The organism is Pseudomonas sp. Q11 (assembly GCF_024494355.1).
Classification (GTDB): domain Bacteria; phylum Pseudomonadota; class Gammaproteobacteria; order Pseudomonadales; family Pseudomonadaceae; genus Aquipseudomonas; species Aquipseudomonas hefeiensis.
In genome coordinates this window covers 57,672-98,169 of record NZ_JAKNQY010000025.1, presented here as the reverse complement: position 1 = coordinate 98,169, position 40,498 = coordinate 57,672, and the positions used below count along the sequence as shown (strand labels likewise).

35 protein-coding genes, 1 tRNA gene and 1 pseudogene (1 of these 37 running past the window's edge) are annotated in these 40,498 nt (G+C 61.9%); 15 read left to right on the top strand and 22 right to left on the bottom strand.

Going from position 1 to position 40,498, the window contains the following annotated elements; genetic code table 11:
* Nucleotides 1-119: 119 nt before the first annotated feature.
* Nucleotides 120-347 carry a hypothetical protein gene (locus MA884_RS22375; protein WP_256232555.1) on the bottom strand — a complete coding sequence of 76 codons (228 nt, stop codon included), beginning with the start codon at nt 345-347 and terminating at the stop codon, nt 120-122.
* A 234-nt stretch (nt 348-581) separates the two neighbouring features.
* On the opposite strand from MA884_RS22375, the gene MA884_RS22370 reads away from it, so the two are divergent.
* From MA884_RS22370 to MA884_RS22360, 3 genes are all read left to right on the top strand, one after another.
* Nucleotides 582-657, top strand: a tRNA-Asn gene (locus tag MA884_RS22370).
* 242 nt (nt 658-899) lie between these two features.
* Nucleotides 900-1,094, top strand: a complete 195-nt coding sequence (locus MA884_RS22365) for a hypothetical protein (protein ID WP_256232554.1) — start codon at nt 900-902, stop codon at nt 1,092-1,094.
* 89 nt (nt 1,095-1,183) lie between these two features.
* Nucleotides 1,184-1,366, top strand: a complete 183-nt coding sequence (locus tag MA884_RS22360) for a hypothetical protein (RefSeq protein WP_042728350.1) — start codon at nt 1,184-1,186, stop codon at nt 1,364-1,366.
* Here the strand turns inward: MA884_RS22360 and MA884_RS22355 are convergent.
* A complete protein-coding gene (locus tag MA884_RS22355) occupies nt 1,363-2,424 on the bottom strand; it encodes an AI-2E family transporter (RefSeq protein ID WP_256232553.1) in 1,062 nt (353 codons plus the stop codon). The genes MA884_RS22360 and MA884_RS22355 overlap by 4 nt on opposite strands.
* A 146-nt stretch (nt 2,425-2,570) precedes the next feature.
* Between MA884_RS22355 and yegQ the strand changes: the two genes are divergently transcribed.
* Complete coding sequence (yegQ, locus tag MA884_RS22350; RefSeq protein WP_256232552.1) at nt 2,571-3,896, top strand: tRNA 5-hydroxyuridine modification protein YegQ; 1,326 nt, start codon at nt 2,571-2,573, stop codon at nt 3,894-3,896.
* Nucleotides 3,897-4,176: 280 nt separating this feature from the next.
* On the opposite strand, the gene MA884_RS28100 is transcribed toward yegQ, so the two are convergent.
* From MA884_RS28100 to MA884_RS22320, 7 genes and pseudogenes are all read right to left on the bottom strand, one after another.
* Nucleotides 4,177-4,932: a methyl-accepting chemotaxis protein gene (locus MA884_RS28100; RefSeq protein ID WP_371134800.1), complete on the bottom strand. Its 756-nt coding sequence runs from the start codon at nt 4,930-4,932 to the stop codon at nt 4,177-4,179.
* Nucleotides 4,933-5,034: 102 nt separating this feature from the next.
* Nucleotides 5,035-5,856: pseudogene (locus MA884_RS28095) on the bottom strand (cache domain-containing protein); the annotation flags it as partial.
* Nucleotides 5,857-6,095: 239 nt separating this feature from the next.
* Nucleotides 6,096-7,412, bottom strand: a complete 1,317-nt coding sequence (locus MA884_RS22340) for a Na+/H+ antiporter NhaC family protein (RefSeq protein WP_256232558.1) — start codon at nt 7,410-7,412, stop codon at nt 6,096-6,098.
* Between the two features lie 278 nt (nt 7,413-7,690).
* Complete coding sequence (locus tag MA884_RS22335; protein ID WP_256232550.1) at nt 7,691-9,004, bottom strand: ATP-binding protein; 1,314 nt, start codon at nt 9,002-9,004, stop codon at nt 7,691-7,693.
* Nucleotides 9,001-9,669 carry a response regulator transcription factor gene (locus MA884_RS22330; RefSeq protein WP_047229265.1) on the bottom strand — a complete coding sequence of 223 codons (669 nt, stop codon included), beginning with the start codon at nt 9,667-9,669 and terminating at the stop codon, nt 9,001-9,003. Before MA884_RS22330 ends, MA884_RS22335 begins: the two co-directional genes overlap by 4 nt.
* Nucleotides 9,669-9,980, bottom strand: a complete 312-nt coding sequence (locus MA884_RS22325; RefSeq protein ID WP_256232549.1) for a PepSY domain-containing protein — start codon at nt 9,978-9,980, stop codon at nt 9,669-9,671. The genes MA884_RS22330 and MA884_RS22325 overlap by 1 nt, the downstream gene beginning before the upstream one ends.
* A complete protein-coding gene (locus MA884_RS22320; protein ID WP_256232548.1) occupies nt 9,980-10,285 on the bottom strand; it encodes a PepSY domain-containing protein in 306 nt (101 codons plus the stop codon). The genes MA884_RS22325 and MA884_RS22320 overlap by 1 nt, the downstream gene beginning before the upstream one ends.
* 154 nt (nt 10,286-10,439) lie before the next feature.
* On the opposite strand from MA884_RS22320, the gene MA884_RS22315 reads away from it, so the two are divergent.
* The 5 genes from MA884_RS22315 (at nt 10,440) to codA (ending at nt 15,619) form a co-directional block, all read left to right on the top strand.
* Entirely contained in the window at nt 10,440-11,519 is a 1,080-nt protein-coding gene (locus MA884_RS22315; RefSeq protein WP_256232547.1) for a patatin-like phospholipase family protein, read from the top strand.
* A gap of 83 nt (nt 11,520-11,602) precedes the next feature.
* Entirely contained in the window at nt 11,603-11,959 is a 357-nt protein-coding gene (queD, locus tag MA884_RS22310; protein WP_256232546.1) for a 6-carboxytetrahydropterin synthase QueD, read from the top strand.
* Between the two features lie 78 nt (nt 11,960-12,037).
* Complete coding sequence (locus MA884_RS22305; RefSeq protein WP_256232545.1) at nt 12,038-12,868, top strand: alpha/beta fold hydrolase; 831 nt, start codon at nt 12,038-12,040, stop codon at nt 12,866-12,868.
* A 217-nt stretch (nt 12,869-13,085) separates the two neighbouring features.
* Entirely contained in the window at nt 13,086-14,357 is a 1,272-nt protein-coding gene (gene codB, locus MA884_RS22300) for a cytosine permease (protein ID WP_256232544.1), read from the top strand.
* Nucleotides 14,358-14,371: 14 nt separating this feature from the next.
* The gene (codA, locus tag MA884_RS22295; protein ID WP_256232543.1) at nt 14,372-15,619 is read left to right on the top strand and encodes a cytosine deaminase; all 1,248 of its coding nucleotides are present in this window, start codon (nt 14,372-14,374) and stop codon (nt 15,617-15,619) included.
* Nucleotides 15,620-15,793: 174 nt separating this feature from the next.
* Here the strand turns inward: codA and MA884_RS22290 are convergent, their stop codons facing one another.
* Entirely contained in the window at nt 15,794-16,786 is a 993-nt protein-coding gene (locus MA884_RS22290) for a diaminopimelate epimerase (protein WP_256232542.1), read from the bottom strand.
* Nucleotides 16,787-16,962: 176 nt separating this feature from the next.
* Here MA884_RS22290 and MA884_RS22285 point away from each other — a divergent pair, with 176 nt between their 5' ends.
* Nucleotides 16,963-18,114 carry an MFS transporter gene (locus MA884_RS22285; protein WP_256232541.1) on the top strand — a complete coding sequence of 384 codons (1,152 nt, stop codon included), beginning with the start codon at nt 16,963-16,965 and terminating at the stop codon, nt 18,112-18,114.
* Between the two features lie 194 nt (nt 18,115-18,308).
* On the opposite strand, the gene MA884_RS22280 is transcribed toward MA884_RS22285, so the two are convergent.
* The 4 genes from MA884_RS22280 to MA884_RS22265 all read right to left on the bottom strand — a co-directional run bounded on the left by MA884_RS22280 (nt 18,309) and on the right by MA884_RS22265 (nt 23,717).
* Nucleotides 18,309-20,747 (bottom strand): TonB-dependent receptor, encoded by a 2,439-nt coding sequence (locus MA884_RS22280; RefSeq protein WP_256232540.1) that lies wholly within the window; start codon nt 20,745-20,747, stop codon nt 18,309-18,311.
* Nucleotides 20,748-20,845: 98 nt separating this feature from the next.
* Nucleotides 20,846-21,829: a FecR family protein gene (locus MA884_RS22275; protein ID WP_256232539.1), complete on the bottom strand. Its 984-nt coding sequence runs from the start codon at nt 21,827-21,829 to the stop codon at nt 20,846-20,848.
* A 37-nt stretch (nt 21,830-21,866) separates the two neighbouring features.
* The gene (locus tag MA884_RS22270) at nt 21,867-22,367 is read right to left on the bottom strand and encodes a sigma-70 family RNA polymerase sigma factor (RefSeq protein WP_256232538.1); all 501 of its coding nucleotides are present in this window, start codon (nt 22,365-22,367) and stop codon (nt 21,867-21,869) included.
* A 204-nt stretch (nt 22,368-22,571) separates the two neighbouring features.
* Nucleotides 22,572-23,717, bottom strand: a complete 1,146-nt coding sequence (locus MA884_RS22265) for an MFS transporter (RefSeq protein WP_256232537.1) — start codon at nt 23,715-23,717, stop codon at nt 22,572-22,574.
* A 95-nt stretch (nt 23,718-23,812) separates the two neighbouring features.
* Between MA884_RS22265 and MA884_RS22260 the strand changes: the two genes are divergently transcribed.
* Nucleotides 23,813-24,577 (top strand): helix-turn-helix transcriptional regulator, encoded by a 765-nt coding sequence (locus MA884_RS22260; RefSeq protein WP_256232536.1) that lies wholly within the window; start codon nt 23,813-23,815, stop codon nt 24,575-24,577.
* A 12-nt stretch (nt 24,578-24,589) separates the two neighbouring features.
* Here MA884_RS22260 and MA884_RS22255 read toward each other — a convergent pair whose 3' ends face one another.
* From MA884_RS22255 to MA884_RS22220, 8 genes are all read right to left on the bottom strand, one after another.
* A complete protein-coding gene (locus MA884_RS22255; protein ID WP_256232535.1) occupies nt 24,590-25,030 on the bottom strand; it encodes a carboxymuconolactone decarboxylase family protein in 441 nt (146 codons plus the stop codon).
* A 301-nt stretch (nt 25,031-25,331) separates the two neighbouring features.
* On the bottom strand, nt 25,332-26,774 hold the full coding sequence (locus tag MA884_RS22250; protein WP_256232534.1) for a mechanosensitive ion channel family protein: 1,443 nt from the start codon (nt 26,772-26,774) through the stop codon (nt 25,332-25,334).
* A gap of 192 nt (nt 26,775-26,966) precedes the next feature.
* Nucleotides 26,967-27,833, bottom strand: coding sequence for a pirin family protein (locus MA884_RS22245; protein ID WP_256232533.1), 867 nt, complete (start codon nt 27,831-27,833; stop codon nt 26,967-26,969).
* A gap of 165 nt (nt 27,834-27,998) precedes the next feature.
* The gene (locus MA884_RS22240; RefSeq protein ID WP_256232532.1) at nt 27,999-28,613 is read right to left on the bottom strand and encodes a response regulator transcription factor; all 615 of its coding nucleotides are present in this window, start codon (nt 28,611-28,613) and stop codon (nt 27,999-28,001) included.
* 115 nt (nt 28,614-28,728) lie between these two features.
* Nucleotides 28,729-29,163, bottom strand: coding sequence for a response regulator (locus MA884_RS22235; protein WP_256232531.1), 435 nt, complete (start codon nt 29,161-29,163; stop codon nt 28,729-28,731).
* A 128-nt stretch (nt 29,164-29,291) separates the two neighbouring features.
* Entirely contained in the window at nt 29,292-32,576 is a 3,285-nt protein-coding gene (locus MA884_RS22230) for a transporter substrate-binding domain-containing protein (protein WP_256232557.1), read from the bottom strand.
* Nucleotides 32,577-32,865: 289 nt separating this feature from the next.
* Nucleotides 32,866-34,200 carry a lysine N(6)-hydroxylase/L-ornithine N(5)-oxygenase family protein gene (locus MA884_RS22225; protein WP_256232530.1) on the bottom strand — a complete coding sequence of 445 codons (1,335 nt, stop codon included), beginning with the start codon at nt 34,198-34,200 and terminating at the stop codon, nt 32,866-32,868.
* A gap of 144 nt (nt 34,201-34,344) precedes the next feature.
* Nucleotides 34,345-34,827, bottom strand: coding sequence for a sigma-70 family RNA polymerase sigma factor (locus MA884_RS22220; protein ID WP_305519384.1), 483 nt, complete (start codon nt 34,825-34,827; stop codon nt 34,345-34,347).
* A gap of 423 nt (nt 34,828-35,250) precedes the next feature.
* Here MA884_RS22220 and MA884_RS22215 point away from each other — a divergent pair, with 423 nt between their 5' ends.
* The 4 genes from MA884_RS22215 to MA884_RS22200 all read left to right on the top strand — a co-directional run.
* Complete coding sequence (locus MA884_RS22215) at nt 35,251-36,402, top strand: efflux RND transporter periplasmic adaptor subunit (RefSeq protein WP_256232529.1); 1,152 nt, start codon at nt 35,251-35,253, stop codon at nt 36,400-36,402.
* Nucleotides 36,403-38,373 carry a MacB family efflux pump subunit gene (locus MA884_RS22210; RefSeq protein ID WP_256232528.1) on the top strand — a complete coding sequence of 657 codons (1,971 nt, stop codon included), beginning with the start codon at nt 36,403-36,405 and terminating at the stop codon, nt 38,371-38,373.
* A 10-nt stretch (nt 38,374-38,383) separates the two neighbouring features.
* Nucleotides 38,384-39,778, top strand: coding sequence for an efflux transporter outer membrane subunit (locus MA884_RS22205; protein ID WP_256232527.1), 1,395 nt, complete (start codon nt 38,384-38,386; stop codon nt 39,776-39,778).
* Between the two features lie 520 nt (nt 39,779-40,298).
* Nucleotides 40,299-40,498, top strand: partial view of a DUF6124 family protein gene (locus MA884_RS22200; protein WP_256232526.1) — the 5' portion only. 154 nt of this gene lie beyond the right edge of the window; the window shows 200 of its 354 coding nt (coding positions 1-200); it begins with the start codon at nt 40,299-40,301; its stop codon lies off the right edge, out of view.

Sequence of the window (40,498 nt, the reverse complement as noted above, 5' to 3'; positions counted from 1 at the left end):
CTTTTGATCTTTCGCTTGAGATTCAAGTGTCAGGGGAAAGATCGCAGCCTCGTTGCACTCGACAGCTCCTACGCCCCAGCGGGAGCAAGCTCCCTCGCCACAAAAGCAACTCGTCGAAGTTACAACTCCGTCGCCCGCTGGCTCGCGGCATCGTCGTAGATCACATACAACGACTCGGCAATCTGGCTCTTGATGGCCTTGACGCTCTCCAGCCCCAGGACAAAACCCTCGGCCTTGCCGCCAGCACGGTTCAGTTCATCGGCCGTACTGGCCTGGGTGATGGCGTCGTAGAGTTTCTCGGCGTGCGGCCCCACGCCCTTGGGCAAGCTGATCTGGGCGGTGCTCATAGGCGCACCTCGGTGTGGCTGCCTGTGTGAAGCGGTAACAGATGATTCATGGCGCAAACCTTTGTTTGGCGAATGGCCGGCAGCGCGTCCAGCCACTTCCGGGGGCCCATGGTAGCCCTCTCCCGCCTTTGCGGTAACCGCTAATCACCGATTAATCGCCAACGGACCCGAGGAACGCGCCGGCCGGCAAGAGAAGCTTGACTTCTCTTTTCCAATCAGTAACATACGCGTCATTCCGCGATAGCTCAGTTGGTAGAGCAAGTGACTGTTAATCACTGGGTCCCTGGTTCGAGTCCAGGTCGTGGAGCCAGACAGCAGCAAATCAAGCCCCTGAATTGAAAGATTCAGGGGCTTTTTTGTGGGCAAAAAAAGTGTTGATGATTGAAAAAGCCTGCCGATGTCGTTGCCGGAACAATCAGTCCGGCCCGAACAGGCATCATGGTCTGAATCCTGCTTGAATTTGTCAGGCCCGACTGTCACGCATGTGTCATGGCAACGCCGCAAACTAGCGTTGTCCGCCTACAACATCTCCATAACAACAAGGACGAAGGTATGCCCACGCAGAATCCCCATCGCAACATCGATCTGTGTACCTCCAGCAAGGTGTACAACGCGCTGACTGAACTCAAGCACCTGGAAGGCCACCGCAGCGCCAAGTTCCTTTCGCTGCTGGCGGAAAATCTGGTGCGCAAGGGCGTACTCAACGAGCAGGAAGTGGTGCACATGCTCGATCTGGTCGTCGATTGAGCGGCATCGATTCCTACTATTGAAGCAGTTGATTTTTCCTCATCCCCACTGAGTCGTAAGGTAACCCCATCGATTGATGGAGGTTTCCCATGCCCAAGGTTCAAATCATGTCTGTCATTGGCAGCGCCGTACCCGCCCCGCTCAGAGAGCGGGGTCTGTTGGCCTGCTGGTATCTGGTGCAGGACGGCGTCACCATCAGCGGTCCGCTGACTTCACTGCCCGCCGCCCAGGCCATGTCACAGCGCATCGGCCCTTATCTGCTGACGGCCTAAGGCAGTCGCACCCGCGGCTTGCTTTCGACGAACAGCGCCCAACACGACATGAACAGCGCGGCGATCAGCGGGCCGATCACAAATCCGTTCAGCCCGAATACCGCCAGCCCGCCCAAAGTCGAGACCAGCACCATGTAGTCAGGCATCTTCGTATCCTTGCCCACCAGGATCGGACGCAGGAAATTGTCCACCAGACCAATGACGAATATCCCGAACAGGGTCAATACCACGCCCTGCCAAACGGCCCCCGAGAGCAGGAAATACAAGGCCACCGGCGCCCAGACAAGGCCCGCGCCCACGGCCGGCAACAGCGATAGAAAGGCCATCAGCACCGCCCAGAGCAATACCGTCGGAATTCCCAGGATCCAGAAAATCAGCCCACCCAGCGCCCCTTGGGTGATGGCCACCAGCAGATTACCCTTTACGGTGGCCCGCACAACCCGGTTGAATTTCAACTGCAAGCGACGCTTCTGGTACTCAGCCAGTGGAACGGCGGTGCGCACCTTGCGCACCAACTCAGGGCCGTCACGCAGGAAAAAGAACAGCAGATAAATCATGACAAAGAAGCTCACCAAGAATTGAAACGTGCCTTGGCCGAAGCTGAACGCCTGGGTGGCGAAGAATTCGCTGCCTTGCATCGCGCCTTTGACGATCCGCTCTCGCAGCCCGTTCAGGTTACCCAGGCCGAAACGGTCGAGCAGGCTCTGGAAGTAAGGCGGCAAGGCGTCCCGGAAACGGGCCAGGTAATCGGCAATGTCCAACTCTCCGCTTTCCAGGCTCTTGTATAACGCCGCCCCTTCCTGGACCAGCAACGTACTGATGACGATCACCGGCAAGATCGCGATCACCACGCAAATACTCAATGTCAGCAGCGACGTGAGGTTGCGCTGCCAGCCGAGTTTCAATTGCAGGCGGCGCTGCATCGGCGCAAAGACGATCCCCAGGATCACTGCCCAGAACACGGCGCCATAAAACGGCAGGAGAATCCAGATGAAAGCGATGGTGACCAGAATCAACAGCAGCATCTGGGACTTGTCTTGCAGGCTCTTTCGGTTCATTTCCTTTCCATATCCTTGGCGCGATAAACGTTAGTCAGCCAGGATTCGCCGGAGTGCCTTCGCCTTCGCTCCCTGTGTTGATCCAGATCAATTGCGCCTGGAGCGTCGTGACGTACGCTCGGCGCTTTTTGCGATCCGACGCCACCATGCCCTTCGTTGCCCCCGAACTGCTCGCCCCCGCCGGCACCCTGAAAAACATGCGCTATGCCTTCGCCTACGGTGCCGACGCGGTGTACGCCGGCCAACCGCGCTACAGCCTGCGCGTGCGCAACAACGAATTCGACCACGCCAACCTGGCCTTGGGCATAGGCGAGGCCCAGGCCCTGGGGAAGCGTTTCTATGTGGTGGTGAACATTGCCCCCCACAACGCCAAGCTGCGCACCTTCCTCAAGGACCTGGAACCTGTGATCGCCATGGCGCCGGATGCGCTGATCATGTCCGACCCCGGCTTGATCATGCTGGTACGCCGACATTTCCCGCAGATGCCGATTCATCTGTCGGTGCAGGCCAACACGGTGAACTGGGCAAGCGTCGAGTTCTGGCAACAGCAGGGCTTGAGCCGCATCATCCTGTCCCGGGAGCTGTCCCTGGAGGAAATCGCCGAAATCCGTGAGCAGGTGCCGGCCATGGAACTGGAGGTGTTCGTCCATGGGGCGCTGTGCATGGCTTATTCGGGACGCTGCCTGCTGTCGGGCTACCTGAACCGGCGCGACGCCAACCAGGGCAGTTGCACCAACGCCTGTCGCTGGAAATATTCGGCGCAACCGGCGCAGGAAAACGCGGCGGGCGATATCGTGCAAACCTGGCCAGCCGAACCGACCCTGGGCCTCGGCGCGCCCACCGACCAGGTATTCCTGCTCCAGGAAGCGAACCGTCCGGAGGAGTTGATGCCGGCCTTCGAGGACGAGCACGGCACCTACATCATGAACGCCAAGGATCTGCGGGCCGTGCAACACGTGGAACGGCTTGCCCGCATGGGCGTGCATTCCTTGAAGATCGAAGGCCGGACCAAGTCGCACTTTTATTGCGCACGCACCACCCAGGTGTATCGCCGGGCCATCGACGACGCCGTGGCCGGCCGGGAGTTCGATCGCAGTCTGATGGCCGATCTCGAATCCCTGGCCCAGCGCGGATACACCGAGGGCTTTCTACGGCGGCATGTTCATGATGAGTACCAGAACTATCAGAACGGCAGTTCGGTGTCGGAGCGCCAGCAGTTCGTCGGCGAACTGACCGGCCAGCGGCGCGAGCGTCTGGCCGAAGTCCGGGTCAAGAACCGCTTTGGCCTGGGCGATCACATGGAATTGATGACCCCCAAGGGCAACTTTCACTTCGACCTGCATCAGTTGCAGAACGCCAACGGCCAGGGCATCGACGTGGCACCGGGAGACGGGCATGTGGTGTACGTGCCGATTCCCGATGCGGTGGATCTGCGGTTCGGGTTGTTGATGCGCGATGTTCGAGAGGCATAGCGCCTGCACGGGCCCGAAAGACGTTCCCGATTAATGCAGACACCGCCAAACAACTGTGGGAGCGAGCCTGCTCGCGATAGCGCCTTCACAGTCAACATCGTCATTGACTGATCTACCGCCATCGCGAGCAGGCTCGCTCCCACAAGGTGGTGTTTGCCTGCGTCCGGCAGGAACTGCCGAAGGCTGCGATCCTCTTTTCCCGATAGGGCCCGGTTGCCCAGGCGAAATATCCGGATCGAGAGCGAAAGATCGCAGCCTTCGGCAGCTCCTGCTGCACAGGTCAGATGCGGAACTGCCCCACCAGTTTGCCCAGGCGCTGGCCCAGGTCGGCGAGGCTGCGGGAGGTCTGGGCACCGAGTTGGGTTTCGTCGGCGACACTGTCCACCGCCACGGCGATCTGGTGCACGCTGCGGTTGATTTCTTCGGCCACGGCGGTCTGTTCTTCAGCAGCGCTGGCGATCTGGGCGTTCATCGAGTTGATGGTGCCGATCAACTGCGCCATGGTGTCCAGGGACGCCCCCGCCTCGTTGGCCTGCACTGACGTGCCATCGCCCGCTTCGCTGGAACGGCGCATCGCTTCCACCGCCGCGTGGGTGCCCGATTGCAGGCGATCAATCATGCCCTGGATTTCCTGGGTACTTTGCTGAGTCCGGCTGGCCAAGGCCCGCACTTCATCAGCCACCACGGCAAAACCGCGTCCCGCTTCCCCGGCACGAGCGGCCTCGATGGCGGCGTTCAGCGCCAACAGGTTGGTCTGCTCGGCGATCGAGCGAATCACTCCCAGTACGCTGACAATCGAAGCCACGTCCTGTTGCAAGCTGTCTAGGGACACGCCGCTGCTGCGAATATCGTTCACCAAGGCATGAATCTGCTGGATGCTGCCGGCCACCACACGCTTGGCGGACTGGCCTTCCTCGTCGGTCTGCTGGGCCGCGACGGCGGCGCCTTGGGCACTGCGAGCCACTTCCTGGGCCGCCGAAGACATTTCGTTGATCGCCGTGGCGACCTGGTCGGTTTCGTGACGCTGACGCTCCATGGCCTGCTCGGAGCGCTGCGCCTGCTCGGAAACCTGCGCCACCAGCCCAGTCAGTTGCGAAGTCATTTCAGTGATCTGCCGGACCAGACCGTGAATCTTGTCGACAAATCGGTTGAACGAGCCGGCCAGTTGGCCGAGTTCGTCCTGGCTGGTGATCGCCAGGCGTCGGGTCAGGTCGCCCTCGCCCGCCGCGATGTCATCGAGGTTGTCTTTCATCAGGTGCAGCGGCCGCAGGATGGCATTGGCCAGCAACATGCCCACCACCGCAATCACCAGCAATACCACGACAGCGATACCCACAATGCTCAGCAGAACGCCTTGCAGACGTTCTTGAACCTTGCCCTCAACCAGTGCTACCTGAGCTTCAATGCCGTCCAGGTTGACCGAGCTGCCGACCGCCATGTCCCACTTGGGCAGGTAGTCGGTGTAGCCGAGCTTTGGCACCAGTTCTTTACTGTTTGGCAGTGGAGAGCTGTATTCCAGATAGTGGGTCCCGTCCTTGGCGACTTTCACCAGGTCACGGTTGACATAGACACCGTTGGGATCACGGTTGTCCTTGAAGTTTTTGCCCACGCCGTCGGGGCTGTCGGCCTTGAACAGACGAACAGTCTCCGAATCGTAACCGAAGAAGTAGCCGTCCTTGCCGTAGGTGACGTTCGACAGCAGCTTGATCGCCTCGGCCCGCGCGGCGTTATCCCCGGGTGCCGACGCATCGTACAACGGCTTGATGGCGGTAAGCCCCACCGCTACGTAGTTCTGCAGCGTAGCCTTGGCATCGCGGAGCAGGCGTTCGCGGGTTTGCTGGACCTCTTTGCCGGCCTGTTCCTTCAGAATGAAGGCCGTGGTCAGGCTGATGATAACGGCGGACAGCAATACAGGCAGTATTGCCAGGGACAGAACTTTAGCCTTCAGGCTCAGGCGCATACTGTTCACTCTTGTCGGTTTTATGGCGTGGTTAACTGTGTTAACGGCACGGCGCGGGAAAACTGTAGGACAAGGTGAGGGGGCTTTCGCGAGTGGTCAGCTAAAGAGGTGCTGAATTGAGGGCCCTATCGCGAGCAGGCTCGCTTCCACAGGGATCAGAAGAGTTCACGGGTTTCGTGTTCACAGAAGATCCAATGTGGGAGCGAGCCTGCTCGCGATGAAGGTGACTCGGTCCCGGGTTACAACACCATCGCCGCGACCCAGCCAAACACCAGCAGCGGCAGGTTGTAATGGATGAAGGTCGGAACCACGGTGTCCCAGATGTGATGGTGCTGGCCATCGATGTTCAGGCCGGAGGTCGGGCCCAGGGTCGAGTCCGAAGCGGGCGAGCCGGCATCGCCCAGAGCGCCGGCGGTGCCGACAATGCAAACGATCGCCAGCGGGCTGAAGCCCAGTTGCAGGCACAACGGCACGAAAATCGTCGCCAGGATCGGCACCGTGGAGAACGATGAACCGATGCCCATGGTCACCAGCAAGCCCACCAACAACATCAGCAGTGCGCCGATGCCCTTGTTATGGCCGATCCAGGTCGCCGAGGTTTCCACCAGGCTCTGGACTTCACCTGTAGCCTTCATCACTTCGGCAAAGCCTGAGGCGGCGATCATGATGAAACCGATCATCGCCATCATCTTCATGCCTTCGGTGAACAGGTCGTCGGTTTCGCGCCAGCGCACCACCCCCGATACCGAAAAAATCAGGAACCCGACCAGGGCACCGATGATCATCGAATCCAGCAGGAGTTGAATGGCAAACGCCGCCGCGATCGCCAGCCCCGCCACCAACAGGCTCAACGGGTTATAGCGCACGGTTACCTGTTCGGCCCTGGCGATTGTTTTCAGGTCGTAGACGCGTTTTTTGCGGTACGTGAAAAACGCCATGACCAAGCCAAACACCATGCCCAGCGCCGGAATGCCCATGGCGTGGGTGATGTTGATGCCACTGACGTCCACGCCGCTGCGGGCGACGTTGGCCAGCAGGATCTCGTTGAGAAAGATATTGCCAAAGCCCACAGGCAGGAACATGTAGGGCGTGATCAAGCCAAAAGTCATGACGCAGGCGATCAACCGACGGTCCAGCTGCAGCTTGGTCAGCACATAAAGAAGCGGCGGTACCAACAGCGGGATGAAGGCGATATGGATCGGCAGAATATTCTGGGAGGCGACCGCTACCGTTCCCAGCAAGCCGATCAGGACCCATTTGACCGCCGAGCCACCGGCGACGTCCTGGCGATCCACCATGGCCAAGGCTTTGTCGGCCAGGGCGTGAGCCATGCCGGACTTGGCAATCGCGACGGCGAAAGCGCCAAGCAAGGCGTAGGACAAGGCCACCGTTGCCCCGCCCCCGAGGCCCGCATTGAACGCCTTGAGCGTGGCGTCGATGCCCAGTCCGCCAGTCAGGCCGCCCACCAGAGCACCGATAATCAGCGCTATCACCACATGCACGCGGGACAGACTAAGCACCAGCATCACGCCAACCGCGGCAATTACTGCATTTATCATCATTACCTCAAAGCACAGCGATGGAGAGCCACCGGACAAAAAGGTCGCGACTTTGCAGGAAGCGGCGAGAAGCTGCAAGGGTCATGCGGCGGGTTTTATATCCGCAGCCGATCCACCTGTGGGAGCGGGGTCCACCGATATCTTGAGTCCAGCCCCAAAACCAATGTGGGAGCGAGCCTGCTCGCGATGGCGATCTGTCAGCCGGTATTGATGTGACTGAACCGGCGCTATCGCGAGCAGGCTCGCTCCCACAGGGGCTACGAGCGAATGAGAGATCAGCGTTTGGGCAATCCGATCGTGACCTTCAGCCCGCCCCATTCGCTATCGCCCAGCGCCAGCGTCCCGCCCCAGGTGTCGACGATGTCCCGCACGATGCCCAGCCCCAGGCCGTGGCCGTCGGTCTGCTCATCGAGCCGCGTGCCCCGGCTGAAGACCTGATCGCGGCGGTCTGCGGGAATGCCTGGCCCATCATCCTCCACCGCCAGGCTGAACTCCTCGGCCGTCTCGGTCACGGTCAGGCGCACTTGCGCGTCGGCCCATTTACAGGCGTTGTCCAGCAGGTTGCCCAGCAGCTCCAGCAGGTCTTCACGATCCCAGGGCAGGTGCAGGCCGGGCGGTGCGACATAAGCCAAGTGCAAGTGCTCACCATGGATCATGTTCAGCGTGGCCAGCAGCGCCGGCAGTTCCGCGTCGCAGTCAAGATGGGCGCCGGGCAAGGCATCGCCGGACAGTCGGGCGCGGTTGAGTTCGCGGTTCAGGCGCTGACGGACCTGCTCCAGCTGTTCGAGCAACAGCTTGCGCAGCTCGGGGTAAGGATCGAGTTTTTCATTCGAGGCCAGGCTTTGCAGCACCGCCAGCGGAGTTTTCAGGGCGTGCCCCAGGTTGCCCAGGGCGTTGCGCGAACGTTTGAGGCTGTCTTCGGTATGGGCCAGCAAATGGTTGATCTGCGCCACCAGCGGTTCCAGTTCCCGGGGCACCTGTTCATCGAGTTGCGAACGTTGCCCGCGCTGCAATTGGGCGATCTGCTCCCGGGCTTTGTCCAGCGGGCGCAACGCGCGGTGCACCGTAATGCGTTGCAACAACAGAATCAGCAGCAGCCCCGCCACCCCGAGACCGAGACCGATCTGCTGCATGCGCAGGAAACTGTCCCGCACGGGTGTGTAATCCTGGGCCACGCTGATGGAAATCGCCTGGCCCAGACGCCGATAGTCGGTGCGCAGTACCAGCAGTTTCTGACCGTCAGGCCCCAATTGCAGGTTGCTGTGCAGCCCCGGATGGTCGAGACGGGGCAACTCCTGGTCCCACAGGGAGCGAGAGCGCCAATGCGTATCGGCAAAATCAATGCGGAAATAATGCCCGGAAAACGGTCGCAGATAGGCCGGCGACAAGCGTCGTTCATCCAGTTGCAGGCCTTGCGGACCACGCACCAGGGCGACCAGCAGGTTCTCGCTGTCGTTGCGCAGCCCCGCCTCCAGATACCGCTGCAAACCCAGCTCGAACAGCCACAGACTGGTCTGCGCCAGGACCAGGCCGACCACCACCATTACACCAATCAGGCCAAGGCTCAGGCGCCGCTGGATCGATCTCACTGCGCCTGCCCGCCGAACAGGTAACCCTGGCCGCGACGGGTTTCGATCACGCTGCGGCCCAGCTTGCGCCGCAAGTGATTGACATGGACTTCCAGCACATTGGAATCGCGCTCGGTTTCACCGTCATACAGGTGTTCGGCAAGATGACTTTTGGAAAGAATCTGCTCGGGATGAAGCATGAAGTAGCGCAGCAGGCGAAACTCGGCCGCGGTCAGTTGGATTTCGGTGCCGTCGCGGCTCACACACTGGCGACCTTCATCCAGATGCAGCCCGGCCGCCTGGAGCGTCGGCTGGTTGGCCTGGCCATGGGAGCGGCGCAGCAGCGCCTGGATCCGCAGGTGCAGCTCTTCGGGGTGAAAGGGTTTGGTCAGGTAATCGTCGGCCCCGGCCTTGAGGCCCTCGATGCGTTCGGCCCAGGAACCGCGGGCGGTCAGGATCAGCACAGGCGTGCTCAGCCCGCCGGCGCGCCATTGGGCCAACACTTCCAGCCCCGGCACACCCGGCAAACCGAGATCGAGGATGATCAGGTCATAAGGCTCGCTGCTGCCCTGATAAACCGCGTCGCGACCATCGGCGAGCCAGTCGACGGCGTAACCCTGCCGCGTCAGCCCGGCCATCACTTCGTCGGCCAGGGGAACATGATCTTCCACCAGAAGCAGGCGCATCAGTCTTCCTTATCTTTGAGTAAACGGCCGGTCGCGGCCTCCAGGTCCAGTTCGCGCACGACGCCGTCGGTAGCCAGCAACTCGACTTCATAAATATAGACGCCGTGTTTTTCTTCCAGCTCAGCCTCCAGCAGTTTGGCGCCGGGGTGGCGATCCAGCGCCTGTTGCAGCAAGTGCTCCAGAGGCAGGATCACGCCCTGCTGCCGCAATTGCAGGGCCTCATCCTGATCCAGGTCGCGGGCAACGGCCAGCGAACAGAACACCAGCAGCGCCAGCGCCCAACGGCTGCGGGGGCATAAATTAAGCGTCATTACAGATCCTGATGATTCTTGAGCACCTTGCCGTCAACCGCGTCCAATTCAAGTTCCCACTCAACGCCCTGGGCATCGCGCAGCTCCACTTGATAGATGTACTTGCCGTACTCTTGTTCCATCTCGGTATCGGTCAAGGTAGCGCCAGGGTGTTTGGACAAGACGGTGGCATTGAGTTTTTCGACGGACAGGATGGTACCAGCGTCCTGCAGTTTTTTGGCTTCGTCGGTCGTAAGGTCTCGTGCGCTGGCCAGGCCACTGATGGCCATCAGGGTCGCGATGAAAAAGGCAGTCAGGCGGTTCATGGATTGTCTCCTTTTTTGTAATCTTCACCGGGGAACTGTATCGGGGCGAACTTAACTGAAACTGAATTGCCATCATTGAACCACAACCCCTTGCAGGCTCGCTCCCACAGGGGTTGATGTCGTTAAATTATTCGTTGCACCATTCGAGACCGGTATGACCGCCATCCACATCAAGTTCCCCGCCCTGACCCTCAAAGCCGGCCCTCATGCTCTGGCACGCATTCGCCAGGCTGGCCTGAACGCAGCCGATGTCGGCATTCTGCCGGGCGCCGCCGGTGGCCCCAAGGCCTTGGGCATTCAGGGGCTGGACCTGGCGCTGTTCGGCGAGTGGCTGCCCGCCGCGCCCCGGGAGCGCTCGCTGATCGGTGCTTCGGTCGGCTCCTGGCGCTTCGCCAGCGCCTGCCTGCCGGATGCCGCCGAGGGGATCCGGCGCCTGGGCACGCTGTACAACGAGCAAAGCTTTGCCAAAGGCGTGACGATGGCCGGGGTCAGCCAGAGTTCGCAGCGCATGCTCGATGATCTGCTCCAGGGCCGGGACATGTCGATCCTCGACAACCCGCATTACCGGCTCAACATCATGGTGGTCAAAAGTCACGGCTTGCTGGCCCAGGATCATCGCGGGCGCCTCGGCCTGGGATTGTCGTCGGTGATCGCTGACAACCTGCGAGGCCGAGCGCGCCTGTCGCGGCATTTCGAGCGGCTGATCGTCCACGACCCACGCCGGGCGCCGCCGTTGCACCCGTTGAACGACTTTCCGTCACGCTTCGTCCCGCTGGAGGCCGGCAATCTGCGCCAGGCGCTGCTGGCATCGGGCTCGATCCCGATGGTGATGGAGGGCGTGCGTGACCTGCCCGGGGCGGGTGCCGGCACCTACCGCGACGGCGGCCTGTTGGACTACCACCTGGACCTGCCCTACAGCGGCGAGGACATCGTGTTGTATCCACACTTTACCGACCGGGTCATTCCTGGCTGGTTCGACAAGGGCCTGCCATGGCGCCGGGGAAATACCGAGCGTCTGCAGAACGTGCTGTTGCTGGCGCCGTCCCGTGAATACCTGGCGCGCCTGCCCTTCGGCAAACTGCCGGACCGTAACGACTTCAAGCGTTTCATGGGCGATGACACGAGCCGCCGCAAATACTGGCGCACAGCGATGGACGAAAGCCGCCGGCTCGGTGACGAGTTCCTTGAGCTGGCAGCCAACGGTGGGCTGGGCGGGCGTTTGCTGACCCTTTAGTCAGCACGGTCGCGCAACGCCGGAACCAAACTGATAAACTCCGCCGCCTGCCTCGCGACCGCTACCTTAAAGAGCCTGAACCTGTGGAAATTTTCAAAGAATTCACCTTCGAATCCGCCCACCGCCTGCCCCACGTGCCGGACGGTCACAAGTGCGGCCGCCTGCACGGCCACTCATTCAAGGTGGCGATTCACCTGAGCGGCGATATCGACCCGCACACCGGCTGGATTCGGGACTTCTCGGAGATCAAGGCGATCTTCAAGCCGCTCTACGAGCGCCTGGACCACAACTACCTCAACGACATCCCCGGCCTGGAAAACCCCACCAGCGAAGTCCTGGCCAAGTGGATCTGGAATCAGTTGAAGCCATTGTTGCCGGAACTCAGTGCCATTCGCATCCATGAGACCTGCACCAGCGGTTGCATCTACCGCGGCGAGTAACCGGGCCACAGGGACCTGTGGCATTGGCTTTTTTTGTGTCTATGCTTTTTGGCTCGAACATGCCAAGAGGACGCGACCATGAGCCACTGGCCCCTGGATCACGAATACAACTTCAACGGACACCGCATCCGCTACGCCGTCCACGGTGACGGCCCGCCGCTGGTGTTTGTCCACGGCACGCCCTTCTCTTCCTACGTGTGGCACCGTATCGCCCCGCTGTTCTTCGCCACTCACAAAGTGCATTACTTTGACCTGCTGGGTTACGGCCAATCGGCACAACCGGACGCAGATGTTTCCCTTGGCGTGCAAAACCAGTTGCTCGCGCAGTTGCTGGAGCACTGGGGCCTGGATTGCCCGGACGTGGTGGCCCACGATTTTGGCGGCGCAACCGCCTTGCGCACGCACCTGCTCAACGGCAGGCACTACCGCAGCCTGACCCTGATCGATCCGGTGGCGCTGTCGCCCTGGGGTTCACCCTTTGTCCAGCATGTGCGCCAGTATGAAGCGGCGTTCAGCGGCCTGCCCGATTACATTCAGCGGGCCATCGTGCCGACCTATATCCGAGGGGCGATCAACAGGCAGATCCCGGATGAAGAACTGGCGCCGTACGTGCAGCCCTGGCTGGGCGAGACCGGCCAGGCCGCGCTCTATCGGCAGATCGCGCAGATGGACGAACGCTATACCCGCGAGGTCGAGCCACTGTATTCAACCGTGCGCTGCCCGACGCAGATCCTGTGGGGGGAGGACGACCAGTGGATCCCCATCGAACGCGGTCGTGCGCTGCAACGGATGATACCGGGCGCACAGTTTCATCCCGTTCCCAATGCCGGGCATTTGGTCCAGGAAGACGCGCCGGAGGCCATCGTCGCAGCGGTGTTGCGGTATCTAGCGTTGCACTCCCCGACCTGAAGAACGCTGCATTACCCTGTGGGAGCGGGCTTGCTCGCTCCCACAGGGAAACCGCATAGGCAGCGGAACCTGTGTTCCAACTTGAACCACCACCGCACCGCTTTCGTTCTCTTCACTCACCAAATCCCACGGATTGGCTATAAATAACCTCGCGATCACTCGCTTGGCACGGGCGCTGCACGCTTGCGACATCTCCCTCCTGCGCAAGGACCTCCACATGACTCAAAACGATCCGGGCAACGACTATCCCTTGAGCGAAGTCCCGATGCATGCCCGCAAGGGCCTGGCCTCCACGGCCATGGTGCTGCTGGGCTTCACCTTTTTCACCGCCACGATGTTTGCCGGTGGCAAGCTGGGGGTGGCGTTCGGTTTTGCCGAAATGCTCACGGTCATCGTGATTGGCAATCTGCTACTGGGCCTGTACGCCGCCGGCCTGGGTTATATCGCCTTCAAGAGCGGGCTCAATTCGGTGCTGATGGGTCGCTTCTGTTTCGGTGAGGTGGGCAGCAAGCTCAGCGACTTGATCCTGGGCTTCACCCAGATCGGCTGGTACGCCTGGGGCACGGCGACGGCGGCAGTGGTACTGGGCAAGTATTTTGATTTGAACGAAGGCACCGTGCTGGGGCTGATGGTGCTGTTCGGCCTGGGGTTCTGCGTTACCGCCTACATTGGTTATCGCGGACTGGAGATCCTGTCGTACATCGCCGTACCGGCCATGATGTTGCTGCTGATGTTGTCGATGTGGGTCGCGACAGTAAAGGTCGGCGGCCTCGATGGCTTGCTGGCAATAGTGCCAACGGGCAGTCTCGATTGGTCCACCGCCATCACGCTGGTGTTCGGCACGTTCGTCAGCGGCGCCACCCAAGCGACCAACTGGACGCGGTTTTCCCGCTCGGCGAAGATCGCGGTGCTTGCAAGCCTGATCGGCTTCTTCATCGGCAACGGCTTGATGGTATTGATCGGCGCCTACGGAGCCATCGTCTATCAGCAGCCGGACGTGGTGGAAGTGCTGCTGTTGCAAGGCTTCGCCATGGCGGCGATAGCGATGCTGCTGCTCAACATCTGGAGCACCCAGGACAACACCATCTACAACTTCGCCGTGGCCGGCTGCAACCTGCTGCGCACCCGTCGGCGCAAAACCGTGACCCTGGGCGGCGCGGCGATCGGCACGCTGCTGGCCCTGCTGGGCATGTACGATCTGCTGGTGCCTTACCTGATTTTGCTGGGCACGGTGATCCCGCCCATTGGCGGAGTGATCATGGCCGATTTCTTCTTCCGCTGGCGCGGCCGCTATCCGCGTCTGGCCGAAGCGCAGCTACCAGCCTTCAACTGGCCGGGGCTGGTTGCGTATGGCGCAGGCACCCTCGCTGCTTTCAATTCACCTTGGGTTGCGCCACTGGTAGGAATCGCCACCGGCGCGCTAACGTATGTGATATTGATCGGCCTATTGGGAACTCGCGCCGCCGATACCCCCCTACAGGATCTTTGAGAAGGACTCGCTTGATGCACATCATCAACGCCCGCCTGCGCAACCGCGAAGGCTTGCATGAATTGCACCTGGAAAACGGCCTGATCGCCAGCATCGCTCGCCAGACCGAAGCCCCGAGCCTCGGTGCGCAAGACCTCGACGCCGGCGGTAATCTGGTAGTGCCGCCCTTCGTCGAACCGCACATTCATCTGGATGCGACCCTCACCGCCGGCGAACCACGCTGGAACATGAGCGGGACGCTGTTCGAGGGCATCGAGTGCTGGGGCGAACGCAAGGCCACCATCACCCAGGAAGACACCAAGGCCCGCGCCAAAAAAACCATCCAGGCGTTGGCCGCCCACGGCATCCAGCATGTGCGCACCCATGTCGACGTCACCGATCCTGATCTCACCGCCCTCAAAGCGATGCTTGAAGTGCGCGAGGAAAGTCGTCACCTGATCGACCTGCAGATCGTCGCGTTTCCCCAGGAAGGCATCGAGTCCTACCGCAACGGCCGCGAGCTGATGGAAGAAGCGATCCGCATGGGCGCCGATGTGGTGGGCGGCATTCCGCATTTCGAGTACACCCGGGATCAAGGCGTAAGCTCGGTGAAATTCCTGATGGACCTGGCCGAACGCACCGGCTGCCTGGTGGACGTGCATTGCGACGAAACCGACGACCCGCACTCGCGCTTTCTCGAAGTGCTGGCCGAAGAAGCCCGCAGCCGCGACATGGGCGCCCGCGTCACCGCCAGCCACACCACCGCCATGGGTTCCTACGACAACGCCTACTGTGCCAAGCTGTTTCGCCTGCTCGGGCACTCGGGCATCAGCTTTGTTTCCTGTCCCACCGAAAGCATCCACCTGCAAGGGCGTTTCGATAACTTCCCTAAACGCCGCGGCGTCACCCGGGTCAATGAACTGCTCGAAGCAGGGATGAACGTGTGCTTCGGCCAGGACTCCATCGTCGACCCGTGGTACCCCCTGGGCAACGGCAATATCTTGCGGGTGCTGGAAGCCGGCCTGCACATCTGCCACATGCTGGGTTATCGCAACCTGCAAAGCGCCCTGGACCTGGTCACCGACAACAGCGCCAAGGCCATGGCCCTGGGCGAGCGCTACGGCCTGGAACCCGGGCGCCCGGCGAACCTGCTGATCCTCTCGGCCGACAGTGACTACGAAGTGATCCGCAGCCAGGGCCTACCGCTTTACTCCATTCGCCATGGCGAAGTGCTGATGAAGCGGCAGATGCCGGTGGTGGAGTTTGGCGTTCAGCCAGGCTGAGGTCATCGCGATAGCGGTGGTTCAGTTGCATTGATGCTGGATGTGCCTGCGTCATCGCGAGCAGGCTCGCTCCCACAGTGGAGCGGGGCCGTACGCGCATTTTTGTGCCCGCTGAAGATCGAATGTGGGAGCGAGCCTGCTCGCGATGGCGTCATTGACTGCGGCGCAGATCGTCTATGACACAGCCCGTGCTACACCAAACAACCTGACCCTCACCAGCTCACCCGCCTGTTCTTCCAGCAAAATCGGTGCAGTGCCGCCAGGCATCACCACACTCACCGCCCCCGCCGTCACCCAACCCACTTGCCACGCAGCGCAAGCCACCGCACTGGCACTGGTGCCCGAAGAAGCGGTGGGACCTTCGCCCCGCTCAAACACCCGGGCGGCGATTCGCCCTTCGGCCTCGAGCCAGGCCCATTGCAGATTCACCCCCGCCGGACAGGGAACCCCCGACCCACAGGGCGGTGCATAGGCAATGCGCGTCAGGCTGTGCGCCAATGCCGGGGCACGCATCTGCGGGTTGCTTGGCAACGTCTCGGCGCTGTCCACCAGGGTCACGCAGTGCGGATTGCCAATGTTCACGAACTGACTGCTGCCCCAGGCCGGATTCAAAGCATCAAGCGCAGCCACGCGGCTGACTTCGCGCTGGTTGACGAGCACGCTTTCCATGTCTTGAGCACCTACAGCGCCGGGCCCGAAACGTGGTTTACCAAGGTCCAGCCAGAAGCCCGAGAGACCTTCGAACTCAGCCACGCGAACCGCCGTTTGCAGCGGTGACACGCCTTTACGCTTGTCGTGATGAACCTGTAGGACACACTCGCCGTCGCCCGGCATCAAGCCTTGCTCTTTGAGCGCCTGGGAGAAAATCGTCAAGCCATTGCCACTGCGCTCGGCCAGGGTGCCGTCGGTGTTGACGATCAACAGATCGAAAGGTGGCTCACTCTGGAACGGGCCGATCAACAAACCATCGCTGCAATGAGCCTTGGCATCCGGCGGCGCCTGGCCAGGTGCCCAACTACAGAAGGCCTGCACCGCGGCGCGGCTCCAGGTTTGGCGGGCCTGGGCAGCCTGGGCGGCTGACGGCGCCAGGTCAATGCCGCGGGCACGAATCTGCTGCGGTGAAACAACGCCATAGATGTTGCCGCGTGCATCATAAAACTGCGTCATGGATCAAACCCGGAATCAGCCAGCAAGAGCGGTACTTTATGCCGGCCAAGGCTATGACATCAAAGCCTACCCGCAACGCATGCGCATCGGTCGGCACCTTGAGGTCGCGGTGCGGTCAGTGGATGTGCAAGCATAGGCCCGCTCGCACCATCGCATCGCAAGACCAAGGACGTTTCATGACTGCCATTACTCCTCCGCCAACCTTCATTCCCGGACGCCTGGAACAGATGTCCACACGCATCGCCTATCTCATCGCCGGTGTCGGGATCGCGGCCTGGGCGCCGCTGGTGCCTTACGCCAAGGTGCGGGCGAACCTGGACGAAGGCACTCTCGGGTTGCTGTTGTTATGCCTTGGGGTCGGGTCGATTCTGGCGATGCCGATTTCCGGCGCACTGGCGACGCGGTTTGGCTGCCGGCGGGTGCTCAGTGGCGGGACGATTCTGATCTGCCTGGCGTTGCCGCTGCTGGCGACGATGACGTCCCTGCCCTGGCTGGTGGCGGCTTTGTTTTTGTTTGGCGCCGGCCTCGGCACCGTGGACTCGACCGTCAACCTGCAGGCGGTGATCGTCGAGCGGGCCAGTGGCAAGACCATGATGTCAGGCTTTCATGGCATGTTCAGCCTCGGCGGGATCATTGGCGCGGCCGGTGTGAGCGCGCTGCTCGGTCTCGGCCTTTCGCCGCTGGGCGCGACGCTGGTGGTTAACGCATTGCTGCTGGTGGCACTGTTCAAAGCGGCACCGCACCTGCTGCCCTATGGCAGTGAAAGTTCGGGACCGGCGTTTGCCATTCCCCACGGCGTGGTGCTGTTTATCGGCATCCTGTGTTTCATCGTGTTCCTGGCCGAAGGCGCGGTACTGGACTGGAGCGCGGTATTCCTGACCGCCGAGCGCGGCGTGGAAACCGCCTATGCCGGGCTCGGCTATGCCGCGTTCGCGCTGACCATGACCGTCGGCCGGTTGACGGGAGATTCGGTGGTGCATCGCCTGGGCGCCAAACGCGTGATTATCTATGGCGGCGCGACCGCCGCGGCCGGGTTCCTGCTGGCAACGCTGGCGCCAATGTGGCAGGCGGCGCTGTTGGGGTATGCGTTGGTCGGGGCCGGGTGTTCGAACATCGTGCCGGTGTTGTACACCGCGGTCGGCAAACAGACGCTGATGCCGGAAGCGATCGCCGTACCGGCCATCACCACCATCGGCTACGCCGGCATCCTCGCAGGCCCGGCGCTGATCGGATTCGTCGCCCATGGCAGCAGTCTGAGCTTTGCGTTCGGCTTGATTGCGCTGTCGTTGGTGGCGGTGGCGGTCAGTGGGAAAGTGTTGAGGGTTTGAGGCGTTACACCCCTCTCTGTGGAAAGGAGATTTATCTGTGGCGAGGGGATTTATCCCCGTTGGGCTGCGAAGCAGCCCTAAAATCACCAACTCGGTGTGTCAGGCAGATTGAGTCTGCCGCTTTGGGTCTGCTGCGCAGCCCAGCGGGGATAAATCCCCTCGCCACAGGAGTACGCGTCAATCCTGGTTGTTCATCAGAACCCTACACTCGCCTGCACAAAAAACGTACGTGGCGCGCCGACGTAGATACCCGAGTTGTTGTCGCTGGAGCGGGTGTAGTACTGATGGTCGAACAGGTTCTTCACCCCGGCGCCGACCTTCAGGTTCGATAGTTGCGAACCGAAGTCGTAGCCAGCGCGCACATTCCAGAGCACGTAACCCGGCATGTCACCGTAGCGTCCATCGGCGCTGCCGTCGGTGATGTAGTCGTCGCTGAAGCTGCCGTCGGGGTTCACGCTGTTACCGGGTGAACGTTGCTTGGACTGGGCGAAGGCATCGAGGTTGTAAGTCCAGCGATTGATCTCATAACGCAACCCCAGGTTCGCCACCTGACGCGAGTAGAACGGCAGGTCACGGCCCTTGAAGCTCGGAATATCGCCTTCATAAGTGGCACGGGTGTAGGTGAAACCGGCATTGGCGCTCAGGCCTTCCAGGCGCGGGTCCAGCGCGGCCATGTCGTAATGCACCGAAGCTTCCAGGCCCTGGTGTTTGGTGGCGCCCATGTTGGTCCAGCCCACGTCGTTGCTGATGTACTGCAACTCGTCGTCGAAGTCGATGTAGAACAGCGTCACTTCCCCGCCCCACACGTCATCGTTGTAGCGCGTACCGATCTCGTAGGTCTTGGCTTTTTCCGGGTTCAGGCCGTTGGCGGTGTTGTTGCCATCGCCGCCCTGGCCGAGCTGGAAATATTGCAGGCTGCCGAACGACGTTTCGTAGTTGGCGAACAGTTTCCAGGCATCGGACAGGTGATACATCACACTCAAGGCTGGCAGCGGTTCGTTGCTGTCGATGCTACGGCGCTTTTCCTGCACCGGATTGCCAGCGGTGCCGAGCACCGGGCGGTCGTGCCATTGGGTGCTGATGCGTTCGAAGCGGATGCCCGGGGTGATGGTCCACTGGCCGACATCAATCTTGTCATCGATATAGACCGCATGGGCTTCGGTGCCGCCAGTGCGGTCCTGATAGACGTGACCATCGGACCCCGGCCGCACCACCGGCTGGTTATCGCGCAGCGCCAGGCGGCTGGCCTCTTCGTGCATGCCTTCCTTGAGGTAGCGATAACCGACGCTGGCCTCCTGGGTGGTCGAGCCCAGATCAAACACATGGGACACCCGCGGTTCGATGCCGAAGGTGTAGTAAGTGCGCGGGTAGGATGCCAGGTTGCGCTGGTCCCGAGAGGCGATGGTGCTGCCACGGTAGCTGTCGGAATAATAGGTCAGCACTTCGGCCTGGGTGCGGTCGCTGATCTCACGGATCCACTTGAACGACACGTCCTTGCGCCGGCCAGCGAAGTTGTCCCAGTCACGGTCGGACTGATACGGGTCCGCGTCGTATTGCGCCTGGGTCAGGCCGCCGGGCATGTCAGCCTTGGCGTCGTAGTAATGGAAGTTCAGGGAGAAGTCGTCCACCTCGGTGGGCGCCCAATGGGTCTTGAGGATGACGTCGTCGATGTCATTGTCGTTGTTGCTGCGGCGATAGCCATTGCCGTTGACCCCCGAATACAGGAGCGCAACGCCCATGCCGTTATCGGCCGTGCCGCCGAGAAAGGCTGTGTCGATGTGCTTCCAGCCACCGCGCTGGGAGGTTTCCAGGGTGGTGCCGATTTCACCGGTGGCTTTTTCCGGAATGGCGCGGGTCACGAAGTTGATCACGCCGCCGACGTTCTGCGGCCCGTAACGCACGGACCCGGCACCGCGCACCACGTCGATGCTGTCCAGGTTGCCCGCAGAAATCGGCGCCATGGACAGTTGCGGCTGACCGTATGGCGCGAACGCCGCCGGCACGCCGTCGATCAGCACTGTGGAGCGGGGCGACAGGCGCGAAGTGAGACCGCGCACACCGACGTTCAGGGAGATGTCGCTGCCGCCGGTGCCATTGGCATCCTGCACTTGCACCCCCGGCACCCGCCGCAGCACATCGCCGACGTTCATCGCCCCCTGCTCCACCATCGCTTCGCGGCGGATTACCGTGCGCGCGCCCGCGTGGTTCTGCACCACTTCGGCATTGGCATCGCCAAGCCAGTCACCGACCACCTGGATGTCGGTGGCCCCCAGTTCCAGCGGGCCGCCAGTGGACGCCGAGGGTGCCGGCAGCACGGTCACCGAACCTTCATCGATCTGGTATTGCAGGCCGCTGCCTTGCAGCAGTTGGCCCAGGGCCGCTTCTGGGGACAGGTTGCCATCCACCGCCGGGGCTTGCTTGCCGGCCACCAACTCCGGGCTGAAGAACACTTGCAAAGCGGTCTGCTGGCCGAGCTGGCTCAAGGCTGGGCCCAGTGGTTGTGCCTGGATGTGAATGGACGTGGCCGTCTGATCGGCGAAGGCCTGGGGCAATGCGGCACTGACGGCCAGGGTCAGGGCCAGCGGCAGCCAGCGGGCGGGGGCGCGGTTGTTGTTTTTGAAGGTGGTTTTCACGTCGAACCTTGTCCTGTTGAATCGCAAGAATACGCGTCTGTTAATGCAAACCAGTTGCAGTTGGACAAGAAGACGAAGAACTCGAAAAAAACCTGAATTTACCGGGCAATTATTTCCTGGCTGCCGTCATCCAGGGTGCGCACGGCCACCGGCAGGATGTTCGGCAAAGCCTTGAGCAGCGCCTCGGGGTTATCGGCGCGAAACACGCTGGTCAGGCGCAGGTTGCCCACCGCCGCGCTGCCGATGCGCAGGGGCGTAGCGCGATAACGGGAAACCTCCCGGGCGACTTCGCTCAAGAGAGCGTTGTTGAACACCAGCTTGCCGTGGCGCCAGGCGGTGAGTTCATCGGCGTTGATGCCATAAGGTGCGGCGACCTTGCCCTGGGCGTCGATACGAGTACCAAGGCCGGCCGTGAGGCTGACGAACTCGGCCTGTGACGCGTCGCGCCCCTGGACCTTGACACTGCCCTGCTCCACCGCCACCCGGGTTGAGTCGGTATCGCGGCGCACATCGAAGCGCGTTCCGGTCACCGTCACCCGGCCGTTGCCCGCCTCCACCGTAAACGGCCGGCCGGCGTCATGCTCGACGCGGAACAACGCCTCGCCTTCGGCCAGTTCCACGCGCCGTTGATGGTGGGCGAACTGAATACGCACGCGGCTGCGGCTGTTGAGGTCGATCACCGAACCGTCCGGCAGCGCGATATGCCGGCGCTCGCCCAGGGCCGTGGCAAATTCACCGCTGTAATCGCTGGAAGCACCCAAGCCGCTGAACAACCCCAGCCCGACCGCCACCGCCAGCAGCCCGGCGGCCACGGCGAAGCGCAGCAGCGGTCGACGCTTGGAACGTTTGGCGGGTGGTTCGCACAACGCTTGCAACCGTTCCTTGGGCAGCAGGTCCGTGGCGCTCCAGATCCCCTGTAGAAGCAGAATTTCGTCGCGGTGATTAGGGTGTTCGTCCAGCCAGGCCTCGTAACGCTGGCGCTCATCGACACTCATGGCGGGGGCTTGCAAACGCACGAACCACTGCGCCGCCTCGTCGCGAACCCGGTTCTGTCCGCACGGGCATTCACGGTTATCCATCATGGAAGGTCCTGTGGCTCAGGTGGAAGATGACGACGGATCATTGGCCAGCCCCGTCCAGACGATCGCGCAGATGCCGCAGGGTGCGGATCATATACTTTTCCACCATGTTTTTTGACAGGCCCAGGCGCTCGGCGATTTCTGCCTGGGTCAGACCTTCGATCTTCTGCCAGACAAACACCGTACGGCAATTGGCCGGCAGCTCGGCAAGCGCCCTTTCGATGGAGTCTGCCAGCTGGATCGCGTGCATGAAGTGCTCCGGGTCGCCCGAAAGCGACTGGCTATGGTCGAGCGCCTCCTCCTCCATGGCGCCTCGCCGATCTTCGCGCCGATAGCCATCCACCGCAATGTTGCGCGCCGTCTGGTGCAAATAGGCCCGTGGTTGCTGGACATCGGCCGAACCGGACTCGAGCACCCGCACGAAAGTATCGTGGGCCAGGTCCTCGGCCTGCTGGCGATTGCGCAGGCGACGGGTCCATGTGCCGATCAACTCTTCGTAATGCTCGAAAAAGCCAGGTCTGCGGGGCGGCTGGGGGGTCATCGCACTGCGCTGTGAGGACGGGGCGTGAATAGTAATGCTTCCTATTAAGCCGAAGCAAACCTATTACGGTGCCTGTCGTCCGAAGCTTCAAAGCTGAGCATTAAATCTATGTGGGAGCAAAGCTTGCTCGCGATGGCGGTGTGTCAGTCAATGGTGCATGGACGGTTGGACCGCTATCGCGAGCAAGCTTTGCTCCCACAGGCTTTACGTTGAATCACAGATTGGTTTCCCGACCTGCGGCACCGTCAAGCACACCGCCAGCGTGCCGCACGCAATCAAGGTCCAGCCCAGCGCCTGCGACCAGGCGGCAAGCATCAACGCGCCGCCGATCAACAGGTAATAGAACAATCCGAACAGTGCGCCAGCCGTACCCAGGCAGTCACGGTAATGAACCAGCGCGGCACCGAGCACGTTGGGTATCGCCATGCCAAAAGCGAGCACGACCAAAAGCATCGCCGCCACAAAACCACCCGTGTCGAGCAGGCCCTGAACGATCACCCCGCCCACCAACAGCAGCATCGCCGCCAAGGTCGATAAGTGACTACCGGCGAAACCCCGCGCAAGCAGCCGCTTGTTCAGCCACGCCCCCAGACCCGAACCCAACGCCAGAATCACCCCGCTGTAGCCGAACAGCTCAGGACTCAACCCGAGCCGTTCGAACTGGAACGGAGCGAGGTTGTAGTAGCTGAACAGGGCGACGTTGAATGCCGCCACCAAAAACGACGAGCGCCAGATGACCGGGTCCTTCAGCATGCGCCACAGAGTCGTCAACAAGGGTTGCGGCGGGACACGGACCGCAAGCGTCTCGGGCAAGGATCGCGCGCTCCACAACAGTAGAATCAGCGACAGCATCAACAGGCCACCGAGTGTGCCTTGATAGCCAAAGAAGCGAACCAGGCTGGCACCGCTGGACAAACCGATCGCCGGGCTGGCCGCGAGGGCGATGCCAATCATCGAAAAAACCTTGCCCAGTTCTGCGCCCTGGTAGCGATCACGCAGAATCGTCTGGGTGACCACCGACCCGACCGCCGCGCCAAACGCAGCCAGCGCCTGGACGGCCAGCAATGCGTCGAAGGTATCGACGTTCAGGCCCAGCACCGTCCCTAGCGCATACAACGCCAACCCACCCATCATGGCGGGCCTACGGCCGATGCGGTCACAGACGCGCCCCCACACCACCACGCCCAAGGCGAATCCCAGGAAAAATACGGACAACATCTGCGCCGCCATTTCGGCGCTGACGGCAAAGGTCAGGCTGATGTCTGCCAATGCAGGGCTATAGAGGGTCTGGGCAATTTGCGGAAACATCACCAAGGCAATCGCCAGGCCGAGGAACGGACGAGAAGTCATGAGCACGCTCGTTAGGAAAACGACGAGCAGTCTACGAAGACAGGACTGTCGTATTATCCAAAGTCTGACAACTGATCCTTGAAATCGGACAACTTATGGCTTGGCTCGGCGCTCACGCCCGGTTCGACCCCGACTGTCATAGCGCGCCGGTCATCGGCATCGCAGCGACGCTGGGGCACCACGATTCCGGCCTGCACCAGCATCAACGCGGGCAACTGCTATTTACGCGACAGGGCTGCGCGCGCATCACACTGGCGCAACAGCTGTGCCTGCTGCCACCGTCGCGAGCTGCCTGGATTCCACCGCTGACGCCCCATCGGGCGGTGATGCAGCAGAGCGTGGATTACCGATCGATCTACCTGACGGCGACGCTGTGCGCGGACCTGCCTTCACGCGTTTGCATCATTGAGGTCTCGCCGCTGCTGCACGCCGTACTCGAGCCGATCACCGACGCGGCGTTCGACAGCGACTGGGCCCAAGGTCGCAACCTGCACTTGCTGGGGTTGTGTCTGAACGAAATCCGTGAGGCGGCAGAACAGCCGATGCTGCTACCGCTGCCTCAGGACAAACGCCTCACGCCTTTGCTCACAACCCTGGACCACCTGCCACCAACATTGGCGGTGCTGGAGCAAAAGATCGGTGCCAGCGGCCGAACCATCGGACGGATCTTTCAACGGGAAACCGGCATGGGTTATCAACAGTGGCGCCAGCAATGGCGCCTGATGCGCGCCATTGAACTGCTCGCCACCGGGCGCAGCCTGAGCTACAGCGCCTTTGACCTGGGCTTCGCCAGCGATAGCGCTTTCATCGCGTTCTTCAAGCACATGACCGGTAGCACACCGCGGGCCTATCTGGGCTGATAACCGCTGGACTCACGCCTCAGGCATCTTGCGAAAGCCCACCGCCAAGCGGTTCCAGCCATTGATGGCGTTGATTGCCACGGTCAGGTCGACCATTTCCTTGGGCGTGAAATGCTGGTTCAGCAATTCGTAGTCGGCGTCTGGTGCATGGGTGTCGCTCAAGCGTGTCAGCGCTTCGGTCCAGGCCAGCGCGGCGCGTTCGCGAGGGGTGAAAAACGGGGCTTCGCGCCAGGCGGTCACGGCATACAGGCGGCGTTCCGTTTCACCGTCCTTGCGGGCATCGGCGGTGTGCATGTCGATGCAGTAGGCGCAACCATTGATTTGCGAGGAGCGCAGCTTGACCAGTTCCACCAGGGATTTTTCCAGGCCCAGTTTCGAAGCAGCGGTTTCGAACGCCAGCATGGCTTTGTAAGCTTCAGGGGAAGCGGTGTAGAAATCGATACGCGGTTGCATGATGAACTCCAGCACAATTGGGTGTGGCGCTACGTTAGCCTCCCGGTGGCGCGGTACAAATAGCCAATTGTTGGGAAGTTCGGGGGGCCAATGGAGGCAGACGTCGGGTTTACCCTATGAAGGAAGGGATTGCCCCCTGTGGCGAGGGAGCTTGCTCCCGCTCGGCTGCGCAGCAGTCGTAAAGCGATGGATTCGGTATGCCTGACACACACCGCATTCAGCAGGTTTTAGGGCCGCTTCACGGCCCAGCGGGAGCAAGCTCCCTCGCCACAGGGGGCAAATGCACACCCTTGATACTTGCTCAGGCCCGGCTGCGCAACCATTGCAGGAAGCGCTTCTTGGCGACCGGTTTGGGGACGTCGCGGGTCAGGTTCTGGGCCAGGTGCGTGCGCACGTCCAGCAGGTTTTTCATCGCGTCGTTGATATCGCGCCGGGCCTCGAGGCAGGGTTTGAGGTAGCTCTTCTCAATGCGATAAAGGGTACAGAAGGTCTTGGCGGAAAAGCTCGCCAACGCGGGCTGGTCGGAAACGATCCCGGCTTCGCCGATCACTTCCCCCGGCCCCATGCGTCCGGCCTCGAACGGCTGGTCGTTACGAAACAGGGTCACGCTGACCACCCCGGATTCGATGATGAACAAATGATCGCTGACCTCCCCGGCCGGCAAGATCATGTCGCCAGCGCGGAAGGTCTGCAGGGTCATGTTCTGACTGAAGGTGTCTTTCTCATCCTGGCGCAAGGTGGAGAAAATACTCGAGCTTTCCAGCAACGCACGGGGCCGCGACACGCCATTGGCGGACGCGCTTTCGCTGGTGGACAACAGGCTCACGCCCGAGGCCTGCAAATGCCGGAACGCCAGGTCGAACAGCTGATTGCGCACTTCGCGCTTCTGGCCCATGGACGCTACGAACCCGCTGATTTCATATTCCGCCCCGGTACTGCCGGTGGTCTTGAGTGTCACGCAGGGTGCCGGGCTGGCAAGCAGCGAACGGCAGCCGATCATCGCCCGCTCCAGCGCATCGATCACGTTTTGTGGCCGCGCATGCGGGCTGACAGGAATGCTGATGGATAACCCGTGGACGTCGCTGGGCCGGCTGAAGTTGATGATCTTGGCCTTGGCCGCCAAGGAGTTGGGAATCACCGCCATGCTGCCCTGGGCGGTCTGCAACCGCGTGGCGCGCCAGTCGATGTCGGTGACCCGGCCTTCGGTGCCGTCGATGGAAATCCAGTCATCGACTTGATAAGGCTTGGTGGTGTTGAGCACGATCCCGGAGAACACGTCACTGAGGGTACTCTGCAAGGCCAGGCCGACGATAATCGCCATCGCCCCCGACGTTGCCAGCACGCCCTTGACCGGCAAATCCAGCACATAAGCCAGGGCCGCGATAATGGCGACCAGAAAGATCAACGCGCCAAGCAGATCCTGCAACAACCGCCCGGTATGGCCGACGCGTTGCGTCATCGCCGCGCCGATCATCACCGTCAGGGTTCGTGCGGCGAACAGCCACCAGGCAATCTGTAAACCGGTGGCCGCCAAGTGGCGTGGTACGTCGTCAACCCACTGGGCCGGTTGCATGGGGTTGAGGCCTTCGTTGAACAACAGCGCGCTGAACAATGAAAAAATCAACAGCCGCCCGCCAATTTTCCAATAGGTCCGATCTGCACTGACCAGCCGCCACAGCAGAATGTCGAGCACCAGCAACACCAGGGCACTCAGCAGTGGGTGATCGGAGATCAGAGGCAGCATCGGGACAGCTCCAGGAAGGTCATGGGGCGAAGATTGGCACAGATTGAACACGCTGTAGAGATCACCCCAAACCAGTGTGGGAGCGGGCTTGCTCGCGAACGCGGTGTATCAGGCACATAGACGTTGACTGACACGCTGCATTCGCGAGCAAGCCCGCTCCCACATTTGCTTTGGGGTGGCTGTGGTTTCGCCTCAGTCGTCCATCGCCCCAAAACGACCGGAGTGGAAATCGTTGAAAGCCTGGTGAATCTCCTGCTCGCTGTTCATCACGAACGGGCCATGGCCAACGATGGGCTCGTCGATGGGCTCGCCACTGAGCAACAACACCACCGAGTCGTGATTGGCTTGCAGGTTCAGTTGCTCGCCGGCCCGGTCGAACAGGGCCAGTTGCCCGGCCTCGACCCGCTCGCGACCGTTGACCTGAACCGTGCCGCGCAGCACCACCAGTGCGGTGTTATGGCCATCGTGTACGTCAAGGGTCAGGTTTTTCCCGGCATTCAAGCGCATGTCCCAGACATCGATGGGCGTAAAGGTTTTCGCCGGACCTTGATGCCCCTCGAAGCGGCCGGCAATCAGGCGCAGGCTGCCGGCGTTGTCCTTCAGCTCGATGTTGGGAATGTCGCCCTTGAGGAGCGTCTGGTAGCCGGCCGGGGCCATTTTGTCCTTGGCGGGCAGGTTGACCCACAACTGGACCATCTCCATGAACCCGCCTTGACGGGCGAAGGCTTCGGAGTGGAACTCCTCGTGAATGATCCCCGAAGCGGCGGTCATCCATTGCACGTCGCCAGGGCCGATCTTGCCGCCGCTGCCGGTGGAATCCCGATGTTCCAGTTCACCCTGGTAGACGATGGTCACGGTTTCGAAACCGCGATGAGGGTGCTGGCCGACACCGCGACGCTCGGTGGTGGGTGAAAACTCCGTCGGCGCCGCATGGTCCAGCAGCAGAAACGGGCTGATGTGCTTGCCCAGATTGTCGTAGGAAAACAGCGTGCGAACCGGGAAGCCGTCACCGACCCAATGGGGTCGTGGGCTGGTGTAGACGCCGATGATGCTTTTCATGCTGTGTCTCCAAAATCAGGTACTGCGATTTGATGGACATAGCTTAAAACCGACCCCCTTGAAGCACTAGACAGCAAAAACCGGCCTTAGCGTTCTATTTGGAGAACAATGAAGAACCTGGGAAAACTGCAAGTCACCACAGTCCCCCACAGGTTCTGGTGTTATTCAAAGGTGATTGCGCTTGGCGAAATCCGACAGCCCCACCAAGGATTGCAAGCCGAGCTTCTCCAACAGACGGGTCTTGTAGGTGCTAACGGTTTTCGGACTCAGGAACAAGGCCTCGGCGATATCCTTGCCGCGCATCCCCATGGCCAGCATTCGCAGAATGGATAGCTCGCGGGTCGAGAGACTTTCCAAGGACTGCTGTTCCGTGCGCTGTTGAAAATCCAGCCTGACCGGCATTTGAGGGAAATAGGCGTAACCGGACTTTAAGGCATGAATGGCCTTGTTCAGTTCTTTCAGGTCGCTTTTCTTGGTCACAAAGCCCCTGGCTCCGGCCGAGATGCAGCGGTTGCAGAAGTGCTGCGCATCCTGGGAAGTGAACACCAGCACAGCGCACCCAGAGAACTGGGCCATGATCCAGACCAACAGGTCCATGCCATCGAATCCGTTCATCACCAGGTCCAGAATCACCAGGTCTGGCGTCCCTTTCTTGATCAACGCCCTGGCGTCGGCTGCGCCGCCAGCGTCCCTGATTCGGGTGAACCCCTCGTTCTGGCAAATGAGCCGCAATGCCCCTCGTATGACAGGGTGATCATCCACGATCAATACGTCTTTCAAGGCAGCTCCCCACGTAAATGCAAACGGTGCCGATGCCATGACTGCTCGGGACTGTTGCACAAGCGACAGGCCCGGCCACCTGTCAGGTCTGACAGTGCCGACCAACGGTGCAGCATCACCCTGCGTGGCCTTGCCTGAGGGGGCGGAACCAGGATCGCGGTAACTCGCTGGCCTGGGGGTCGACCCGTTGCATCAGGCTCGCCAATGAAGCCAGGTCAGGCAGTGGGGCCGGGTTCAAGTGCATGCCCGGTCGACGCGCGACAGTCACCGGGGACAGGCCGCCCCGTGGCGTGTTGTAAATCATCGCGTGACGCAGCTGCGGGTTGTCGAGGATGAAATCGTGCAGGTCCAGCGCCCCATTCGCCAGGCCGGCATTGACGACGACCAGATCGAACGGCTCGCTGCCGTACTCCACCAGCGTCAACAGCTCTTGCAGGCCACTCACAGGGGCAATCCGAAAATAACCCTGTTGATTGAACAGGTGCTCAAGCCTCATTCGATGAGCATGTTGCGTGTCGGCAATCATGATACGTAGTGCTTTGTTCGGCATGACCGGCATCCCAATCGTTAAGGGCCGTCAGGCTAGAGGAAGCTTTTGAGAGGCGCTGTAGGACGAATCCCAAAAAAGGGAGGAAAAAGGCACTTCGCATGTAGCTTCGGGATGACTACGCGGCTCGCTTATCCATGAGAAGACCCGATAGGCCCCCTTCGCGGCCCAGCGGGAGCAAGCTCCCCCGCCACATAAGCCTCCAGTCGTTCAGTCAGGTGTTCCATGGCTTGGCGCATGTCATTCACGGCGGCGGCGAGCAACGACCGGTCGCCCCCACGACAGGCACTTTCCAGGGCTTCGCAGGCGGCAATCAGGCCTGGGGCCCTGATGATCAGCGCGCCGCCCTTGACCCGGTGCGCCAGGTCCGCCAGCCCGGGCAGGTCGTGCCGGGTGAACAGACGCATCAATTTCGCCTGGTCTTCGACATTGCTGTTGACCAGTTCCCCCAGCAGTTTTTTGATTGAGGCAGTGTCACCTGCGCTCAATTGTTCAAGGCTGCTCAAGTCGATGTCGTCGGTGGCCGGCGCAGGCGCCAGTTCATCGGGCACTGCAACGCAATCCTGCGTGACCGAAGCCAGGTGCGCATTCAGCTCCTTGAGGCTGATGGGCTTGAACAGGCAATCGTCCATTCCAGCCTCGACACAGCGGACCTTTTCCTCGGGCTGGGCATTGGCCGTGAAGCCCAGGATCACCCCCGGCGACAAGCCTTCGGCCCGCTCTTCGTCGCGAATGGCGCGGGCCAGTTCGTAGCCGCTCATCACCGGCATGTTGCAGTCGGTGATGACGACATCGAATGGTTCGGCACGCCAGACGCGCAACCCCTGGACACCGTCCTCGGCGTCCCGGACGCGATGTCCCAGATAGCTCAATTGCTGGGCCAGCAGCAGGCGGTTGGCCGGATAGTCGTCCACTACCAGAATGTTCAGCGCCCGCACGGGCACCAGCGCCTCGCTCTCAGACGACGGGGTTTGAGCCAAGGCATCGAGCATGGGCAGGCTCAGCAGGATTTCAATCTGCGTACCCTTACCTGGCACGCTGCTCAACGTCAGGGTGCCCCCCATCATTTCGCAGAGCGTGCGGCTGATCACCAGCCCCAACCCGGACCCGCTACGGGCCGGCTGGGTGTTATTGCTGGCCTGGGTAAAGGGGCTGAACAAGCGGCGCTGATCCTCAGTCGAAATGCCGCAGCCGGTGTCTTCAACGCGCAGGCGAATGTCCAGATGCTCAGCGTCACCGTCTGGTTCGGCTCGCACACTCAAACGTACCTGCCCCTTCTCGGTGAACTTGATGGCGTTGCTCAGCAGGTTCGACACGATCTGCTTAAAGCGCAACGGATCGATCAATACATCACGATTGATGGCGGCATCCAGTTCCAACTGCAGGTGCAAGTGCTTCTGTCGGGCAAGGCCTTCAAAAATCCGCGCCAGCGACTCGATCAGTTCCCGCAGGTTGGCCCGCTCCGGCGCCAGCGACAGCCTCCCTGACTCGATGCGGGCGATGTCGAGGATGTCACCGATCAAATCCAGCAGGCCGCGAGCAGCGCCCGAAGCGACTTCGATGGCGACCCGGTCCATGACACCCTGGTCGGCTTTCTTCAGGGCCAGTTCCAGCATGCCGATCACCGCGTTCATGGGTGTCCGGATTTCATGGCTCATGGTTGCCAAAAAAGTGGTCTTGGCCCGATTGGCATCATCGGCGCTTTGCTTGGCCACGCGCAGCTGTTCCAGCAAACGCCGCAGGTACACGACCCACCCCAATGCCAGCAGCAACAGCAGCGCGGCGATGGCGAACCCCTGGACGATAGTAGTGCGGTTGCGCAGCCAGTAACTGTCGTCGATCACCACTTCACTGCGCCAACGATTGGTCAGCTCGTCCATTTCTTCGGGAGAAATGCTCAGCAGTGCCTTGTCCAGGATCGAATGCAGCTCCGGCGCATCACGGTGAGTCGCCAGGGCCACGCGCGCCGGCAAAGTCCCCACGGTACTGGTGATTTGCAGTTTGCCGCGGTACTGGCGGGAAATCATATAACGGGCGCTGATCAGCGAATTGATCGCGCCGTCCACCGTGCCGGCGGCGACCATGGACATCGCGCCCGCCGCATTTTCAGCCGGCACCAGGTGCACCCGGGGAAATTGCTCCAGCAGGTACTCACGCAGCACGTTGCCACGGATCAGGGCCAGGCGTTTGCCCTCCATCTGGTCCAACGTCAACGGTACCTTGCCCTTGGAGGGCGCCACCAGCACGAATGGATTGCTCAGGTACGGGCGGGTAAAGCGCAACATCCCCTCAAGCTCGGTGCTGGGTGGAGCGGCGGCCAGTACGTCGGCCCGACCGGTCGTGACGCGCTCGATCACATCATGAAGCGAGTGCCCCCGCTGGATATCGAACTTCAGGCCGGTGCGCAGGCTGATCCTGGCCAGCACATCAGCGCTGATACCGCGCAAATGCCCTTGTTCATCAAAAAACGTGAGTGGCGGGAAGTTCTGGTTGATGGCCACCGCGATCCGCGGATGGGCATCCAGCCAACGCTGTTCCTTGACGCTGAAATGCAGGGGCTGCTGACCGGGCATGCTTGCGCCGCCCGCGCTCCAGCGCCGCAGGATGCTCATGCGTTCACTGGCGGGAATGGTTTGCAGCGCAGCGTTGATAATGCGCAGCAGGCGGGCATTCCCACGGCTGACCGCAAAGGCGAACGGCTGCACTTCCAGGCGGGAGAAATCAGCCAGTTGGACGTTGTTCAGGTAGTTCCTGCTGATCAGGTAATTGGAGCTGATTGAATCTCCCAGGTAAACATCGGCTTGCCCAAATGCCACGGCGCCGATAGCACTCAAGGTCGAGGGGTACAACTGCAAGGCCGCATCCGGATAAAACGCCTTGACCGTGTCCGTGGGTAAATAGTGATACAGCATCGCCACCCGCATGCCCGCCAGGTCGGGGGGCAAGTCCTGGCTATCGGCGACGCGGGCCACCAGGGTGGGCAGGTCATCGGCATAGGCCTGGGACATCGCCAACTGCGGGTCGCTGGCTTCGAAGCCGTTGGCCGTGCCGAGCATGTCGATCTCACCGCTGCGCAGCGCCTGGAGCGACGCCTCCCGTGACGCGTATCGCTGCACCCGCACCTCGACGTGCAACAACTGCCCCAGCAACTGGGCATAGTCGGCGGTGATGCCTTCATAGTCGCTGCCATTGCCGGTGATACCGAAAGGCGCGTAGTCCGGCGCCGAGGCGCCCAGTAGCAACGTTCCCTTTCGACGTAGCCAGTTCCAGTCGGCCTCCCCCAGAGACACCGAATAGTCGTTCACACTAGAGCGCCCGAGTATTTGCAACGACTCGGGGGCCGCGCCAACCGGTGGCGCCACACTTGATAAGCCCAGCAACAGCGCCACCAGGCCTGTGCGTAAAAACAGCGTCATTTGGATCAGGTTGTTTCGTTTGGCGTAGTCGGTCCGGAACGCCACCGACTTCACGTCAAGTCAGGGAGACCGGCTGATGGGTTCAGACTGCCAAAGCGAGGGAACAGCGAACCGTCAACGCGCCTGCCTGAAAGACAGGACGCGTGAGGTGAGTGTAGGAAGTTTCTGAAGAATTTCCTGGCGAGATTGCCGATAGCTGTAGGAGCTGTCGAGCGAAGCGAGGCTGCGATCTGTCCGCTCAAGAAAAGATCGCAGCCTCGCTTCGCTCGACAGCTCCTACAGGCTGGGGTTACGCCGTGGCCAGCTTCAGGTCGCGCACCGAACGGCTCTGTCCGCGATGCTTGCTGTGCTCATACAGCGAGCCGGCGATCTCATCGGCGCGCACCGGCAGGATCGACAGCAAGGTATCGCTCAGGCCATGGCTGGCCTGGCAGAAGCCCTGCATGTAGATCGCGGCTTTGCAGCGCTCGTCGGTGATCAACTTGTAGTTGCGGTCTACCTCGAAATCCCCCAGGTATTGCTCGAGTGGCGCCAACAATGTGCGGTGCATCTGCCGTTCGTAACCGGTGGCCAGCACCACCGCGTCATAACGGCGTACGGTCAGCTCACCGGTGGCGTTGTTGCGCACCGCCAGCTCCACGCCGGCATCGGTGGCCGTGGCTTTCTCCACCGTGGTGAGGGTACGGAAGGCATGGCGGGCCACGCCCGAGACTTTCTGACGATAGAAAATCCCGTAGATGCGTTCGATCAGGTCGATGTCCACCACCGAATAGTTGGTGTTGTGGTATTCGTTCACCAAGCGCTCGCGCTCGCTGTGGGGTTGCTGGAACACCAGGTCGGTGAACTCCGGCGAAAACACTTCGTTGACGAAAGGGCTGTCGTCGGCTGGCTTGAGGGCCGAGCCGCGCAGGATCATGTCGACCTGCACCGAAGGGAAGCTGTCGTTGAGGTCGATGAAAGCCTCCGCGGCGCTCTGCCCGCCACCGATGATAGCGATGTTCATCGGCTGGCCGCTCACGCACGACTGGGTCGCCATGCGCTCCAGGTACTGGGAATGGTGGAACACCCGTGTGTCATCCTTGAAGGCAGTGAACGCTTCGGGGATGCGCGGCGTACCGCCAGCACTGACCACCACCGAACGGGTGGTGCGCAGGAACTCTTCGCCCTGGTTGTCACGGGAAATCACCCGCAGGGCTTCGACCTGCTGGTTGTGCACTACCGGCTCGATGCGCAGCACTTCTTCGCCGTAGCGGCTCTGCTCGGCGAACTGCCCGGCCACCCAGCGCAGGTAGTCGTTGTACTCCATGCGGCACGGGTAGAACGTGCCTAGGTTGATGAAGTCCACCAGGCGGCCGTGATGCTTGAGGTAATTGACGAACGAATAAGGGCTGGTGGGATTGCGCAGGGTCACCAGATCCTTGAGGAAGGAAATTTGCAACTCGCTCTGGGTCACCAGGGTATTGCCATGCCAGCGGTAGTCGGCCTGCTTGTCGAGAAACAACACATCCAGTTCGCCCTGAACCGGGCCCCGTTCCTGCAGCGCGATGGCCAGCGCCAGGTTCGAGGGGCCGAAGCCGATACCGATCAAGTCGTGAACGTTGGGCGAAGCAATTGCCTGTGTCATGTCCAGTGTCCTCTGGAGAGGCCCTCAACAGGGCGCGAAAAGCCTGGGTGACCCGACCGATCTTTGGCAAGCCGGCAAGTCGTCTGTTGAGAGGAACGAGGACAGTGAAAAAAAATTTACCGTGATGCGACCGGCGTGGGCGAATTAATGCGCGTCCCACTGCCGCACGCGAATGCGGCAATGCTTCATGGCGTTGACGATGTGCTTTTCCACCAGCGCCCGGGAAATGCCCAGGCGTTCGGCGATTTGCGGGTGGGACAGGCCTTCAAGCTTGCGCAGCAGGAAACTCTCACGGCACAGCGGTGGCAATTCGGCCAGGGCGCGCTGGAGCATGTCCAGGCGCTCACCGTGGTCAAGGCTGGCATGGGGCGATGGCGTGAAGAAACGCTCTTCGCTGTCCAGCACCTCCAGGGATTCGACCTGGCGCAGGGTATTGCGCCGATGCCCGTCGATCACCAGGTTCAGCGCGGTGCGGTACAAGAATGCCCGGGGCTGCTCGATGGGCGTGTCACTGGCGCGCTCAAGCACCCGCACATAGGCGTCATGCACTACATCCTCGGCCGCCTGGCGGTTGCCTAGCCTGGCGTTCAGGAAACACACCAGCTCGCGATAGTAGTTTTCCAACATGACTCCCCTGCGCAATGGCTGCGACAGCTATCCCTGTGCCAGATCGGCGTGCCTGAAATCGGCAATGGCACGATAGTGGCAGATTTCATTGCGTAATTTATAGTAATTCTCATATAGATTTAAAGCCTTGGTTTGTATTAAGGCTGATTCGTTTATTTCTACTGGCACCAGGTATTGCTTTTGTGGCGAGGGAGCTTGCTCCCGCTGGCTCTGTAGGAGCTGTCGAGCGAAGCGAGGCTGCGATCTTTTGATCTTTCGCTTGAGGCTCAAGTGTCCGGGAAAAGATCGCAGCCTCGCTTCGCTCGACAGCGCCTACAAGTGGTTCACACCAGTAAATTCCCGCTCGGCACGCTCGTCTACCAGAACAGCCTCCCGTCCCTGCCCCTCATGGAACGGGCCCGACACCACCGGCCGGAACCCTGCATGAAACGTCCCCGCCCTACCCGACGCGCCTGGCTTTTAACCTTCGCCCTGCTCCCAGCCGTGGCCTTCGCCGCCTGGCAAGCCGTCGCGCCGCACCGCGCCCCCCTGGCCACCGCCCTCGTCACCCGTGGCGACATCGAAAACAGCGTCACCGCCCTGGGCACCCTGCAACCGCGGCGTTACGTGGACGTCGGCGCCCAGGCGTCCGGGCAGATCCGCAAGATTCATGTAGAAGCCGGCGACGAAGTTCGCGAAGGCCAATTGCTGGTTGAGATCGATCCTTCCACGCAGAAGGCCAAGCTGGACGCCGGACGCTTCTCCATTGAAAACCTCAAGGCCCAGCTCCAGGAACAACGAGCCCAGCACGACCTGGCACAGCAGAAATTCCGCCGCCAGCAGCAACTCAAGGCCGGCGGCGCCACCCGCGAGGAAGACGTACAGACCGCCCGGGCCGAGGTGCGGGCGACCCAGGCGCGCATCGACATGTTCCAGGCCCAGATCCGCCAGGCCCAGGCCAACCTGCGCAGCGACGAGGCCGAGTTGGGCTACACGCGCATTTTCGCGCCCATGAGCGGCACCGTAGTCGCCGTTGGCGCCCGGGAAGGCCAGACCCTCAACGCCCAGCAGCAGACTCCGTTGATCCTGCGCATCGCCCGCCTGTCACCAATGACCGTCTGGGCTGAAGTTTCGGAAGCGGACATCGGCCACGTCAAGCCGGGCATGACCGCGTATTTCACCACTCTGGCCGGCGGGGCCCGTCGCTGGAGCAGCACCGTGCGCCAGATCCTGCCGGTGCCGCCGCGCCCGCTGGAAGCGAGCCAGGGCGGCAGCCTCACCGGCGGGCGCAGTGGCAGTGAACGGGTGGTGCTCTACACCGTGTTGCTGGATGTGGACAACGCCGACCGCGCCCTGATGACCGAAATGACCGCCCAGGTGTTTTTTGTGGCCGCCCAGGCACGCGATGTGCTGACCGTTCCCACCGCCGCGTTGCAGGCCAACGCCGGGCAAGTGCAAGTGGTGGCCGACAATGGCGAGGTCCAGCCGCGCACTGTTCGCACCGGCGTCAGCGATCGGCTGCGTACCGAAATTCTCGACGGCCTGCGCGAAGGCGACCGGGTGCTGATCGGCCCGGCCGTCGGCAGCGGAGGTTGAATGGACACGCCCCTGATCGAACTGCGGGACATTCGCAAGGCCTACGGCGGTGGCGACAGCCCGCGGGTGGAGGTGCTGCGCGGCATCGACTTGTCCATTCACGCAGGGGAATTCCTGGCGATTGTCGGGGCGTCCGGCTCCGGAAAATCGACGCTGATGAACATCCTCGGCTGCCTTGATCGCCCCACCAGCGGCGAATACCGGTTTGCCGGCGAAGACGTCGCTCGCCTGGGCAGTGATGAACTGGCCTGGCTGCGGCGCGAAGCGTTCGGGTTTGTATTCCAGGGCTATCACCTGATCCCCTCCGGCACCGCCCAGGAGAACGTCGAAATGCCGGCCATCTACGCCGGTACCTCGGCCGCCGAGCGCCACGCCCGCGCCAGCGCCCTGCTTGAACGCCTGGGTCTGGCCAGCCGCACCGGCAACCGCCCTCATCAACTGTCCGGCGGCCAGCAGCAACGGGTGTCAATTGCCCGGGCCTTGATGAACGGCGGCCACATCATCCTCGCCGACGAACCCACCGGCGCCCTCGACAGTCAGAGCGGCATCGAGGTCATGGCGCTGCTCGACGAACTGGCGAGCCAGGGTCATGTGGTGATCCTGATCACCCACGATCGCGAGGTGGCGGCGCGAGCCAAACGCATTATTGAGATTCGCGACGGGCTGATCATCAGCGACAGCGCCGGCTCTTTGCCGCACGACGTGCCAGCCAACCCTAAGGCGCTGCAAGCCGTGGACCTGCGCCAGCGCCTGAGCGCCGGCAGCGAACACAACGGCGCCTGGAAAGGCGAACTGTTCGACGCCGTGCAAGCGGCGTGGCGGGTGATGTGGATCAATCGCTTCCGCACCGCCCTGACGCTGCTGGGCATTGTCATCGGCGTGGCCTCGGTGGTGGTGATGCTGGCGGTGGGCGAAGGCAGCAAGCGCCAGGTCATGGCCCAGATGGGCGCCTTCGGCTCGAACATCATCTACCTCAACGGTACCGCGCCCACCCCGCGCGCCGCCAAGGGCATCATCAGCGAACACGACCTGACCGCCCTCGCCGCCCTGCCCGAGGTGCAGCGCATCATGCCGGTCAACGGCGCCGACGCCAGCGTGCGCTTCGGCAACCTCGACCACACCAGCTACGTGGGTGGCAACGACACGAACTTCCCGACCATCTTCAATTGGCCGGTGGCCCAGGGCAGCTACTTCAGCGAGGCCGATGAACGCAGCGCGGCGGCAGTGGCGGTGATCGGCCACAGGGTCCGGCAGAAACTGCTCAAGGATGTCGCCGACCCCATTGGTCGCTACATCCTGATCGAGAACGTGCCGTTCCAAGTGGTCGGTGTGCTGGCCGAGAAAGGTGCCAGCTCCGGGGATTCGGACGCCGACAACCGCATCGCCGTGCCCTACTCCGCCGCCAGCGTGCGGCTGTTCGGCACGCGGCATCCCGAGTACGTGGTGATCGCTGCCAAGGACGCCGGCAAGGTCAAGCAGGCCGAGCAAGCCGTCTCGCGGACGCTGTTGCGCCTGCACGACGGCAAGCAGGATTTCGAACTGACCAACAACGCCGCGATGATTCAGGCCGAGGCGCGCACCCAGGGCACACTGTCGCTGATGCTCGGTGCCATTGCCGCGATTTCGCTGCTGGTGGGTGGCATCGGCGTGATGAACATCATGCTCATGACCGTGCGCGAGCGGACTCGCGAGATCGGCATCCGCATGGCCACCGGCGCTCGCCAGCGGGACATCCTGCGCCAGTTCCTCACCGAAGCGGTGATGCTCTCCGTGGTCGGCGGGCTGGCCGGCATCGGCCTGGCCCTGCTGGTGGGCGGTGCGTTGCTGCTGGGCAAGATCGCCGTGGCCTTTGAATGGCTGGCGGTGTTCGGCGCCTTCGGCTGCGCCCTGGTCACCGGCGTTGTCTTCGGTTTCATGCCGGCCCGCAAGGCGGCTCGCCTCGACCCGGTCGCGGCCCTCACCAGTGAATGAACGTCAATCTATGAAAGCGCACCTGACCCTCCTGGCCGCCGGCCTGTTGCTGGCCGCCTGCGGCACCCCCGCGCCGGCACCGGACAGCGGCATCCAGCCGCCACCGGCCTGGCAGAGTTTCGACACCGCCACTGCTCGAACCGATAACCAGCAATGGTGGACGCAATTTGGCAGTGCGCAATTGAACCGCTTGATCGAACAAGCGCGCCTGGACAGCCACGACCTGGCCGCTGCCATGGCCCGGGTACGCCAGGCCCGGGCCGGCGCGGTAATCGCCGGCGCTCCGCTGCTGCCACAGATCACGGCCGGGCTCAATGGCACTCGCCAGGAATTGTTGCGCGGCAAGGGTTACAGCCAACTGGACGTCAATCGGGACAATCGCACCATCGACTATTACGATGCCCACCTCAGCGCCAGCTATGAGCTGGATTTCTGGGGCGGCAAACGGGCGGCCCGGGACAGCGCACTGAGCAGTCTGTCGGCCAGTGAGTTCGACCGGGCGACCGTGGAGCTGACCCTGCTCAGCGCTGTCGCCAACAGCTACACCCAGGCGCTGTCCCTGCGCGAACAGCAACGCATCGCCGAGCTGAACCTGACCAACGCCCAGAGCGTGCTCGATCTGGTACAAACCCGCTACGACGCCGGCAGTGCTACAGCCCTGGAGTTGTCCCAGCAAAAAAGCCTGGTGGCGGCCCAACAGCGCAGATTGCCTCAAGTGCAGCAGCAAGCCCAGGAAGCCCTGATCACCCTGGCGGCGCTGCTGGGGCAACCGGTGCAGTCGGTCACACTCGACGATGAAAGTTTCGACCGTTTGCACTGGCCCGCCATCAACGCCGGGCTGCCCAGCGACCTGCTCAGTCGCCGCCCCGACATCGCCGCCGCCGAAGCCCGCCTCGCCGCCGCCCAGGCCGACATCAGCGTAGCCCGCGCGGCCATGCTGCCCTCCATGACCCTGGGCCTGAGCCTGGCGACCGGCGCCGACATTGCCGACCAGTTGCTGCGCAACAACGTCTACAACCTCACGGCAGGTCTGGCCGCGCCGATCTTCAACAACGGCCGCCTGAGCGCCGAACGCGACCGAGCCACCGCGCGCCAGCAGGAACTGCTGGAGCTCTACCGCGCCGCCATCATCAACGGCTTCGCCGACGTCGAAAAAGCCCTGAACGGCATCCATGGGCTCGACCAACAGCGGCAGTGGCAAAGCGAAGAACTTCACCACGCCCAGAGCGCATTCGACATCGCCCAGAGCCGTTATCAGGCCGGCGCCGAAGACCTGCTCACCGTGCTGGAAACCCAACGCACGCTGTACGCCGCCCAGGACATGAACGTGCAATTGCGATTGGCGCGGGTGCAGGCGAGCGTGGCGTTGTACAAGGCGTTGGGTGGGGGTTGGCGGGTGATGTAGGCCACGCCCGCGTCCTCAAACCCAGTCATACAGTGTGGCCAGGGTTATCCCTGTGGGAGCAAGGCTTGCCCGCGATGCAGGCGACACGGTTTCAGGGGGACCGAGGTGCCTGCATCGCGGGCAAGCCTTGCTCCCACAGATCAATCTTCTAGCCATAAACGGTGTTCGGCTGTGGTTCGTTTATCCGGCCATGTAGGACGTTCGAGCTAGGCTACGTTGCCTTGCGTCATTGCCTACAACTGCGCCAGAATCCGCCGGCTTGTGCGCTTGGCTCATGACTTTTACTGTTCCCTGGTCGCTGATTTCAGCGATCGGGTTTGGTAGCCCGCGAGTCAACTAGGCGCAAGCGCCACCTCCTACAGATGCTGTCTCGGCGTCTGTTTCATGGTGGCCGTGCGCAGGGCGTCTTCGGGCGCGCCGGGTTCCTAGTGCTCCGGTCTACCAACCCGCGTACGGCCGCCACCCAATCGTTTGGTAGCGAGGGTGTCGGCTCCTGAAAATGAATACTAGGAGTTGCACCATGTTCAAGATCACCCCCATTCCCCCCGAAGACGATGCCAAAAAACTCAACGAAGCCGCCGACCGCGCCCTCTCCTACTACCTCGACCCCAAGCCTGAAAAACCCACTCCACCACCGGGCCAGTTGTTCACCGTTGCAGAGAGTGCGGACCTGGAATGCCTGCTGGCCAACCTCAGCGAAACCCTCGCTTCGGCCAATAT

Coding starts and splice junctions, on each gene's coding strand:
- MA884_RS22355 (WP_256232553.1), bottom strand. CDS start 2,424: ATGAACCGAAAGAGCCTGCAAGACAAGTCCCAGATGCTGCTGTTGATT.
- MA884_RS22255 (WP_256232535.1), bottom strand. CDS start 25,030: ATGCAACCGCGTATCGATTTCTACACCGCTTCCCCTGAAGCTTACAAA.
- MA884_RS22210 (WP_256232528.1), top strand. CDS start 36,403: ATGGACACGCCCCTGATCGAACTGCGGGACATTCGCAAGGCCTACGGC.
- MA884_RS22215 (WP_256232529.1), top strand. CDS start 35,251: ATGAAACGTCCCCGCCCTACCCGACGCGCCTGGCTTTTAACCTTCGCC.
- MA884_RS22245 (WP_256232533.1), bottom strand. CDS start 27,833: ATGAAAAGCATCATCGGCGTCTACACCAGCCCACGACCCCATTGGGTC.
- MA884_RS22205 (WP_256232527.1), top strand. CDS start 38,384: ATGAAAGCGCACCTGACCCTCCTGGCCGCCGGCCTGTTGCTGGCCGCC.
- MA884_RS22285 (WP_256232541.1), top strand. CDS start 16,963: ATGACTGCCATTACTCCTCCGCCAACCTTCATTCCCGGACGCCTGGAA.
- MA884_RS22315 (WP_256232547.1), top strand. CDS start 10,440: ATGACCGCCATCCACATCAAGTTCCCCGCCCTGACCCTCAAAGCCGGC.
- MA884_RS22225 (WP_256232530.1), bottom strand. CDS start 34,200: ATGACACAGGCAATTGCTTCGCCCAACGTTCACGACTTGATCGGTATC.
- MA884_RS22235 (WP_256232531.1), bottom strand. CDS start 29,163: ATGCCGAACAAAGCACTACGTATCATGATTGCCGACACGCAACATGCT.
- MA884_RS22275 (WP_256232539.1), bottom strand. CDS start 21,829: ATGATGGATAACCGTGAATGCCCGTGCGGACAGAACCGGGTTCGCGAC.
- codB (WP_256232544.1), top strand. CDS start 13,086: ATGACTCAAAACGATCCGGGCAACGACTATCCCTTGAGCGAAGTCCCG.
- MA884_RS22305 (WP_256232545.1), top strand. CDS start 12,038: ATGAGCCACTGGCCCCTGGATCACGAATACAACTTCAACGGACACCGC.
- MA884_RS22325 (WP_256232549.1), bottom strand. CDS start 9,980: ATGACGCTTAATTTATGCCCCCGCAGCCGTTGGGCGCTGGCGCTGCTG.
- MA884_RS22250 (WP_256232534.1), bottom strand. CDS start 26,774: ATGCTGCCTCTGATCTCCGATCACCCACTGCTGAGTGCCCTGGTGTTG.
- MA884_RS22265 (WP_256232537.1), bottom strand. CDS start 23,717: ATGACTTCTCGTCCGTTCCTCGGCCTGGCGATTGCCTTGGTGATGTTT.
- yegQ (WP_256232552.1), top strand. CDS start 2,571: ATGCCCTTCGTTGCCCCCGAACTGCTCGCCCCCGCCGGCACCCTGAAA.
- MA884_RS22220 (WP_305519384.1), bottom strand. CDS start 34,827: ATGTTGGAAAACTACTATCGCGAGCTGGTGTGTTTCCTGAACGCCAGG.
- codA (WP_256232543.1), top strand. CDS start 14,372: ATGCACATCATCAACGCCCGCCTGCGCAACCGCGAAGGCTTGCATGAA.
- MA884_RS22290 (WP_256232542.1), bottom strand. CDS start 16,786: ATGACGCAGTTTTATGATGCACGCGGCAACATCTATGGCGTTGTTTCA.
- MA884_RS22270 (WP_256232538.1), bottom strand. CDS start 22,367: ATGACCCCCCAGCCGCCCCGCAGACCTGGCTTTTTCGAGCATTACGAA.
- MA884_RS22330 (WP_047229265.1), bottom strand. CDS start 9,669: ATGCGCCTGCTTCTGGTGGAAGATCATGTTCCCCTGGCCGACGAAGTG.
- MA884_RS22360 (WP_042728350.1), top strand. CDS start 1,184: ATGCCCAAGGTTCAAATCATGTCTGTCATTGGCAGCGCCGTACCCGCC.
- MA884_RS28100 (WP_371134800.1), bottom strand. CDS start 4,932: ATGGAGCGTCAGCGTCACGAAACCGACCAGGTCGCCACGGCGATCAAC.
- MA884_RS22230 (WP_256232557.1), bottom strand. CDS start 32,576: ATGACGCTGTTTTTACGCACAGGCCTGGTGGCGCTGTTGCTGGGCTTA.
- MA884_RS22320 (WP_256232548.1), bottom strand. CDS start 10,285: ATGAACCGCCTGACTGCCTTTTTCATCGCGACCCTGATGGCCATCAGT.
- MA884_RS22375 (WP_256232555.1), bottom strand. CDS start 347: ATGAGCACCGCCCAGATCAGCTTGCCCAAGGGCGTGGGGCCGCACGCC.
- MA884_RS22365 (WP_256232554.1), top strand. CDS start 900: ATGCCCACGCAGAATCCCCATCGCAACATCGATCTGTGTACCTCCAGC.
- MA884_RS22260 (WP_256232536.1), top strand. CDS start 23,813: ATGGCTTGGCTCGGCGCTCACGCCCGGTTCGACCCCGACTGTCATAGC.